This window comes from Pseudoalteromonas sp. SR41-8 (genome assembly GCF_014163915.1).
Taxonomy (GTDB): domain Bacteria; phylum Pseudomonadota; class Gammaproteobacteria; order Enterobacterales; family Alteromonadaceae; genus Pseudoalteromonas; species Pseudoalteromonas rhizosphaerae.
In genome coordinates this window covers 1-57,671 of record NZ_JACJEE010000024.1, presented here as the reverse complement: position 1 = coordinate 57,671, position 57,671 = coordinate 1, and the positions used below count along the sequence as shown (strand labels likewise).

Annotated in this window: 57 protein-coding genes (1 of these 57 running past the window's edge); 41 read left to right on the top strand and 16 right to left on the bottom strand. The window is 39.8% G+C overall.

Annotated features, from left to right (window positions below):
- A protein-coding gene (locus H5162_RS15360) for a pectinesterase family protein (protein WP_182734689.1) crosses the window boundary here: on the top strand, positions 1-1,262 show its 3' portion. 823 nt of this gene lie to the left of the window's left edge; only the last 1,262 of its 2,085 coding nucleotides appear in the window; the start codon falls outside the window, past its left edge; the stop codon is at positions 1,260-1,262.
- Positions 1,263-1,508: 246 nt separating this feature from the next.
- Here H5162_RS15360 and serA read toward each other — a convergent pair whose 3' ends face one another.
- The 5 genes from serA to H5162_RS15335 form a co-directional block, all read right to left on the bottom strand.
- Positions 1,509-2,738, bottom strand: a complete 1,230-nt coding sequence (gene serA / locus H5162_RS15355; protein WP_145241268.1) for a phosphoglycerate dehydrogenase — start codon at positions 2,736-2,738, stop codon at positions 1,509-1,511.
- A 13-nt stretch (positions 2,739-2,751) separates the two neighbouring features.
- The gene (rpiA, locus tag H5162_RS15350; RefSeq protein WP_145241270.1) at positions 2,752-3,405 is read right to left on the bottom strand and encodes a ribose-5-phosphate isomerase RpiA; all 654 of its coding nucleotides are present in this window, start codon (positions 3,403-3,405) and stop codon (positions 2,752-2,754) included.
- Between the two features lie 53 nt (positions 3,406-3,458).
- Complete coding sequence (locus tag H5162_RS15345; RefSeq protein WP_182734688.1) at positions 3,459-4,055, bottom strand: 5-formyltetrahydrofolate cyclo-ligase; 597 nt, start codon at positions 4,053-4,055, stop codon at positions 3,459-3,461.
- A gap of 20 nt (positions 4,056-4,075) precedes the next feature.
- A complete protein-coding gene (locus tag H5162_RS15340; RefSeq protein ID WP_145241274.1) occupies positions 4,076-4,633 on the bottom strand; it encodes a hypothetical protein in 558 nt (185 codons plus the stop codon).
- Positions 4,634-4,740: 107 nt separating this feature from the next.
- Entirely contained in the window at positions 4,741-6,258 is a 1,518-nt protein-coding gene (locus H5162_RS15335) for a S10 family peptidase (RefSeq protein ID WP_145241276.1), read from the bottom strand.
- A gap of 268 nt (positions 6,259-6,526) precedes the next feature.
- Between H5162_RS15335 and H5162_RS15330 the strand changes: the two genes are divergently transcribed.
- The 5 genes from H5162_RS15330 to mrcB all read left to right on the top strand — a co-directional run bounded on the left by H5162_RS15330 (position 6,527) and on the right by mrcB (position 12,345).
- Positions 6,527-7,759, top strand: coding sequence for a diguanylate cyclase (locus H5162_RS15330; protein ID WP_182731495.1), 1,233 nt, complete (start codon positions 6,527-6,529; stop codon positions 7,757-7,759).
- Positions 7,760-7,935: 176 nt separating this feature from the next.
- On the top strand, positions 7,936-8,274 hold the full coding sequence (locus H5162_RS15325) for a P-II family nitrogen regulator (RefSeq protein ID WP_016708666.1): 339 nt from the start codon (positions 7,936-7,938) through the stop codon (positions 8,272-8,274).
- Positions 8,275-8,283: 9 nt separating this feature from the next.
- The gene (locus H5162_RS15320; protein WP_145241280.1) at positions 8,284-9,513 is read left to right on the top strand and encodes an ammonium transporter; all 1,230 of its coding nucleotides are present in this window, start codon (positions 8,284-8,286) and stop codon (positions 9,511-9,513) included.
- 176 nt (positions 9,514-9,689) lie between these two features.
- A complete protein-coding gene (locus H5162_RS15315) occupies positions 9,690-9,851 on the top strand; it encodes a YqaE/Pmp3 family membrane protein (RefSeq protein WP_145241282.1) in 162 nt (53 codons plus the stop codon).
- Positions 9,852-9,996: 145 nt separating this feature from the next.
- A complete protein-coding gene (gene mrcB, locus H5162_RS15310; protein ID WP_182778918.1) occupies positions 9,997-12,345 on the top strand; it encodes a penicillin-binding protein 1B in 2,349 nt (782 codons plus the stop codon).
- 71 nt (positions 12,346-12,416) lie between these two features.
- On the opposite strand, the gene hemL is transcribed toward mrcB, so the two are convergent.
- The 4 genes from hemL to H5162_RS15290 form a co-directional block, all read right to left on the bottom strand.
- Positions 12,417-13,697 (bottom strand): glutamate-1-semialdehyde 2,1-aminomutase, encoded by a 1,281-nt coding sequence (gene hemL, locus H5162_RS15305; RefSeq protein ID WP_149982051.1) that lies wholly within the window; start codon positions 13,695-13,697, stop codon positions 12,417-12,419.
- A 29-nt stretch (positions 13,698-13,726) separates the two neighbouring features.
- Positions 13,727-14,743, bottom strand: a complete 1,017-nt coding sequence (locus H5162_RS15300) for an aspartate carbamoyltransferase (RefSeq protein WP_145241288.1) — start codon at positions 14,741-14,743, stop codon at positions 13,727-13,729.
- Positions 14,744-14,879: 136 nt separating this feature from the next.
- Positions 14,880-15,314: a CopD family protein gene (locus tag H5162_RS15295; RefSeq protein ID WP_145241290.1), complete on the bottom strand. Its 435-nt coding sequence runs from the start codon at positions 15,312-15,314 to the stop codon at positions 14,880-14,882.
- A gap of 19 nt (positions 15,315-15,333) precedes the next feature.
- Positions 15,334-17,016, bottom strand: a complete 1,683-nt coding sequence (locus H5162_RS15290; RefSeq protein WP_145241292.1) for a chloride channel protein — start codon at positions 17,014-17,016, stop codon at positions 15,334-15,336.
- 457 nt (positions 17,017-17,473) lie between these two features.
- Between H5162_RS15290 and H5162_RS15285 the strand changes: the two genes are divergently transcribed.
- From H5162_RS15285 to H5162_RS15245, 9 genes are all read left to right on the top strand, one after another.
- Entirely contained in the window at positions 17,474-18,307 is an 834-nt protein-coding gene (locus tag H5162_RS15285) for a MipA/OmpV family protein (protein WP_145241294.1), read from the top strand.
- Positions 18,308-18,318: 11 nt separating this feature from the next.
- On the top strand, positions 18,319-18,750 hold the full coding sequence (locus H5162_RS15280) for a DUF3019 domain-containing protein (protein WP_259398234.1): 432 nt from the start codon (positions 18,319-18,321) through the stop codon (positions 18,748-18,750).
- 26 nt (positions 18,751-18,776) lie between these two features.
- Entirely contained in the window at positions 18,777-19,466 is a 690-nt protein-coding gene (locus H5162_RS15275; RefSeq protein WP_182731507.1) for a winged helix-turn-helix domain-containing protein, read from the top strand.
- A gap of 1 nt (position 19,467) precedes the next feature.
- Positions 19,468-20,760: an ATP-binding protein gene (locus H5162_RS15270; protein ID WP_182759578.1), complete on the top strand. Its 1,293-nt coding sequence runs from the start codon at positions 19,468-19,470 to the stop codon at positions 20,758-20,760.
- Positions 20,761-21,234: 474 nt separating this feature from the next.
- On the top strand, positions 21,235-22,914 hold the full coding sequence (locus H5162_RS15265; protein ID WP_182778916.1) for a phosphoethanolamine transferase: 1,680 nt from the start codon (positions 21,235-21,237) through the stop codon (positions 22,912-22,914).
- The gene (locus H5162_RS15260) at positions 22,911-24,614 is read left to right on the top strand and encodes a ShlB/FhaC/HecB family hemolysin secretion/activation protein (RefSeq protein WP_182778914.1); all 1,704 of its coding nucleotides are present in this window, start codon (positions 22,911-22,913) and stop codon (positions 24,612-24,614) included. The genes H5162_RS15265 and H5162_RS15260 overlap by 4 nt, the downstream gene beginning before the upstream one ends.
- Positions 24,615-24,643: 29 nt before the next feature.
- Positions 24,644-25,036, top strand: a complete 393-nt coding sequence (locus H5162_RS15255) for a diacylglycerol kinase (RefSeq protein ID WP_182778912.1) — start codon at positions 24,644-24,646, stop codon at positions 25,034-25,036.
- A gap of 203 nt (positions 25,037-25,239) precedes the next feature.
- Complete coding sequence (gene erpA / locus H5162_RS15250) at positions 25,240-25,578, top strand: iron-sulfur cluster insertion protein ErpA (RefSeq protein ID WP_058560150.1); 339 nt, start codon at positions 25,240-25,242, stop codon at positions 25,576-25,578.
- A gap of 882 nt (positions 25,579-26,460) precedes the next feature.
- Entirely contained in the window at positions 26,461-26,700 is a 240-nt protein-coding gene (locus H5162_RS15245) for a helix-turn-helix domain-containing protein (protein ID WP_016708680.1), read from the top strand.
- A 66-nt stretch (positions 26,701-26,766) separates the two neighbouring features.
- Here H5162_RS15245 and H5162_RS15240 read toward each other — a convergent pair whose 3' ends face one another.
- The 4 genes from H5162_RS15240 to H5162_RS15225 are packed head-to-tail and all read right to left on the bottom strand — an operon-like array spanning position 26,767 to position 30,518.
- Entirely contained in the window at positions 26,767-28,146 is a 1,380-nt protein-coding gene (locus H5162_RS15240) for an AmpG family muropeptide MFS transporter (protein ID WP_145241306.1), read from the bottom strand.
- A gap of 43 nt (positions 28,147-28,189) precedes the next feature.
- The gene (locus tag H5162_RS15235; RefSeq protein WP_145241308.1) at positions 28,190-28,810 is read right to left on the bottom strand and encodes a peptidylprolyl isomerase; all 621 of its coding nucleotides are present in this window, start codon (positions 28,808-28,810) and stop codon (positions 28,190-28,192) included.
- Between the two features lie 2 nt (positions 28,811-28,812).
- Positions 28,813-29,367, bottom strand: a complete 555-nt coding sequence (locus H5162_RS15230; RefSeq protein WP_182731490.1) for a YajG family lipoprotein — start codon at positions 29,365-29,367, stop codon at positions 28,813-28,815.
- Between the two features lie 2 nt (positions 29,368-29,369).
- Entirely contained in the window at positions 29,370-30,518 is a 1,149-nt protein-coding gene (locus tag H5162_RS15225) for a methyltransferase (RefSeq protein WP_145241311.1), read from the bottom strand.
- 42 nt (positions 30,519-30,560) lie between these two features.
- Between H5162_RS15225 and H5162_RS15220 the strand changes: the two genes are divergently transcribed.
- The 13 genes from H5162_RS15220 (at position 30,561) to H5162_RS15160 (ending at position 42,057) form a co-directional block, all read left to right on the top strand.
- The gene (locus tag H5162_RS15220; RefSeq protein ID WP_182778910.1) at positions 30,561-31,166 is read left to right on the top strand and encodes an alpha-ketoglutarate-dependent dioxygenase AlkB; all 606 of its coding nucleotides are present in this window, start codon (positions 30,561-30,563) and stop codon (positions 31,164-31,166) included.
- A gap of 73 nt (positions 31,167-31,239) precedes the next feature.
- Positions 31,240-31,551, top strand: coding sequence for a BolA family transcriptional regulator (locus H5162_RS15215; protein ID WP_145241315.1), 312 nt, complete (start codon positions 31,240-31,242; stop codon positions 31,549-31,551).
- Between the two features lie 100 nt (positions 31,552-31,651).
- Positions 31,652-32,845: an enoyl-ACP reductase FabV gene (gene fabV / locus H5162_RS15210; RefSeq protein ID WP_145241317.1), complete on the top strand. Its 1,194-nt coding sequence runs from the start codon at positions 31,652-31,654 to the stop codon at positions 32,843-32,845.
- Positions 32,846-33,221: 376 nt separating this feature from the next.
- The gene (locus H5162_RS15205; protein WP_145241319.1) at positions 33,222-34,565 is read left to right on the top strand and encodes a Na(+)-translocating NADH-quinone reductase subunit A; all 1,344 of its coding nucleotides are present in this window, start codon (positions 33,222-33,224) and stop codon (positions 34,563-34,565) included.
- 4 nt (positions 34,566-34,569) lie between these two features.
- On the top strand, positions 34,570-35,772 hold the full coding sequence (locus H5162_RS15200; RefSeq protein ID WP_145241321.1) for an NADH:ubiquinone reductase (Na(+)-transporting) subunit B: 1,203 nt from the start codon (positions 34,570-34,572) through the stop codon (positions 35,770-35,772).
- Positions 35,765-36,529: a Na(+)-translocating NADH-quinone reductase subunit C gene (locus tag H5162_RS15195; RefSeq protein WP_145241323.1), complete on the top strand. Its 765-nt coding sequence runs from the start codon at positions 35,765-35,767 to the stop codon at positions 36,527-36,529. The genes H5162_RS15200 and H5162_RS15195 overlap by 8 nt, the downstream gene beginning before the upstream one ends.
- The gene (locus tag H5162_RS15190) at positions 36,529-37,161 is read left to right on the top strand and encodes an NADH:ubiquinone reductase (Na(+)-transporting) subunit D (protein ID WP_145241325.1); all 633 of its coding nucleotides are present in this window, start codon (positions 36,529-36,531) and stop codon (positions 37,159-37,161) included. Before H5162_RS15195 ends, H5162_RS15190 begins: the two co-directional genes overlap by 1 nt.
- Positions 37,162-37,171: 10 nt before the next feature.
- A complete protein-coding gene (gene nqrE / locus H5162_RS15185; protein ID WP_145241327.1) occupies positions 37,172-37,780 on the top strand; it encodes an NADH:ubiquinone reductase (Na(+)-transporting) subunit E in 609 nt (202 codons plus the stop codon).
- A gap of 19 nt (positions 37,781-37,799) precedes the next feature.
- Positions 37,800-39,029 (top strand): NADH:ubiquinone reductase (Na(+)-transporting) subunit F, encoded by a 1,230-nt coding sequence (nqrF, locus tag H5162_RS15180; protein WP_145241329.1) that lies wholly within the window; start codon positions 37,800-37,802, stop codon positions 39,027-39,029.
- Positions 39,030-39,126: 97 nt separating this feature from the next.
- Complete coding sequence (locus H5162_RS15175) at positions 39,127-40,158, top strand: FAD:protein FMN transferase (RefSeq protein ID WP_149982043.1); 1,032 nt, start codon at positions 39,127-39,129, stop codon at positions 40,156-40,158.
- A gap of 84 nt (positions 40,159-40,242) precedes the next feature.
- On the top strand, positions 40,243-40,455 hold the full coding sequence (gene nqrM / locus H5162_RS15170; protein ID WP_149982042.1) for a (Na+)-NQR maturation NqrM: 213 nt from the start codon (positions 40,243-40,245) through the stop codon (positions 40,453-40,455).
- 223 nt (positions 40,456-40,678) lie between these two features.
- Positions 40,679-40,852 (top strand): TonB-dependent receptor, encoded by a 174-nt coding sequence (locus H5162_RS15165; RefSeq protein WP_182758449.1) that lies wholly within the window; start codon positions 40,679-40,681, stop codon positions 40,850-40,852.
- Positions 40,853-40,926: 74 nt separating this feature from the next.
- Entirely contained in the window at positions 40,927-42,057 is a 1,131-nt protein-coding gene (locus tag H5162_RS15160; RefSeq protein ID WP_182778907.1) for a PepSY domain-containing protein, read from the top strand.
- A 106-nt stretch (positions 42,058-42,163) separates the two neighbouring features.
- On the opposite strand, the gene H5162_RS15155 is transcribed toward H5162_RS15160, so the two are convergent.
- Positions 42,164-42,625, bottom strand: a complete 462-nt coding sequence (locus H5162_RS15155) for a M14 family zinc carboxypeptidase (RefSeq protein WP_182778905.1) — start codon at positions 42,623-42,625, stop codon at positions 42,164-42,166.
- Between the two features lie 1,125 nt (positions 42,626-43,750).
- Between H5162_RS15155 and H5162_RS15150 the strand changes: the two genes are divergently transcribed.
- From H5162_RS15150 to cyoE, 6 genes are all read left to right on the top strand, one after another.
- Positions 43,751-44,164: a hypothetical protein gene (locus H5162_RS15150; RefSeq protein ID WP_145241341.1), complete on the top strand. Its 414-nt coding sequence runs from the start codon at positions 43,751-43,753 to the stop codon at positions 44,162-44,164.
- A gap of 246 nt (positions 44,165-44,410) precedes the next feature.
- Positions 44,411-45,334, top strand: coding sequence for a ubiquinol oxidase subunit II (gene cyoA / locus H5162_RS15145; protein ID WP_145241343.1), 924 nt, complete (start codon positions 44,411-44,413; stop codon positions 45,332-45,334).
- A 2-nt stretch (positions 45,335-45,336) separates the two neighbouring features.
- Positions 45,337-47,340 carry a cytochrome o ubiquinol oxidase subunit I gene (gene cyoB / locus H5162_RS15140; RefSeq protein WP_145241346.1) on the top strand — a complete coding sequence of 668 codons (2,004 nt, stop codon included), beginning with the start codon at positions 45,337-45,339 and terminating at the stop codon, positions 47,338-47,340.
- Positions 47,337-47,957: a cytochrome o ubiquinol oxidase subunit III gene (gene cyoC / locus H5162_RS15135; RefSeq protein WP_182778903.1), complete on the top strand. Its 621-nt coding sequence runs from the start codon at positions 47,337-47,339 to the stop codon at positions 47,955-47,957. Before cyoB ends, cyoC begins: the two co-directional genes overlap by 4 nt.
- On the top strand, positions 47,957-48,316 hold the full coding sequence (cyoD, locus tag H5162_RS15130) for a cytochrome o ubiquinol oxidase subunit IV (RefSeq protein WP_145241350.1): 360 nt from the start codon (positions 47,957-47,959) through the stop codon (positions 48,314-48,316). Before cyoC ends, cyoD begins: the two co-directional genes overlap by 1 nt.
- A 46-nt stretch (positions 48,317-48,362) precedes the next feature.
- Positions 48,363-49,247, top strand: a complete 885-nt coding sequence (cyoE, locus tag H5162_RS15125; protein WP_145241352.1) for a heme o synthase — start codon at positions 48,363-48,365, stop codon at positions 49,245-49,247.
- A 79-nt stretch (positions 49,248-49,326) separates the two neighbouring features.
- Here cyoE and H5162_RS15120 read toward each other — a convergent pair whose 3' ends face one another.
- Together H5162_RS15120 and H5162_RS15115 are read right to left on the bottom strand one after the other, a co-directional pair.
- Positions 49,327-49,929 (bottom strand): FMN-binding negative transcriptional regulator, encoded by a 603-nt coding sequence (locus tag H5162_RS15120; protein ID WP_182734674.1) that lies wholly within the window; start codon positions 49,927-49,929, stop codon positions 49,327-49,329.
- Positions 49,929-50,504, bottom strand: a complete 576-nt coding sequence (locus H5162_RS15115) for a GNAT family N-acetyltransferase (RefSeq protein ID WP_182759567.1) — start codon at positions 50,502-50,504, stop codon at positions 49,929-49,931. Before H5162_RS15115 ends, H5162_RS15120 begins: the two co-directional genes overlap by 1 nt.
- A 115-nt stretch (positions 50,505-50,619) precedes the next feature.
- Between H5162_RS15115 and H5162_RS15110 the strand changes: the two genes are divergently transcribed.
- The 7 genes from H5162_RS15110 (at position 50,620) to H5162_RS15080 (ending at position 57,275) form a co-directional block, all read left to right on the top strand.
- On the top strand, positions 50,620-52,095 hold the full coding sequence (locus H5162_RS15110) for a PLP-dependent aminotransferase family protein (RefSeq protein ID WP_182778901.1): 1,476 nt from the start codon (positions 50,620-50,622) through the stop codon (positions 52,093-52,095).
- A gap of 372 nt (positions 52,096-52,467) precedes the next feature.
- Positions 52,468-52,740 (top strand): hypothetical protein, encoded by a 273-nt coding sequence (locus H5162_RS15105; RefSeq protein WP_182731479.1) that lies wholly within the window; start codon positions 52,468-52,470, stop codon positions 52,738-52,740.
- Positions 52,741-53,199: 459 nt separating this feature from the next.
- On the top strand, positions 53,200-53,628 hold the full coding sequence (locus tag H5162_RS15100) for a hypothetical protein (protein ID WP_182778899.1): 429 nt from the start codon (positions 53,200-53,202) through the stop codon (positions 53,626-53,628).
- A gap of 239 nt (positions 53,629-53,867) precedes the next feature.
- Positions 53,868-55,226, top strand: coding sequence for an RHS repeat domain-containing protein (locus tag H5162_RS15095; RefSeq protein WP_182778897.1), 1,359 nt, complete (start codon positions 53,868-53,870; stop codon positions 55,224-55,226).
- A gap of 62 nt (positions 55,227-55,288) precedes the next feature.
- A complete protein-coding gene (locus tag H5162_RS15090) occupies positions 55,289-55,819 on the top strand; it encodes a hypothetical protein (protein WP_182731476.1) in 531 nt (176 codons plus the stop codon).
- 340 nt (positions 55,820-56,159) lie between these two features.
- The gene (locus tag H5162_RS15085; protein WP_182731475.1) at positions 56,160-56,648 is read left to right on the top strand and encodes a hypothetical protein; all 489 of its coding nucleotides are present in this window, start codon (positions 56,160-56,162) and stop codon (positions 56,646-56,648) included.
- 309 nt (positions 56,649-56,957) lie between these two features.
- Complete coding sequence (locus H5162_RS15080; RefSeq protein WP_182759562.1) at positions 56,958-57,275, top strand: hypothetical protein; 318 nt, start codon at positions 56,958-56,960, stop codon at positions 57,273-57,275.
- Positions 57,276-57,671: the final 396 nt, after the last annotated feature.

Below are 57,671 nucleotides of genomic sequence, written 5' to 3'. Positions count from 1 at the left end.
GGCATCCTACAACTACATTCCCTGATGGAAGGTATGCAGATCCTAATGCAATAGGACAAACAGTATTTATAGATACTTGGATGGGAGCGCATATTCAACAAGAAGCTTGGCATCCAATGGAAGGAACAGCTAGAGCCGGTGGGAAAAAGGTGTTTCGTGCAGAAGATGCTCGTTTTTTTGAGTACAATTCTTCCGGTCCTGGGGCATTTATAACAACGAATAGAAGACAGCTAAATGAGAGTAAAGCAGCATCTTTTACTTGGGAAAATATCTTGGGTGAATGGTATCAATCTCCCCGTATTCAACAAGCAATACAGCAGGTATCGACGCGTGAGGTTGTCAGTTCACTCAGTGGTGAAATGGCTGAGTACACCATTGAAAGTGAGTATCGAAAAAACAAGAAACAGTTTCCTTTTATTAGTCCGATAAACAAACCGGAAAATATCGAGCAAACAGCACAGTCTATCAGTGAACATTACAACTTAGCTTACAAAACGGTGGATGGTTCAACGCTGCACCTTGACTTATTTTATCCTAATAAAGCAGAGCAGGCTAAACCGTTGGTCGTAATGATCCATGGCGGCGGATGGAGGACTGGTAACAAGTCTCATCAAACGCCAACGGCACGCTGGTTAGCTGGCCAAGGTTTTGTGGCGGTAAGTGTCGAATATAGAACCTCTAAAATGGCGCTCTATCCAGCTGCAATGGCAGATATCAACGATGCGATTAAGTGGCTAAAACAACATCATAAATTATATATGATAGATACCAAAAAAATCGCGGTGTTAGGGGCGTCTTCTGGGGCTCATATGGCCACGTTATTCGGGGCCATGAGTACCAATCACGATACAAAATCGCCTTACGAAGCAGTGCAAGCAATCGTGAACATTGACGGCGTGGCTGATTTAACCTCAACAGCGGCGAGGATGTTTGAAGATAAACCTGGAAAGATTTCTTATGCGGCGCTTTGGTTAGGTGGGCGTTATGCACAAGAGCCAAAACGTTGGCATGCGGTTTCGCCGGTAGAATATTTAAGTAAACATACTCCAGCAACATTATTTATTAACTCTTCCCATGACCGTTTTCATGTTGGCAGAGATGCTTTTGTAGCGCAGCTAATTAAAAACAACGTCCATCAACAAGTGTATACCATACCCGATACACCGCACACCTTTTGGCTATTTCACCCTTGGGTAGACGAAATGCGCAGCGTACTTGCGTCGTTTCTCAATAAGGTTTTGGTAGAGGAAAACCCTCGCTAACGCCTCTATTGAGGAATTTAGTAATAGAGAAATCTTTGACCGAGTTGTGAAAATATTCTTAAAAGCTAGCCGTTTTAGCAAATACAGTAAGATGTAACTTAAGTGAAACTTGTTTAATACAGACAATAAAACTGGCAATATTTCATCGGCTAAGGTTGAAAAAAGTATTATTCTTCATCCAAATAAAAGCCGTGCTTGATTTAACAAGCACGGCTTTTATTTTTTACTAGAACTTAGAACCAGTTCCTAGTGCAATATACGTGCTCTTATCGTGCCTTCTACTGCACTTAGTTCTTTTAGTGCTATTTCAGAGTGGTCGGTATCTACGTCTATTACTACGTAACCAATCGCTTCGTCTGTTTGCAAGTATTGCGCGGCGATGTTGATGCCGTGCTGGGCAAACGCTTGGTTAATTTGGGTTAACACACCTGGGCGGTTGTGGTGTACGTGTAATAAACGGCTACGGTTAGCAAGCTCTGGCAGTGATACTTCAGGGAAATTAACAGCAGTAATAGTTGAGCCGTTATCTGAGTATTTTGCTAGTTTACCCGCTACTTCAATACCAATGTTTTCTTGCGCTTCTTGAGTTGAACCACCAATGTGTGGTGTTAAAATTACGTTGTCGAATTCGCGTAGTGGCGATACAAATTCTTCATCGTTTGATTTTGGCTCAACTGGGAATACGTCGATGGCAGCGCCGCTGATTTTTTTATCACGAAGTGCTTCTGCTAGGGCGTCAATATCAACTACAGTGCCGCGTGAGGCGTTGATCAAAATTGAACCTTGCTTCATCACTGAAATTTCCGCGCTACCAATCAGGTTTTTAGTCTGCGGTGTTTCAGGTACGTGTAAGCTAATAACATCAGCGCGTTGCAGTAGCTGCGTTAGGTTATGTACTTGTGTGGCATTACCTAGGGTTAGCTTGTCTTCAATATCGTAAAATTCAACGTTCATACCGATATTTTCAGCCATGATACCTAGCTGCGTACCAATGTGGCCATAACCAATAATACCTAGAGTTTTACCACGGGCTTCAAATGAGCCATTGGCGGTTTTTAACCAGCCGCCACGGTGGGCAATGGCATTACGCTCTGGAATACCACGGAACAATAGTAAAATTTCACCAAGTACTAACTCAGCAACAGAGCGGGTATTAGAAAACGGTGCGTTGAATACTGCAATACCGCGCTTGCGTGCGGCACTTAAATCAACCTGGTTAGTGCCGATACAAAAACAACCAACGGCAACCAGTTTTTCTGCCGCTTCAAGTACAGCTTCAGAAATATGAGTACGAGAACGAAGGCCTACAAAGTGCACATCTTTAATGCGCTCAATTAGTTCGTCCTCAGGCAATGAGGTTTTTACATAATCAATATTGCTGTAGCCGTTACGTTTTAGCGTTTCTACAGCGCTTTGATGTACACCTTCAAGCAAAAGAATTTTAATTTTGTCTTTTGCTAACGATACCTTACTCATATCCTCATCCTATTTATCTAATTTGCGGCCCATTTTTGGTACCGATAATCACTTTATCTGCGCCACGGTGGGCAAATAAGCCGTTGGTTACTACGCCAACAATTTGATTAATTGTCAGCTCTAAATCTTTTGCTTGGCTGATCGACAAGTTATGTACGTCTAAAATAACGTTACCATTATCTGTTACCACGCCATGGCGATAAACTGGATCGCCGCCTAGTTTAAGCAATTCACGAGCAACATAACTGCGTGCCATTGGAATAACTTCTACCGGCAGTGGAAATTCACCCAAGGTGTCCACTATTTTTGTTTCATCAACAATACATACAAATTGTTTTGCTACAGCTGCGACTATTTTTTCGCGGGTTAGTGCTGCGCCACCGCCTTTGATCATTTCGTTCAGCGCATTTATTTCATCTGCGCCATCAACGTACACGTCAAGGGCATCAACATCATTGAGTTCAAATACTTCAAGACCGAGTGCTTTTAGTTTTTCGGTTGAAGCGTCAGAACTTGATACCACACCGCGTATGGTGTCTTTTACTGAGCCTAATGCATCAATAAAATGGTTTACAGTTGAGCCTGTGCCAACACCCACAATGGTGTCTTTTTTTACAAATTCGAGTGCAGCCCAAGCAGCTGCTTTTTTTAATTCATCTTGTGTCATGATTATGTGCTCAATAGGTGAGAGGGATTGCCATTAGTATATAAATAAATTGCTTACCAATGGTAGATTTTCTGTGGTGTGATTATGTAATTTAATGGTACATCCCACGATTCAACCGGTAAACTTGGAACATGTTGGCATTGATGTGCAAGGCCAATCAGTTGTGGTTTTTGCCAGTTTTCTTTTTCGTAGCGCGCCAAAGTTTTATCATAAAAGCCACCCCCCATCCCTAACCGGTTACCGTTATCATCAAATGCAACTAATGGCATTAGCAGATAATCAAGCTCCGCTAGTGGGCATATCTGACTACAATTTAACTTAGGCTCCAAGATACCATAGCGATTTGCCCTCATGGGTGAATTTTCTTCATAGCGCTGGAAGTATAAAGTAGTGCCGTTAAATGGGTGGATTACAGGTAGGTAAAGGGCGTGGTTTTTAGTCCAAAGATCTTTTATTAACAATGAGGTATCTAGTTCTGCGTCATTGCTAAAATAAATGCCAATATGGGCATTTTCAATAGTTTTTTGCTGTTTTAAGTGTTGAGTAAAATTCACTTTAAGCGATTCTGCGGCAATTTTTTGCTCGAATTTTGACAGTGAGTTACGTGCTTTACGGATTTGTTGGCGGATCAGTGCTCTTTTTTCGCTCATATTTATTTTTGCTTTATCTGTTAATTATCCATAAAACTGAATAAATCAGGGAATGCAAACGACAATCCTAGTACTACAAGCAAGACAACAACCATAGCTATAAGTGAATACAGCAGCATGTTACTGCGTTTTTTGATCGGCGTTGTCAGCTCTTCATCTAGCAATAGGTCGTCAGTTTGCCACTCGTCGCCTTCATCAGGATCTGGTTGTTGGGTTGTGGCTGGTAAGCGTTGCTCTAGGTCGTCGAGTTTTTCTTCGATGCGAATTAAACTACTGGTGATGTAATCAAGGGCGTTAAAAATACGCTCATCTCGCTGGTTGGTTGTATCGCTGCTACTTACCGCTGGTGTGTTGTTGGTTATTGGTTGCAGTTTACTTTTGATGCCTACGCTGGCAAGTAGCTTTGCTTGCTTGAGTGCTTTTTCTTTTTCACAAGGCGCAAATAGGGGTTTGTTTTCAAAAAATGCAGCTACTTTACTTTCAGGGGCTTTGAGCTTTACAGCCAGTTGTTTAATTGCATTCGATTGCTCAATATCTTGAGCTAGACCTGCATACATAACACGGAAGTTTTCAGTCATCTGTGTTTTCCAAAAACGTAAAATCAATAGTTTGAGTATATCCGAATTATCGATAAACAAAAGCCCGTAAAAACGGGCTTTTTTAATCCAGTGGTTTTAAGCGCTGTTTAATACTTCGCAGCTTCACCTTCTTTTGGTAGTGACTGTAAAATAAAATCACGTAAATCGTTATTTGATGTTTCTAAATCTGCATGGCGTAAATACATCATGTGGCCACTGCGGTAGCCTTTAAAGCTTAGGCGATCACGCATTTTACTACTTGGATCTAGTTGCCATAAAGTGTATTTAGCATCAAAGTAGTTAGTGGCACCATCATAGTATCCTGATTGGATCATCACATTGAGGTATGGGTTTTGCGCCATTGCTAAACGCAGATTTTCACCAGTGTTATTATTGCTGCGATCCCACGGGTGTACATTACCAAACAGGTTATATTTTACGTCAGTTTTATAGTTAAGCTCTTCACGTAAGTAGTGATTGATGGCTGGTGTAAATGAATGCAACCATGATGTTAGCTCAGCCCAGTAGTCTGGAGATTCGCCAGCGTCACGCTTGTCCATGCCTAAATAACGCGAATCTAGACGGCCTAACGTTTGACCGCGCTCACGTAGTAGTTCTTTCCAAAAGAAGTTGGTAGGAATATCAAGGTTGTTTTGCGCAACAAACTTTTCAGATACACCGGCATACAGTGCCATTTGTTTAATGATAGCGCGTTTTTCTTCATCATTAATAAAGCCACCTTTAGCAAGTGCAGGAATTAGCTTGTTAACGGTAAAGTCTTCAACTTCTGGTAGTAATTCATCTAAATCTTTAGCTTGCAATGCTGGGCTTAAAGCTTTGTGATACCACGCCGTTGCAGCAAAGTAAGGTAGACGGTTAGCTGCTTTTATCGGACCGTCGCGTTTAATACCAATGTCTGTTGGTGAAACCAGCACAACACCATTGATATACATCCATTGACTGTTTTGTAATTCATGGGCAAGGCCTGATACGCGGGTTGTGCCGTAGCTCTCACCAATTAAAAATTTAGGTGAGCGCCAGCGCTCTGTGCGATTTACAAAGGTGTTTAACCATTCTGCTAGGTATTTAATGTCGGCATTGACACCAAAAAACATGCTTTTTTGCGCCTCTTTACTTGGTAATTCACCTTTATCGTTTTCAAGAATACGCGAGTAGCCAGTGTTTACTGGGTTAACGTAAACGATATCAGCAACATCAAGCACTGAGTATGGGTTGTCTTTCACGCCATACGGTTGAATAGGGTAGCCTTCGTCATCAATTTTTAATACCCGTGGTCCAGTATAGGCTAAGTGCATCCATACTGATGCAGAACCAGGTCCGCCATTAAATGAAATTAATAATGGGCGTTTAGTGCGATCGTCAACTTTGTCGCGTTCATAATAAGTGTATTGCAATGTAGCAACGGCATCGCCTTTGTCATCCCATACCGGTTGTGTGCCTGTGGTTGCGGTATATGAAAAACGCTCGCCATTGATGCGCGCTTTATGTTCAGTGACAACTTTACTATCGACATCGATACGACGTTGATTTTCTGCATAACTGACTGTGCTTACACTCAAAGTAAGTATGGCCACAGAGACACTAATGATACTAATAAGCTTCATGGTGGATCCTTTAAACAATAGTTAACCTATTAAAGATAATTTTTAAGCAAATAACAAAGGGAATGAGACTAGACGACGATATTAATCGGTGAGCACTAGACATAAATATTATCAGTAATGCAAAGGCTATGCTTTTATGCGTATATTTTCAGCAATATATTTTGCTCAAGCTAATAATAAAGTATATTACCGCCTGTTATGACCTTTAGTTTTTTTATTCGTAAAAAGTTTACCCTCGCAATGTCCACCTGAAGTGTAGAGAAGATATATGCAAAGAGTTTTAGTTGTTGAAGATAGTAAAGTGGTCCAGCAGGTGTTGCGACACTTATCAGCTCATTATCTTGATGTTGCTGTCGATTTTGCCTGGTCACTTGCCGAGACCAAAGAATTCATTGCGAAGCATCAGTACACACTTGCTTTGGTCGATTTAACCCTGCCTGATGCGATGAATGGCGAAGTTGTTAAATATACCTTGGCGCAAGCTATCCCTACAGTGGTACTAACATCTACCATCGATGAATATAAGCGCCAGCAAATATTAGAGCTTGGGGTCGTTGATTATGTAATTAAAGATAATCGTGATTCATATCATTATGCGGTTAAATTAGTGGCGCAGCTATTACGTAATCAAGGTTGCAAAGCCTTAATCGCCGATGATTCAGTTTTAAGTCGTTCATTAATGAAGCAAATGCTCGAAAAGCAGCTGTTTGATGTGCAAGATGCGCATGATGGTGAGCAAGCTCTAAAAATACTGAAAAATGATCCCGAGATTAAATTGTTACTAACTGATTATGCGATGCCGACAATGGATGGCTTTGAGCTTGTTAAGGCGGTGCGAAATTTTCGTGGTCGTGATGATTTAGCTATTATTGGTTTGTCAGGTGCGGGTAAGCATGGTTTATCTGCACGGTTTATTAAATTTGGCGCGAATGATTTTTTAACCAAACCCTTTATGAATGAAGAGTTCCATTGTCGTGTATTACAGACTATGGAGCAGCTGTCACTGATAGCAGATATTAAAGAAAGTGCCTTTCGCGATGATTTAACTAATCTTTATAATCGCCGTTATTTTTATCAATTTGCCGAAAAACTGCTAAAAGAAACATCGTCTAACAATAGTTTAGCATTACTCGATATTGATTTTTTCAAAGCGATCAATGATAAATTTGGCCATGAAGCTGGGGATCAGGCTTTAAAGCAAGTAGCGTCTTTATTACGCAGTTCGTTTAAAGATTTTACCGTTGCCCGTGTCGGTGGTGAAGAGTTTGCGGTTGTATTAACTAATTTAGATTTGGAACAAGCGTACTCTTTACTTGAAGCGTTTAGAGTGCGGTTGTCTGAGTATGATTTTGTGATCAATGGTGATGTATTTGCAATTACGGTAAGTATAGGTTTAACAAAATTTCAAAATGTTACGTTAACAAGTGCCATGCGCCTAGCTGATAAGGCTTTGTATCAAGCTAAAGAACAAAGTAGAGACTGTGTCGTCAGACAAAGCTAGGCTGCTGCACCAGTTCAGCTAATATGTTAAAAAAATGCACCTGTATGGTGCATTTTTTATGCGGTTAATTTGTTTTTATTATGTAATTTGTTGTTTTTAAAACGTTAAAAATAGTGGCACAAAGGTTGGATTGTCTTAGCAAACAGGATAACAATAAGCGTCCGAAGGGGGCCACTATGAAAATGATTAGTGCAATAATAAAGCCATTTAAATTAGATGATGTGCGAGAAGCGCTAGCTGATTTAGGCATTGAGGGGATGACAGTTGTTGACGTCAAAGGTTTTGGTCGTCAACGAGGTCATACAGAGTTGTATCGCGGAGCTGAATATCAGGTTGATTTTATTCCTAAAATTAAACTGGAAATTGCTACTCGTACCGAAAATTGTCAACGGGTCGTTGAGACCATTACCAAAATTGCATCAACAGGCAAAATTGGCGACGGCAAAATTTTCGTTTACGACTTAGATCAAATTGTCCGTATCCGTACGGGTGAATTAGATGAAGAAGCAATTTAAGGGGGCTTTATGGAAAACACGATCGTAGAACTCAAGTTTTCGTTAGATACATTTTATTTTTTAATGTCGGGTATTTTAGTAATGTGGATGGCAGCAGGTTTTGCCATGCTCGAAGCGGGCTTAGTGCGTTCAAAAAATACCACTGAAATTTTAACTAAGAACGTGGCGCTCTATGCCATCGCATGTACCATGTTCTTACTAGTTGGCTACAACATTATGTATGTAGACAACGCTGAAGGTGGCTTAATTCCATCTCTAGGTGGGCTTATTGGCACCCAAGCCGCTGATGCAAATCATTCTTTAGAATCTGACTTTTTCTTTCAAGTCGTATTTGTTGCAACCGCTATGTCGATTGTATCGGGTGCGGTTGCTGAACGCATGAAGTTGTGGGCTTTTCTAGCCTTTGCGGTAGTGTTAACTGGTTTTATCTACCCAGTTGAAGGTTACTGGACATGGGGCGGCGGTTTCTTATCTGAAATGGGTTTTGTTGATTTTGCAGGCTCTGCCATTGTTCACGGCACAGGCGCTGCTGCAGCACTTGCCGGTGTATTAATGCTCGGCGCTCGCAAAGGAAAATATGGTAAAAATGGTGAAATTTATCCAATTCCAGGCTCTAACTTACCATTGGCTACATTAGGTACATTTATTTTATGGATGGGTTGGTTCGGCTTTAATGGTGGTTCACAATTACTTATCTCTGATGCTGAAAACGCGACTGCAGTAGGTAAAATATTGTTAAATACTAACGCTGCTGCGGCAACCGGTGCCATTGCTTCACTGTTTGTTTGTAAAGTGTTGTGGGGTAAAGCAGATTTAACTATGGTACTTAATGGTGCGCTTGCTGGCTTGGTTGTTATCACTGCTGATCCATTATCACCGTCACCTTTACTTGCTTGCTTACTGGGTATTTTAGGTGGTTCATTAGTGGTGTTTAGCATTGTAGCACTAGACAAAGTTAAAATTGATGACCCTGTAGGTGCTATTTCAGTGCACGGTGTGTGCGGTATCTTGGGTATTCTCTTAGTGCCAGTATCAAATACTGATGCAACCCTAGTGAACCAGTTAATTGGCTTAGTATGTATCTTAGGTTTTGTATTTATTGCTTCACTTATTGTGTGGACAATACTTAAGAAAACCATGGGTATCCGGGTAACAGAGGAAGAAGAACTAAACGGTATGGATCAACACGATTGTGGCATTGATGCTTACCCTGAGTTTGTTTCGGTACGTAGTAACTAATTAAAAGTAAAAAGTTTTAAAATCATTGTGTGTTCAATACAAAGCCCTAATTTAGATTAGGGCTTTTTTTGTACTTACGCAGAGGCTAAATTTTTTTAATTAAAGTTTATTAAAACAGCAAAAATCACAATAAGTAACTATGCTTAAAATTAGTCCAACTACAAATAAGGTTAAGCATGGATAACAAACTATTACTGATTATTTTGTCTATATTCTTACCACCTGTTGCTGTGTTTTTGAAAGCGGGTGTGGGTAAAGATTTGATTATTAATATTGTCTTGTGCTTTATATTTTTTATACCGGCAATGATCCACTCATTGTGGTTGTGTACACGCTAAAATTAAGCCACCGCAACTGAGGTTAAAAGATTTAATGCCCAAAGTTCGGGGCAAGTAGTTTCAGTCAAGGTTAATTTTGCAGGTGTTAGGCTATATGCTAAGCTCGCACCTGTAAATTTAACTCTGGAAATAAATAGCAACGTCAATGGCTGATAAAAAAGACTCCCGCTCCACTAAAACTCCATCAAAACGCCCGGCAAAGAAAGCACCAAGCACAGCGTCTAAGTCGGTGAAAAAAACTTCGACTAAAAATACGTCTGCAGCGAATATAAAAAAACGTGGAATTGGTCGCAAAGTCTGGTCTATTTTTTGGAAACTAAGCTTAGCTGGTATTGTTGCGATGGGCTTATATTTAATTTATCTAGATGCCAAAATTACGCGTCAATTTGAAGGTAATAAATGGCAATTACCAGCACAAGTTTATGCACGAGCAATGGGTTTTTACCCAGGACAATTCTTATCTAGCCAAGAGGTGGTGTGGGAGCTTGATAGGCTAAACTATTCATCGGTCAATCAGTTAAGTCGAACTGGTCAGTATGTAAAAGCGGGCGATAGTATTAAAATCTTCCGTCGTGAATTTGAATTTTATGATGGCTTAGAGCAAGCACAGGTTATTGAGTTACGCTTTGCAGGACAAAAACTCGCGAGTATTAAAGATAAGTTTGGCAGGCGTTTAAACAATGCTCGATTAGAGCCAGTACAAATTGCGCGCATAGGCAATGATTCAAAACAAGATCGAGAGTTTGTGCCGTTGGATAAATTCCCGCCGATGCTTACAGATACATTATTAGTTGTTGAAGATCAGAACTTTTATCAGCACCACGGTGTATCCGTGTTTTCGATTATGCGGGCTTTATACAGCAATATTAAAGCAGGGCGTACAGTTCAAGGCGGTAGTACGTTAACCCAGCAGCTGGCAAAAAATATTTATTTAACCCGTGATCGTACGCTGGTCCGTAAATTTAACGAAGCGTTGATCGCGTTAATTTTAGATTATCGCTATTCAAAAGATCAAATTTTAGAAGCTTATCTAAACGAAGTATACCTTGGTCAATCGTATAACCAAGGTGTGCATGGCATGGGCTTAGCTTCTGAGTTTTACTTCTCTAAGCCTGTTGATGAGCTTGAATTCGATCAAATTGCACTACTCGTTGCGATGGTGAAAGGCCCTTCATATTATAATCCACGCCGTTATCCTGAACGCACTATGGAACGTCGTGATTTAGTGCTACGTTTGATGGTTGATAATAAATTAATTGATACCCGCGAATACCGTGCTGCATTAAAGCGGCCAATTGATATTGCACCTATGAAAGACAGCTTGCCTAAATCGTATCCTGGTTATTTAGAGCTGGTGGATCGTGAGCTGAAAAAATTACTACCGGACCAAGAAGTACTCGATGCGGGCGTGCGTGTATTCACTTATTTTGATCTCCAAAAACAAGCGGCAATGGAAGAGGCAATTGAAAAAAGCCTACCTTACCTTGAAAAACGCGCCACGACAGAGCAGCTTGAAGCGGCGATGATCTCAGTGAATGTAGAGAAAGGCGGTATATCTGCTTTAGTTGCGGGACGCGATCCGCGCTTTTTAGGTTTTAACCGCGTACTTGATACTAAGCGCAACATAGGCTCGTTAGTTAAACCGGCTGTGTATTTAACAGCTTTGGGTTTACCGCACTATAACTTAGCTACTTTGTTAGATGACTCGCCAGTACAAGTGACTAATGAGCAAGGCAAAGTATGGCAACCAGAGAATTTTGATCATCAATATCGCGGTATGCTGCCACTATATAAAGCGTTTAGTCAAAGTATCAATATTCCTGCGGTCAACTTGGGACTTGATGTCGGGGTTGATAAAGTAGCGAACACACTCAATAAACTCGGCGCTAAAGAGCAAATATCACATTATCCATCATTACTGCTTGGTGCCGTTGAAATGTCGAGCTTTGAAGTCGCACAGCTTTATACCACGTTGGCGGCTGATGGCGAATACCGTCAATTAACATCTATTTCGGCATTAACCGACTCTGTTGGGCGTGTGCTTTATCAGCACCAAGTTAGTTCTGAACCGCGTTTTGATAAAGCCGCTGTTTATATGACTAAATACGCGATGAAGCGAGTCACCAAAGATGGCACTGCTAAACGTTTAAATGCCCATTTCCCATCAATTCAGCTGGCTGGTAAAACGGGCACCAGTAATGATCTACGTGATAGTTGGTATGCAGGGTTTGATCAAAATACAGTAACCGTTGCTTGGCTTGGTCGTGATGATAATAAAAGTACAGGCTTAACGGGTAGTGTTGGTGCATTAGAAACGTATATTCGTTATCTTAAGTCGCTCAACCCTGAGGCAATAGCAGATACTCGTCCGCCTTCAATTCGCTGGGCTTTTATTAATGAATTAACGGGTAAGCAAGCGCCACCGGGCTGCGGTAAAGTAATTCAACTGCCACTTAGAGCCAGTGAATTTGAGCCAAGGCCTAGCTGTCAGTAAAGTAATTAATGGAGCAGGTATTTATTTTAGACATAAAAAAAGCCCTTGCGGGCTTTTTTATGTTTAATAGTTTAAAGCTTAGCAAAAGCTCTTTTTGCTGCTGCAATTGTATCGGCAATTTCTTGCTCAGAGTGTTCAGAGCAAACAAAACCAGCTTCAAATGCTGATGGTGCTAAATACACGCCTTCTTCAAGCATCAAGTGAAAGAACTTTTTAAAGCGTTCTAAATCGCACTGAGTTGCTTGTTGGTAAGTGGTTACTTTCTCTTGTTCAGTAAAGAAGAAGCCATACATACCACCGGCATAGTTAGTTGTTAGGGCGATGCCTGCAGCTTTTGCTGCGGCTTCAAAACCTTCACAGATTGCTTTACTTTTTGCTTCAAGATCAGCATGTAGTCCTTCAACGCACAGTAACTCTAGCGATTTTAGACCCGCAGCCATAGCAATTGGGTTACCTGATAAAGTGCCTGCTTGGTAAACTGGGCCAACAGGAGCGATGTAATCCATGATCTCAGTTTTACCGCCGAACGCGCCTACTGGCATGCCGCCGCCAATCACTTTACCTAAACAGGTTAAGTCTGGAATGATGTTGTAATAGGCTTGTGCACCACCTAGGGCTACGCGAAAGCCGGTCATTACTTCATCAAAAATAAGCACTGATTTATATTCATCACATACTGCACGCAGGCCTTCTAAAAAGCCTGGTACTGGTGGAATACAGTTCATGTTACCAGCAACTGGCTCTACGATAATACAGGCGATTTCGTCAGCGTATTTGGCAAAAATAGCTTTTACTTCATCAAGGTTATTAAACGAAACAGTTAATGTATGCTTGGCAAAATCTTCAGGGATACCTGGCGAGTTTGGTACGCCCATAGTCAATGCGCCAGAACCCGCTTTCACTAATAATGAATCAGCATGTCCGTGGTAACAGCCTTCAAACTTTAAAATTTTATCGCGGCCAGTAAAGCCGCGAGCAAGGCGAATTGCACTCATGGTCGCTTCTGTGCCAGAACTTACCATACGAACTTTTTCGATTGATGGTACTAGCTCTTTTACTTTTTCAGCCATTAGAATTTCAGCTTCTGTTGGCGCACCGTAACTTAGGCCATTTTCTACCGCATCAAGCACTGCTTGTTTGATAGCTGGGTGATTATGACCCATGATCATCGGGCCCCATGAGCCAACATAATCAATATAACGGTTGCCGTCAGCATCAAATGTAAATGGGCCTTGGGCTTTGGTAATAAATAGCGGTGTGCCGCCAACGCCATTAAATGCACGTACTGGAGAGTTAACGCCACCGGGAATCGATTGTTGTGCGCGGGCAAATAAATCTTGGCTAATTGTCATAAAAAATCCTATTAGTTGTCACGTTAAAATTAACTATCGCGTTTACGGCTAAACCAAGGCACAGCAACTTCGTATTGCTCTACTTTATCGGCAACATCGAGTGTCAATGCAAACAGCGCCATGCGAATTAACACGCCATTTTGTACTTGGCGGAAAATAGCTAAATTGTCATTAAGGTTTAAATCGTTATCAAGCTCATTGGCTTCTATACGACTATCGCGTGGTAATGGGTGCATTAACACGGAGTTTGGTTTGCAGTGGGTGTTATAAATTGATTGGCTAATTCTAAAACCACCACGGTATTTATTGGCTTCTTCTTGCGATGGGAAGCGTTCTTCTTGGATACGGGTTTGATAGACGATATCGGCGGCTAAGTTACCTTCCATTTTATCGACGATTTCAATTTTATGGCCCGCATTATCGACGGCATCAAGAATATAGCTAGGCATTTGTAAGCCATCAGGTGCCACCATCGAAAATTTTATATCTTTATAATGACATAATAATTTTGATAATGAATGCACGGTACGACCGTATTTTAAATCACCAACAAGGGCGATATGCATACCATCTATTTTTTGATCGAAGCGATGTAGTTCACGCTCAATTGTCAATAAATCAAGTAATGCTTGAGTTGGGTGCTCGTTAGGGCCATCGCCACCATTGATCACCGGCACTGAGCAGCCAGTAGCAAATTCAGCCACTGAGCCTGCATCAGGATGGCGCATAGCGACCGCATCGGCGTAAGCTGAAATAACGCGCGCGGTATCGTATAAAGACTCGCCTTTGGCTAATGCAGAGCTTTGCATCCCCGTTGTTTCACGAACCAAACCACCTAATAAATTAAAGGCTGTACCAAAGCTTACGCGGGTACGGGTACTTGGCTCAAAGAATAAGTTTGCTAAGATTGCGCCTTCTAATACATTGGTGCGTTTTTGCTTTTTAGCATACGGCTCCATTTTTTTGGCTACTGCAAAAATACGTTCAATACAGTCGCGATCGAGCTGATTGACAGAAAGAATATTTTCACCTTGGAAACTTAACATGGGGGCTGTTCCTATCACATTCAAAAGGGGCGCGATTAACCATCTTCGATGGGCACGCAATCGCGCAATATTATACCCAAACCACCTCAAGAAGCGAGTTTCTGCATCTTGAAGTGGTTTGGGTATATAGCAAATTTTACAAGCTGGGTTTAGTTATAGCTAAAAATACGATGACTAATAGCACTAATACCGGTAGTTCGTTAAAAATACGATAAAAGCGGTGGCTGCGAGTATTACGGTCGTGTTTAAAATCCGCCAGTAATTTAAAACAATAGCCATGGTAAATGTATAGCACGATCACTAATACTAATTTGTAGTGCATCCACATGCTGTATTTAAACCAGTCGCGGCCATATTCAACAATTGTCAGCACGCCAAACACCGCCGTTAGTACTGCAAATGGCGTCACAAAATACAGTAACCGTCGCTCCATCACTTTGAGCATGGAGTTACAGGACTTTTCTTCGCTCATAGCGTGATAAACAAAGAGGCGGGGTAAGTAAAATATGCCAGCAAACCAGGCAATCATAAAAAATACATGTAAGGCTTTGTAGATCAGTAGCGCGCTCATAATGTTCTCTTATTGTTAGTTACAGTAAGCTATTACGTATGGTAAGAATGTGGCGGATCTGATCCCAGCGCATTATTCCCATAATTTGTTGATTATCGAGTAAGTTATAAATATACACAGCTCCGCTGCGCTTATCTTTTAATACATCAAACACATCGGCCAAAGTAGCTTGACTGCTGATCCCTTGCAAGCTGATGTAGTTGATCGAAATATTTTGATCTGACATTAAACTTAAATCATATTCTGCAAGGCGATAACCATTTTCAGGATCATAAACAATTAACGGGGTTTGGCTATCAACAGCATTTAAGGTGCTTTCTATTTGTTCTTTATCATCTGAATAGAGTAGTTTGAAGTTTTCATCCATCTCGTCCATTACCCCGACTTTTTGCAGTGCTTCGGTGGCAGGGGAGACATGATAGGCTAAACCTTGAAAGTCGAGCTGCTGTAAAAATATCGACCGATTGCCAAATACTTGTAATGCGGTGACGTATGCCGCTGAGATAACTAACATGGCCGGCACGATTATTTCAGGACTTGAGGTTAACTCCATTACCGTAGTTAAAGCAGCCAGTGGAGCATGTAAGGTGGCAGCTAATAAGCCTGCCATGCCTAAGACGCTATAAGTACCAGAGATATCAACGCCGGGACTAATAAATTGTGCAAAAAAGGCCATTAAAGTGCCCATCAGTACGCCTAAACCAATCACTGGGCCAATGATCCCGCCGGGAATACCCAAGCCAATGGCAAATAATGTCGCCAGTAATTTAGCAATTAAAATAGTGGTTAATAGTTGCACATCATCAGGGCTTTCTACGGCCAAAGTTATTGCACTCATACCAGAACCCATCGCTTGTGGCACCATATAAGCAATGCCGCCAGCAATCAGACCTGCCAGCAATAAACGTGGAAACATACTCAAAGGTTTGAAGGTACGAATGATCAACATTAGATTTTGGTTAAAAGCATAAGCAACCGCGCCCAAAGCCATACCAAACAGGATTAAAAATGGATAGTGCCAGCCACTTAATGCCGTCACTGTGATCAGTGCTAATTCTGATGCGTCACCAAATACAAACTGCGTCGCCAGTGCACCAGTGACTGCAGCGAGCATTATTGGCACAAATATATGTACTTTGTATTCCCTAAGCACCACTTCCATCACAAAAATAACAGCTGCAAGTGGTGTATTAAATGATGCGGCAATACCAGCTGCAACCCCGCAACCGCTGAGTGTCCGCATGGCGTTATGAGGCAAATGTAATTTATCGGCCAGCAAACTTGCACCGGTTGCGCCCATATGTACAGATGGCCCTTCACGGCCAACCGAGAAACCACTGATCAATGCCAGTGCACCACCGACAAATTGATTTACCGTGTTGTATAACGGCATTTGCCCGTAATGGCGTTTAATACGGTGAATAACAAAGGGAATACCTAATCGATAATGTTTAAAACCAGTCAAAGCAGCAAATAGCGCAATTAAAAAGGCAGCAATAATAGGCATTAAAACCCGCTCAAGAGGCGGTAAGGTAGTAAAATCGTCAGGATTTTCAAGGAACAAACCTTGGAAAAATAGAATAGTTAAGCGAAATAGAATGATCAAAAACGCCGCAATGAGTCCAGCACTTACTCCGAGTAAGCACAATTGCACCGATGTTTTTGGCTTTGCCAAGCGACGCCTAAGCGTTTCAAGCCACATGCATATTTCCTCGCCACCTATTTCAGCGGGCAGTTTATCAAAAGTGTGACAGTAAGTCCTTTTGATTTTAGAATTATCTACACATAACCAAGGATTTACTCTTGGTTAAATTAGTGGGCCGAGTGATGACTAGAGGCCCGATATTAGTAATGAAAGAAAATATTTTACAGGTCATATTAAAAGTAAAAGTTAGGTCGCAGCTCTATCGATCAGTTATAGCTGCACCGCCATCTTCCTAGCAAAACTTCTTATTAGCTTAATTTAGGTTTATCAATTGTACTTAAGCAATTTTTTAAATTGATTAGATTAACTAGGTTGTTTATTATTTAGGTACTTTATTTTAGCTAATGTAATCTTAGAGTCTACATTTTGTTACATACTCAGCATCTTGATACGTTTTTTTAGGTATCAAAGAATATAATGGATGGGTGATTAATCAATAAGGAAGTCGGCGTAAATGTATTCACCGCTCAAACACCTACTAGTCGTTATTTTATTATTTTGTTTTTCGTCTTTTAGTTATGCCGCAGACTTAACAAGAGAGATTGGTTTAAATATCGATAAAAGCAGTGAGCCTGAAAATTTTTTTGAAGTCGGTTTAGGACTAAATGCTTTTAATCGTTCAATTATTAATGTTGATGATAAAGAAGATCTTGATATCGGTATCACACTCATCGGAAGTTATAATTGGCATAACTTTTTTGTCGATTTTGCCAACCAAGCGCCTGATTCACTTGTTTTTGGCTACACCGCATACAATAGAGAAAACTGGTCATTCGATGTTATTTTAACAGGACCAGGCTCAGGGTTAAGAAAAAAAGAAAACCAAGTTAATTTTGAAGGTATAGAAGAGCGGGATGTGAACACTATGATCGGAGGTCGATTAACGGGCTACATTGGTGAAAATGTTGTGCAATTGACTCTTAAACAAGGTTTAACGAGCAGAAATGGCGGTGCTGTAGCCTCTGCTCTCATTGGTCGCAACTGGCAAATAAGAAATTTGAACTTTCATAGCATTTTCGCGCTGTCGTTTCGCCAAGCCAAGCTTAATGACTATTATTATGGCGTTTCAGAAGAAGAAGCTGCAAGGACTAATTTTGCAGCATATGACGGCAAATCCTCCCTCAATTTTGATTCATCAATAGGCTTAACTTATCCTATTTCAGAAAACGTATTGCTGCGTGCAGAAGTTTTCTTTGGTTCGGAATTCGGTTACAACGAAAGCCCGCTATTTAGTAAGCAACAAGACTTTTATACTGGTATAAGTTCAAGCATTAGTTATGTATTTTAAGTGGATAAACAATGACGCTAACTAATCAAACAAGCTTACAGAGTAAACTTATTATTTACTTGGGCTTATTTTTTCTGTTTCAGTTGGCAATGAGTAGTGCATACGCAGCGAACCATTCGCGCAAAGAAAACGAATTACTTGTTACACCTAAGCGTTGTGTTGCACTGCGAAAAGGGCAAACGTGTTATCAGCAGGTTACTTTTAAATGGCATCAAGAAGAGCTTGGCGATTATTGCTTAGTCGAGCTGTCTGAGTTGCGTAACGTAGAATGTTGGACGCAAGTCAACAATGCTGAATTCAGTTTTGATTTTCAATCAGATTCAACTCGTCACTACGCGCTTCGAAAAAGTAAACAGAATAACAATATCGCTACGGTTATTATTACAGTGTCATGGGTATTTGAATCCTCTAAACGGCCTAAATCAAGGTGGAAGTTATTTTGATCGAACAGATAAATCCTCAGCATATAATGTTAGTTGAAGACGATATGTCTTTGGCCGAATGGTTTAGTGATTACTTAACTGAACATGGTTATTTGGTTACTTTAGTTAATCGGGGGGATATGGCGGTTGAATTAATCAAAAGCGATATTCCAGAACTTGTTGTGTTAGATATTATGTTGCCTGTAAAAGATGGTTTTGATGTATGCAAAGAAGTACGTAACTTTTATCATGGGCCTATTTTAATGATGACTGCCCGTGATGATGAAATGGACGAAGTTTTGGGGTTAGAATTAGGGGCTGATGATTATGTAACAAAACCGGTGAAACCACGGGTATTGCTATCTCGAATTAAAGCTTTGTTACGACGCTTAAAAACCCATCATAACACTGCAAATCTAACCGAAAATCATATACAAATTGGTCAGTTGAGTATTGATGCTAATTCTCGTGCTACTAGGCTACACGATCAGCCTGTTGCAATTTCATCTAACGAATTTGATTTACTTTGGTATCTAGCGCAATCTGCAGGTCAAGTTGTTAGCCGTGCGGAGCTGTTTAATCAACTCAGTGGTATTGATTATGACGGGTTTGATCGCCGTGTTGATATTATTGTATCTAGATTAAGAAAAAAGCTTGGTGATGATGCTAATAACCCATGCAGGATCAAAACTGTGTGGGGTAAAGGGTATTTATTTGTAGCAGACGCTTGGTCCTAATGTGAAGAAGCTGATCGTCTCATTAGTCGTTGTAATACTCTCTGCAATTATATTTTTAGGCTGGGGTTTAGATAGTTTTTTTAACGAGTATCAGCATAAAAAAAACACGGATGAATTTAGCCCTTATAGGCAAATAATTAACTCATTAGCAAATACGCTTGAAGAAACGGGTAATCTTGCACAATTTGTAAGCGCTTGGCAACAGCAAAACCAGCAACAACTAACACTAACGCCCATATCTGAATTTCCTTTACCTATTAGTTTGCGAGATAGTTTCAGTCAGGGCCATCCTCTGGTTCTTGAATCTGCTGAGTTGATCACCGTAAATAAGCTATTACAAACTCAGCAACAAGTATTGACGCTCAGTATCCCACAGCAAGGCAAGCAACAAGATAATCTCGCGCTACAAATTATTTTAACAACCATATTTTATTTGGGGGTTTTACTGTGTGCCTTTATTTGGCTTGGCCCTTTAATTAAACGATTACAGCTACTAAGAAATACGGCAAAACGCTTTGGTGAAGGTGATTTCTCTGCTCGTATTAATATTTCAAATTCGTCTTATATAATTGATATTGAAAATGAGTTTAATTTTATGGCGGAGCAGATAAATACTCTAATTAAGGATAACAAATTATTAAGTAACGCGGTGTCACATGATTTACGAACTCCATTAGCTCGATTACGCTTTGGTATTGAAGCCCTTGGCGAGACGAATAACCCAAAAAACAAAGAAAAGTATGTCCGTCATTTGAGTCGAGATATTCAAGAAATGGAAAATCTCGTTGCCGTTTTACTTAATTACGCCAGTTTAGAGCAGAAAATGATTAAAGTTAAACGCATGCCTCTAAACTTAAATGCTTTGATAAAATCAGCTGTGTGTAACCTTACTTCAAGTGATGCTTGTTCGGTTGCAATGGATATAGCCAAATTAGCCAAGGAAAATATAATCATTGATGGTGATGAGAATTATTTAGCAATGTTAATTAATAATCTACTTTCAAATGCACAACAATATGCAGCTAAGTACGTGCGGATAACAACACAGCAAACATGTAATAGTGTGAGCATGTGTATTGAAGACGATGGCCCAGGCATTTCAAAAGAAATGCGCGAACACGTATTTAAACCGTTTACCAGAGGTGAAAGCGACACCGTTCAACAAGGTTATGGAATGGGGTTAGCTATTGTTGTTAGAGTTGCCGCATGGCATGGTGGCAAAGTGTCTATTAGTCAATCAGAAGTGTTAGGTGGAGCTAAGTTTAAGGTGGTTTTTAAGCGAGCATCACACTGATTAGACTTAAAAACTCATCGCTGCTAAGTACTGAACCTGAGCTTCGGATAATAAATCTATCATCAGCAGCTATTTTCAACGCTAACTGCGTTGAATTTACTTACAATAGGCGAGCTATTTACGCGTAAATTCGCCTTGTTCTCCCTGAGAACTTCCGGCTGAAGAATAAAAATATTCATTTTAAATCAATTTATTAGCAAGTATCTTAACCAAAGTTCAGGTTATTTAATTCACATATGGCGTTTCCCTTCTTAAAGTTTCATCATTTTGGCATACTTTGCAAAGAAGATGTTGTATCAGAGTGTCGTAATCAAAGTTAATTATTCCTCATAAATTACCGCAACAAATTTGTACATAAAGCTACATTCTAAAAGTTTTGAACGCACATCCGTACATGTTACAACATCTACATACAGCTCTGATTTTTTCATCAGGTTAAGCTATTTCCTAACAATGGAATGGGCTAAAAACAAGATGCAAAAAATTACATTTACTTATTTATTATCAAAGTTTTATTCACTAAATGAAACCATGGGGAAAGCTAAAGAGCAACGTATTATCTCTCCTTTTACTTTATTACTCAGCTGCTCAGTATTTATCGTTTTAATGGCAAATACAGTGTTCTTTGACAAACTCAACGCTTTATATTCTTGGCAAGAAAACTTGAGTTTTATTATCTCGTTAAGTCTGTTGCTTTTGAGTCTTATTCTTTTCGTGATGTTTGTTCTTAATATTTTACTACCCACCAAAGTCGTGGTGTTTGTGATGCTATTGATTGCTGCAATGGTTGATTATTATGGCGTTGTATTAGGGGTGCTGATTGACAAAACGATGATCCAAAATGTTGCTGAAACCAACCTCGCTGAAGCACAAGAAATAATTAATTTAGGATTGTTCAGTCGAGTTATATTTATGGCTATTTTACCCGCGGCTTTATTGTTATTTATACAAGTGAAAAATATCACTTGGTTACAACGACTGCGTCAACAGGCTATCAGTATTACCATGATTATGGTGTTGATCCCCATACTTATCGCGCCGTTTAGTGCGCAATACACCAGTTTTTTTCGTCTACATAAAGAGCTTCGTTATTACACTAATCCTTTATATCCAATTTACTCGGTATTCGATTATTTAGCAGAACAAACCGCATCACTAAACTCGAAACAGTTTATCAACCTCACGACACAGATAACTAAAAGTAGCAGCACGCGAAAACCTAAATTAATGATTTTAGTGGTCGGTGAAGCAGTAAGGGCTGACCACCTCAGTTTAAATGGTTATTCACGCGACACTACGCCAAATATGTCAAAGCAAGCGGGACTCATTAATTTTAGCCAAGTGAGTTCCTGCGGTACGTCAACAGCAGTGTCTGTGCCTTGTATGTTTTCATTTTTTGGTCGTGATGATTTTACTGTGAGCAAAGCTAAGTATACTCAAAACGTTCTTGATGTACTCGCTGCAAGTTCAGTGAGAGTAAGCTGGCGTGACAACAACTCTAGCTCAAAGGGTGTTGCCGATAGGCTGATGTATCAAAGCTATCGCAGTTCAGAGGTTAATACAGTATGTGATGTGGAATGCCGTGACGTTGGCATGTTGGTTAATTTACAGCAATACGTTGATCAACACACCCAAGACACCGTTATTGTTTTACACCAAATGGGTAATCACGGGCCTGCTTATTTTAAACGTTACCCGAACGAGTTTGAGTTTTTTTCACCTGCTTGCCAATCAGCAGAGTTATCAGAGTGCAGTCAGCACGAAATAATTAATGCATATGACAATGCAATCCGCTATACAGATTATTTTTTGGCTGAAGTGATCAAGCTTCTTCAAGCCAATTCTGTGCAATATAACACCGCTATGCTGTATGTCAGTGATCATGGTGAGTCACTTGGTGAAAACGGGCTTTATTTACATGGTATGCCTTATGCTTTTGCGCCCGATGCACAAACACATGTCCCTATTATTTCTTGGTTTTCAGCTCCTTATATTGATATTGAAAAAACTAAAGCACATCAGGATGACGCTTATTCACATGACACCATTGCGAATACTCTACTGACCTTTTTTGAAGTTAATACCAACATTGCTGATGAGTTTAAAGTAACCCCGCCTCTTTTTTATCTAAAGCCGAAGGGGGACGATAAATGAACACTATAAAATTGTCTCAACAGTTGCACCATAGTAAGTTTAATATAGGTAGTGAGCTAAGATCTCGATTTAAAAAGCTAATCAATCAAGGAATTAAAGCCAGCTTTATAGCGTTTTTTATTAATAGCTTTACTGTAAGTGGTCAGGAAGTTGAGTGCGCGTCAAAAGCTGATAGTGAAGAGTCTGTTACGATAGATAAGCTCACACTTATTAGCCATCCTGTATTTGATGAGAGTCAACCAGACAGCTTATATCTGCACAGTTTAGCTAACTGGTTACATATTAATACCCAACAGCATGTTGTGGAAAAGCTACTTCCTTTTGCTCAGGCTGACGTTATTTCTAGAGCGCAGTTTGCTGAGACTGAGCGCATACTTAATCAGTATTCGTTTTTGCGTAAAAGTCGAGTTAGCTTGATTGAGGATTGCGAGAGTCAGCAAGAAAATGAGCTTAAAGTTGAAACGTGGGATACTTGGTCACTAGTACCTTATATTAGTTTTGGTCGTCGTGCCGGCAATAATAAATATGCTTTTGGTTTTAAAGAAGATAATTTCTTAGGCTTAGGGGTTCATGCAGGTGTGCAATATAAAAAAGACCACCTGCGATCAGGCTATCAAGTTGCTTTTAGTATGCCGCTTAGTTTTCCTAAACAATCAACTGTTGAACTTGAATTTGCTGATAATGATGATGGACAAAAAACCTACCTTGCTTATTCAAAGCCCTTTTATCAGCAATCATCTAAGCAGCAACATTTGGCGTCAATACTCAAAGAAAATCGTCGTGACAGTATTTATCAAAATGGTGAGCTTGCATGGCAATTCTCTCATGAAGTTGAGCAGTCTACTTTAGCTTTCGGGCATTTAATAACTCAGCATCGATTAGGAGCGGTGCGAATGCATTTAGGGATCAACAAAGAGTTACATCGTTTTACAAGTTTGGATAGCGCGATATTAGCCGAATTACCTTCAGATAGAAGGTTCACCTTCCCTTGGATAGGTTTGGAATATAGCCAAGCAGATTATCAGATTTTCTCTAACATTCGCTTTATCGATCATCGTGAGGATATTAATTTAGGCTGGCAGTTAATAAGCAAAATAGGTGTAGATATTAGCTCATTAAATACTGATGAAAGCCAAGGTGTTCACCTTGAAAATATTTTATCCAAAGGTATGCAATGGCAAAACACGCTAATGCTGTTTTCTACAAATTACAAAGCTTATTGGCAGAGGGAGCAACCTGATCACCAACAAGTAGCAGCAGAGTTTGAATTGTATCAATACCTAACACCTCGTTGGGCCGGTTACTTTAAAGCGCAATGGCAAGCAGAAAAAAATCAATATCTTGATATACCGCTTGCTCTAGGTGGAGATACCGGGGTTCGTGGTTATGCAGAGCAATATCAACATGGTGAGCATTTATGGTCAGCAAGCGCCGAGCTGCGTTATAACCCCCATTGGGAGTTATATCAGTTGGTGAATGTTGCATGGGCAGCATTTGTCGATAGCGGTAAGGCGTGGGGGCAAACACCAGCAATTAATAGTAATGATACAACCTTACAGAGTATCGGTATTGGTGCAAGGTTGTTTTCATCTCATTCAAGTGAAGGCAATGTCGTTCATATGGATATTATTAAACCTCTTACGATGGGCCCTAATGTTGATAGTTGGCAGTGGCGGGTGCAAGTAAAACAAAGTCTTTAAATTCATTTTAACTATAATTAGGAATAACGATGAAAAACGTAATCAGTAGTGTAAATAAGCCTAATGGTAAAGGGATCAATCGAATTATTAAAGCCACACATTGCTCTTGTAAGGGGTTTATAGCTGCATGGCAATATGAATCAGCATTTAGGCAGGAGTTTGTAATGGCTATAATATTACTACCATTTGCTATCATCTTGTCATCTTCGATAAGTCATTTGTTTTTATTGATCAGTAGCTTAGTGTTCATTTTATTTGCCGAAATAATCAACTCGGCTGTTGAAGCGCTTGCTGATGCAGTTACGCTAGATCACAATATACTCATTGGTCGAGCGAAAGACCTTGGCTCAGCAGCAGTATTTATATCGTTAAGTATATTTACTACCGTATGGGGCTATGCCATCTATAGCTACCCATTTTGATACCAAAAAAGTATTAAAGTAGTAAATTAAAACCGCGCTTTTTCTGCTGATTGTGCTCGTTGCCATTATTCTGTTGTCAGGCTTAATTGGTATGAGATTTTAAATGTGCATATCGCGTCAAAGCTTAGTAAGTAAACGCTATACTTGATTAAAACACTCGGGTATTAGATAATCAAAACAATGTAGGTATAGAGGGTTATGGTATGTCAGAAGAATTACCCATTAAGTTCAGCGATGCAGCTGCTGTTCGCGTTAAACAGTTAATCGACGAAGAAGAAAATCCAGATCTAAAACTGCGTGTTTATGTAACAGGCGGAGGTTGTTCAGGTTTCCAATATGGTTTTACTTTTGATGAAAAAGCAAACCCAGGCGATTTAGAAATTGTAAAAAATGGCGTAACCTTAGTGGTTGACCCAATGAGTATTCAATATTTAGTTGATGGTGAGGTGGATTACACCGAAGGACTTGAAGGCGCACGCTTTTTTGTTTCCAATCCCAATGCAACTACCACCTGCGGGTGTGGCGCTAGTTTCAGCGTTTAAAGCAATTGATTAAAGCCGCAGCTAGCGGCTTTTTTATTACCTAAGACATCTTATTATCTAAAATTACTGCGTAGCTATTATTTCATTAAATGAAACCGATTTCGTAATGATTTTTAACGCGGGCAAAAAGTAGCTGAACAGCTTACTGAAGTATTCCCCACTCAATAATCCTCCTTAAAAACAAGGTCTAGATCCGCGTAGCAAGATTAAAATACTTACGTGAGTTCATACAATTATTCAGAGTTAATACTTCTAGATTATTGTCATTAATAGATGCTGTTGCTGGTGGCCTGAGCTTTGTACCTTATGTGGCTTTAGCCGTTATTTCTTGTTTATAGATGCTAATTGAACGTCAAATTGGCTTGCTTTAGGCTAAGTCACTCATTTATGTAGGGTGAGTGACTTGGAGCATTAGAATAAAAAAACCTAACACTATTGCAGAAAACGCTAAAATATATATAAAGCCTTTCTTACCTTGTTTGATCGGAACGCCATTTGCTTTAAGAAAAAAATACCAAACTAAGCAGAGGATAATGGGTAGTAAAAACAATAATCTGAACATAAACGCTTGCTCCTAACAATAAAGGGACAGTTAATAATGTAACTATTTAATTTATAAGTCAAAAATAATTAATCATAAAAAAGGTTTATTTAAATTAATTATTTGTTACATTAAAAAGGAACTAATTATAGAACGCGCGTTTTGTTGTGACTTTGACAATAAAGCTGCTCATCTATAATAGCTGATTCCTTAAATGGGGACTCAGCTGAAATTAGTTATTTCACATGAGTCTGAATAGTATATAATGTATCCAAGAGTGAGACGGGCAAATTTCACTCTTAATTAATTAACTTTAAATCATCTAGTAGGAGATGTTTTTTATGATGGGTAAAACAGTTTCTTCTGAAGAAAACTCAAAACTAACCAAGTGGCTTAAAACTAAGCGTCACGAGAAAGGTCACACAATGCGAAGCCTTGCTCAAGTACTTGGTACACCACATTCATTTATTGGCAAAATTGAAAACCAAGAGCGCCGTTTAGACGTAATTGAATTTTTACGTTATTGTGATGCATTAGAAGTCGACCCGTATGAAGGTTTAGGCTTATTAAAAGAAGACTAATATTTAGTTTCTTTTTGTAAGCGCAGGGAAGCGCTCTCATTGATGTGAAATGATTTCTTTCCCTTATTAATTCCTACCGTGATAACTATTTTCTAATTCATACAATTTATGCCGAATAAGATATAAGAATATGAGTGATGGTATTACCATCAGGGCAGTCAAAATAAAAAATAACGACCAATTTCCACCTAACCAATCATCAATCACCACACCGCTATAACTTGAAAGTAAGGTTCGTCCTAAATTTCCCAATGACGCTAATAAAGCATAATGTGTTGCGCTAAAAGCGCGATCACATAGCATAGATATAAATGCTACCATAGCAACTAATGACCATGCTTGAGTAAAGCCATCGACGACAATTGCCATTGCGTACAAGTGTTCTTGCGGGCCTGCGAGAGCGATCCAAGAAAACATTAAGTTAGAAGCAGCCATTGCCACACCGCTAATAAACAAACCTTTAACGATGCCGTACTTGTGATTAAAAATACTGCCTAAAAATGCGAACACAATGGTGATAAGCCCCGTGCCGAGCTTTGAATAGTTTGCTATTTGAGTGTTTGAAAAGCCGACTTCTTTATAAAACACAATCGACATACGGGCCAGAAATGCTTCACCAATTTTAAATAAAAAGATAAAAGCGAGCAGCGCAAGTGCAGTCTTCACGCCATTACGCGCGAAGAATGTTTTAAAAGGATCAAGTACAGTAACAGCCAACCATGCTGCAACTTTAGTTAATTGTGTTTGCTTACCAAGCGCCAGCTTTTGCCGATAAATACGTTCTAGTTCTGCATGTACAACTTCGCGGTTAGATTCAGGTTCTTTTGCCCAAAATACACAACTCATAAGTAATAACATCACAATAGCTAAAAAGTAATACACTTGTGGCCAGTCAATGCTTGGCATATCTGCCATATAAAACGGAATAGCACCTAGCAGAGCATAACCGCTCCACCAACCAGAAGTAGCCATTGCTGCTGCTGCGGTTGCTTTATGGCTCTCGTTTTCACTGAGGGTATCGATACGAAAAGCATCAATAGCAATATCTTGAGTCGCTGAGGCGATAGCAATTAATAAGCACAACGCAGCTGCGATGGCTAAATGCGCGGTGATATCTAATCCTGCCAGTAAAATAACTCCTAGCAAAATAAAGCATTGGCAAAATAGTATCCAACTACGGCGCTGGCCTAGCCAGTTATATAGCAACGGCAGTTTTATTCTATCGACTAAGGGTGACCATAAAAAATTAATGCTGTAAGCACCAAATACAATGCCAAATAAGCCAATCATGCTGCGACTTAGGCCTTCATCTTTTAGCCACGCAGACATCACGGAGCCTATGAGGACCCAAGGAAAACCGCTGCTCATACCAAAAATAAACACATTTATAAGTCGTTTATCTTTAAAGTACGAAAAATATTCTGATACCGACAAGCTTTTAGTCATAACGCCTTCATTGGCAATAGCGGTTTGGCCGCTATTTTTATTGTTATAGTGGGGTTGGCTCTAATACAGTTATATTTAAAATAACAACCGGGGTTTTTGGTACAAAGTCATAACCAATTTTTTCATTAAATCCCGTTTCAACTTGCATTATTTTATCAAGCGTTTCGTAGCCTTCCATTACCATACCGAACACGGCAAAGCCCCAGTCTTTACCTGGGTTTAGGTGGTCGTTATTGTCCATGTTAAAGAAAAACTGACGAGTACCAGAATGAGGTTGACGATCTTGATAGGCCATGGCGATACTGTACATATCGTTTTTTGAACCGTTACCGCTTTCATTAAAGATAGGTTCGCCTTCATAAACCCCGTCATATTCTTTATCGTAGCCACCGCCTTGAATGACAAAGTCTCGGTCGTTTTCTACATCTCGTTCAACACGATGAAATACGGTGCCTTTATAGCTGCCATCCATCACATAAGTTAAAAAATTATTGACGGTGATAGGGGCTTTTGAGCGATCCATCTCGACTATGATTTTCCCCATTGTGGTAGTTATTTCAACTCGTGGGAACATATTGTTTTTTTGTACAAAGCGTCCTTCGGTCGCTGCCATTGCGGTTTGGCTAAGTTGCACTAATATAAATAATAAAAATAGACGTTTCATGGTTAACCTTCTAAAAATGCCAGTAATTCAGGGTCTGATACCATGCGGGTAATTAACTGCTCAGTCAACTTATTGAGTTGTCCTTCAATTTTTGCTCTATCGTGACCTAGTGGTCCTTCAAGGCTTGCATTACCACGGTAAATTTTACTGAAGTTACTATCGCTGCGAATAACACGCACACCTAATTCAATCTTTGCATTGCTGGTATGCGACATCATTTTTTCAGTAACTACGGCTTGCAGTGTATGAATATCAACTTCAAAACGAGTAGTCGCAAGATTTGAAATGCTTGCACCGTTTCGGCTAAGAGCGCTATCAAGGGCACTTTTAATTGATTCAGTAAGGCCTTGGCTGGCAATTGTTTGGGTTTTGTCTGAGGTTATTAATTTTAATGTTGCTGGGTCACCTCTAAGATCAATAACACTGGTACTTAAACTTTGATTAATTGAGCTTAATTTGCCACCTTGATAGAGCGGATTTAAGATCAATTGATTAGGCTGACTACTGCAAGCTGACAGTGATAATAAAGCACAACAAGGTAAAACATATTTCATCATAGCTATAGCATTCCATTATTTTTAGTGGCACTTAATACTACAAACTTTTTATTTGAACCAAGTAATTCACAATTGCCAAACATACGTTTTAGTTTGTCATGGTAGTCCAGGTGGCGGTTACCAATAATACGTAATTCTCCGCCATTTTTTAATGTGTCTTTGGCTTGTTTAAACATTTGCCATGCAATGTGATCTGTCACGGCTTGTGCTTGGTGAAAAGGCGGATTACATAACACTACATCGACACTTTCACGTTCAAAGCCCGTTAAGCAATCATTTTCAATAAAGCGGCATTGCTCAAACTTATCTTCCATATTGAGCTCTACAGTTAATCGTGCTGATTCAACCGCCATATATGATTCGTCCACAAAGGTAACTTCAGCGTTAGGGCAGCGTGCGAGTGTCATCAAACCCACCACACCATTACCGCAACCTAGATCAATAATACTTTTTGCTTTATTGGTTTGTGGTAAAAAGTCAAAAAAGAACCGTGCACCAATGTCCAGAGAATCCCGCGAGAACACATTGGCGTGATTACTAATGGTAAAATCAGTGCCTTCAAGAGGCCAATTAACAGGAAAATCAGCAGCTTTATAACCACCTTCCGCTTGGCTAATAATTAGGCGAGATTTTTTCACTGCTAAACTAGTTTTAGTTTCACCAATAAATTGCTCGAAAGCTTTAATTGTTGAATTATGTACATCTTTGGTTTTTGCTGCGCCAATAACCGGAGTGCCAGGTGCGAGTACTTCGCTGAGCTCAGATAATTGATATTGCAAGAAGCCCAATGTGCGTGGCACTTTTAAAATAACTAAATCAACGTGTTCAGGCAAAGCCGATAAGCTATCTAGCTGGCTAAATGCGGTGGTTGGTATTTTATTTTCTGCTAAGTTGTAAGCCGCCGCTTGGTGGCTAATATAAGAATCGTTTACTGAACAAACCGTTAATTGTTGTTTACTAAAATAACAAGACAAGGCTCCAAAACTATCATTTAAAATCAGCAAAGAGCGACAATCAGGATAATGTTCAGTAACATAGTCAATTAGGTACTCGTCTGCTGAATCCCAAGCTTGTAAGCTACGGTTTTTTTGATCCAAAGGAAAACGTTCAAGAGTAAATGTTTTATCGCCGAACTGTGCTTGCGTGGTCATAATAGTTAGTGATCAGTAATCAAATGATAGGTAAATTCTAACATGCAACGGCAAAAGGCCAACCCCCATATGTTACCAAATGGCTTTTACTACCAAGCAAAAGCGTTAAGTGCGCAAAAAAGTCTCGATTTATTCTACTATTTACGCGACTCACTGACTTGGCAGCAACCAAAAACGACCGTGTTTGGGAAAACGAACCCCATTCCACGTATGCAATGTTTTATTGCTGATGCTGATGCTGATGCTGGTGTACGTTACGGTTATTCTGGTTCGACATTAAATGTTGAACCATGGCCTGATGTATTAGATGCCATGCGACTACGATTAAATAAACAATTTGATGTTGGATTTAATGCCTTATTAGTTAACTTATACCGTGATGGGAATGATTGCATGGGCTGGCACGCCGATGATGAAGCAGAACTTGGCCATGAGCCTATTATTGTATCGATTTCATTAGGGGCTGAACGAGTATTTAAAATAAAACATAAAGTAACCAAGGAAGTCACTTCGCTTACGTTACACAGCGGGAGTTGCTTGGTTATGAATGGACTTAGCCAGCAACAATATCTACATGCGCTTCCTAAACAAACACGTTTGGCACACCCTCGAATCAACTTAACTTTTCGAACAATTTTTCAAAAATGAATATTTGTTGGCCTTTATAGTAGTGGCCTTGATATAGTAAGCACATAAATAACCAGTAAAATATGAGTGTTTTATGTCAATGCAACAACAGATTGAAAGCAAGTTAGCTGATGCGATTGCGTGTAAGCACCTTAATGTGGTGAACGAAAGCCATATGCATAGTCGTGGTAGCGATTCACACTTTAAAGTAATTGTAGTAAGTGAAGAGTTTAGCGGTAAACGTTTATTGCAACGCCATCGTCAAATTAATGAAGTGCTAAAAGATGAGTTAGCGAATCATATTCATGCATTGGCTATCCATACTTTTACTCCTGATGAATTTACAGAGCAAAGTGGTCAGGTTGCTGACTCACCGACTTGTTTAGGTGGCTCTAAATTAGATTAGCGGCAAGGTCTGAGAGTACACAAAACTCATCAGATCTGTATTTTTACAATTAGCCTTTAAACTAGCGCTAATTTTTATTGAGATAAATATAGGATGATCAATGGTCATTAAGCCTAAAATTCGCGGTTTCATTTGTACTAACGCCCACCCAGTAGGTTGTGCAGAGCACGTACAAGAACAAATTAACTATGTAAAACAACAAGGCGCATTAAAAAATGCCCCTAAAAATGTATTAGTTATCGGTGCTTCAACTGGCTATGGCCTTGCATCTCGTATTACTGCTGCATTTGGTGGCGGTGCTAAAACTTTAGGTATTTTCTTCGAAAAAGAAGGTACTGAGCGTAAAACCGGTTCTGCAGGTTGGTATAATACTGCTGCATTTCAAGCGGCCGCAGACGCTGAAGGTTTATGGTCAAAAAATATTAATGGCGATGCGTTCTCTAACGAAATCAAACAAAAAGCGATTGATACAATTAAAGCGGATTTAGGCAAAGTAGACCTAGTTATATACAGCCTTGCATCGCCGCGTCGAACTGATCCAAATACCGGCGAAGTTTACTCATCAACGCTTAAGCCAATTGGTAACTCAGTTACGACTAAAAACTTAAACACCTCAAAACGTGAAATTGATGCTATTACCGTAGAAGCTGCAAACCAAGATGATATTGATAACACTATTAAAGTGATGGGCGGCGAAGACTGGGAAATGTGGATTGATGCATTAAAAGAGGCTGATGTACTAGCTGATAACTTTAAAACCAGTGCTTATACTTATATCGGTAAAGAACTAACATGGCCAATTTACGGTCACGCGACTATTGGTAAAGCGAAAGAAGATTTAGATCGCGCAACCGTAGCAATCAAAGAATCAACTAAAGCATTAAACGGTGAAGCTTATGTATCATCATTAAATGCAGTGGTTACCCAAGCAAGTTCTGCAATTCCTATTATGCCGCTTTATATTTCAGCGCTATTTAAAGTAATGAAAGCGGATGGGACCTATGAAGGCACGATCGAGCAAATTCACGCGTTATTTACTGAGAACCTTTATGGAGACTCACCACGCTTTGATGACGGCGGTCATTTATTCCAAAACTACAAAGAGCTGGAAGATGATGTACAAGCGCGTATTCAAACTGTGTGGGACAGCGTAACCACAGAAACAATAGACGAATTAACTGATTACGTGGGTTACCACAATGAGTTTTTACGTTTATTTGGGTTTGGTATTGATGCTGTTGATTATGAACAAGATGTCGATCCAGTTGCCGCTATAGCTAACATGATTGATTAATTCAGCCATGTTTATTTGAAAAGTCGCTATGGCGACTTTTTTTATTGATAAATTTTACTTTATCGTTATTTAGCGGATTAATTTCCATCCCACCTCGCAAGCAATAGCACTTTGGTCTATATTGAATTTTATTCAAATGCGGCTAATAGGTTAAATAACTGCTCCTGTCGTATAAATTTCATAATTACACTCGCATAGTGACCCTGATTGATGTTAAAATTCGGGCAATATATGTGAGGAATTTTACTGCGTTGCTTGTTTTGTAATTTAAACAGGCGGTTCTTCGTTATCTTGAATTTGGCTTAGGGTTATCAAGAAAAGCGACGTGGTCGGTACGATTTTTCAGTTTCTTTCCGTTAATGTAGTGCAAGTGCGTATGATCAACATAAAAAAAGGTCTGGACTTACCCATAGAGGGCGCGCCTCAGCAAGTTATTCATGATGGTTCTACCGTCAAACGTGTAGCTGTGCTAGGTGAAGAGTTTATTGGTATGCGTCCAACCATGCATGTTCGTGTGGATGACCAAGTTAAAAAAGGCCAGGTACTTTTTGAAGACAAAAAGAACCCAGGTGTATTATTTACTGCTCCAGCTGCTGGTACAGTAAAAGAAATTAATCGTGGTGCAAAACGTGTGCTGCAATCTGTCGTTATTGAAATAAACGGCAGTGAGCAAATCACCTTTGACGCTTTCTCGACTGAGCAACTTTCGAGTCTCGATCGTGAAAAAGCCAAAGAAGTACTGATCCAGTCAGGTCAATGGACAGCATTACGTGCTCGCCCATTCAGCAAAGTAGCGGCTGTGGATGCAAATCCTAGTTCGATCTTTGTGACGGCTATCGACACTAACCCTCTTGCTGCAGATCCTGCAGTGATTATTGCTGAAAATGTACAAGCATTTGAAGCAGGTTTAGCTGTAGTATCACGTCTGACCGATGGTAAGGTATTTGTTTGTAAACAAGCAGGTAGCCAAGTACCTAGCTCATCAATTCCTCAAGTAGAAGTACATGAGTTTGGTGGCGTACATCCGGCTGGCCTTGTTGGCACACATATCCATCACTTAGATCCAGTATCGGTAAGCAAGCAAGTTTGGCATATCGGTTACCAAGACGTTATTGCCTTTGGTCACTTATTCCTAACTGGTGAAATTAGCACAGACCGTGTGATTTCTCTTGCTGGTCCGCGTGTTAAAAACCCACGTTTAGTGAAAACTCAACTGGGTGCTGCTTTAGATGATTTAGTTGCAGGCGAATTAGAAGACGGCGATAACCGTGTTATCTCTGGCTCTGTTTTAGCGGGTGCTACTTCACAAGGTCCTCAAGCATTCTTAGGTCGTTACCACATTCAAGTATCGGTATTACTTGAAGGTCGCGAAAAAGAGTTGTTTGGTTGGATTGCTCCAGGCACAGATAAATTCTCTGTAACACGTACTTTCTTATCACACCTAACACCGAGTCGTTTATTTAAAATGACAACGTCAACAGGTGGTTCAAAACGTGCCATGGTACCACTTGGTAGCTATGAGCGTGTTATGCCTTTAGATATTTTGCCAACGCCTTTATTACGTGACTTAATTGCCCGTGATTTGGATAGTGCAATTTCATTAGGGGCGCTTGAACTTGATGAAGAAGATTTAGCGTTATGTACCTTCGTTTGTCCAGGCAAATACGAGTATGGTTCAATCCTACGCGATTGCTTGACTACGATCGAGAAGGAAGGCTAGAGAGATGGGTTTAAAGAAATTTCTAGAAGATATCGAGCCGCATTTTGAAGCCGGTGGTAAACATGAAAAGTTTTATGCGCTGTATGAAGCAGCTGCAACTATTTTTTATACCCCTGGTCACGTAAATAAAGGCGCGACACACGTTCGTGATAACATCGACCTAAAACGCATGATGATTTTAGTGTGGATGGCGACGTTCCCTGCAATGTTTTTTGGTATGTTCAATATCGGTCATCAGGCCGCTGGTGCATTAGCACAAGGTTTTGAACTAGCAAATTCTTGGCAAGTTGGCCTGTTCCAGATATTTGGTGGTGAATTAACTGCTGAATCCGGCTGGGGCGCTAAAATGTTTTATGGCGCATGTTTCTTCCTACCTATTTACGCAGTTACATTTGCTGTAGGTGGTTTCTGGGAAGTTATATTTGCTTCAGTGCGTAAGCATGAAATTAACGAAGGTTTCTTCGTAACGTCTGTGTTATTCGCGCTTATCCTACCTGCAACCATTCCTTTATGGCAAGTTGCACTAGGTATTACATTCGGTGTAGTAATCGCTAAAGAAATCTTTGGTGGTACTGGTCGTAACTTCTTAAACCCTGCATTAGCGGGTCGTGCGTTTTTATTCTTCGCATACCCTGCACAAATTTCAGGTGACACAGTATGGACAGCAGTAGATTCATTCTCTGGTGCAACTATGCTAGGTCAAGCGTTTGTTGGTTCACTTGATTACAGCAACATGGCTCTTTGGTGGGATGCGTTTTATGGTTTCATTCAAGGTTCAGTAGGTGAGACATCTACACTTGCATTGCTAGTTGGTGGCTTATTCCTCATTTACGTACGTATTGCTTCATGGCGCATCGTGCTAGGTGTGTTCTTGGGTATGGTGGCAACAGCATTCTTATTAAACGCTGTTGGTTCTGATACTAACCCAGTATTTGCAATGCCTTGGCATTGGCACTTTGTACTTGGTGGTTTTGCTTTTGGTATGTTCTTTATGGCGACAGACCCTGTGTCTGCAGCATTTACTGACAAAGCAAAGTTCGCATATGGCGCACTAATTGGTGTGATGGTAGTAATGATCCGTGTAATTAACCCTGCATTCCCTGAGGGTATGATGCTAGCAATCTTATTTGCTAACTTATTCGCACCATTGTTCGATCACTTCGTAGTGCAAGCTAATATCAAGCGGAGGTTGGCACGTAATGTCTAGTAATAACGAATCAATCGGCAAAACGCTAAGCGTTGTTGTAGCACTATGTTTAGTGTGTGCAATCATCGTATCGTTTGCTTCAGTTCAGCTTCGCCCTTTACAGCAAGCTAACAAAACGCAAGATATTCAAAAAAATATCTTGGCAGCTGCGGGCATTGATGTGTCTGGTTCTGTATCAGAAACTTTTAAAGCTAAGATCGAAACTCGCCTAGTTAATATGGAAACAGGTGAGTCTCAAACTGGCGAAGCAGTTCAGGCTAAAATCGACGCTTTCGATTTTGAAAAAAGCAAGTTTGATCAAAAAATTAGCTTTGCATTAAAAGCAGAGGGCATTAAGGATATCGCTGGTATTCAGCGTATGACTCATGAGTCTCCTGCATATATCTCGAAAAAAGCAGACGGTTCTACAGATGCTATCATTTTACCAATCCAAGGTTATGGCCTTTGGGGTATTATGTATGGTTTCTTAGCGCTTGAAAGCGATGGCGAGACAATTAAAGATATTAACTTTTATAAGCACGGTGAAACACCAGGTCTAGGTGGGGAAATTCAAAATCCACAATGGACTGCTAAATGGGGTGGCAAAGAGCTACCTATTGATGTAGTAAAAAGCGGCGCTAAAAATGATCATCAAATTGATGGTTTATCTGGTGCAACTTTAACTTCAAATGGTGTTGATCACACAGTTGACTTTTGGACTGGCGAAAACGGCTTTGGTCCTTTCCTTGCGAGAGTACGTGAAGGAGCGTTGAAATAATGGCTGATACTAAAGAAATGAAGTCGGTCCTATTTGGTCCGGTACTGGCAAACAACCCAATCGCATTACAAGTACTTGGTATTTGTTCTGCGCTTGCGGTAACGTCGAGCTTAAAAAATGCTTTAATCATGTCAATCGCATTGACCTTGGTAACAGCGTTCTCAAGCTTCTTTATCTCAATTATTCGTAACCAGATCCCGTCATCTGTACGTATTATCGTGCAAATGACCATTATTGCATCATTGGTAATCGTTGTTGACCAAGTATTACAAGCCTTCTCTTATGCTACGGCGAAAGAGTTGTCTGTATTCGTTGGTCTAATCATTACTAACTGTATCGTAATGGGTCGTGCAGAAGCATACGCAATGAAGTCGCCGCCAGTAATGTCGTTCCTTGATGGTATCGGTAATGGCTTAGGTTACTCAGTAGTGTTACTGACTGTTGGCTTTATTCGTGAACTATTTGGTAAAGGGTCATTATTTGGTGTTGAAATCATCCCTCTTGTACAAGATGGTGGTTGGTATCAACCTATGGGTCTATTGATTTTACCGCCTAGTGCATTCTTCATCATTGGTTTATTCATTTGGGTACTTCGTACTTATAAGAAAGACCAAGTAGAAGCGAAAGGGTAAGGGGCAGACTGTGGAACATTATATTAGTTTATTCGTAAAAGCAGTTTTCATTGAAAACTTAGCTTTGGCCTTCTTCCTAGGTATGTGTACTTTCCTTGCAGTATCAAAGAAAGTTACAACGTCTATCGGTCTAGGTGTGGCAGTTATCGTGGTATTGGGTATCTCAGTACCAGTTAACAACTTGGTTTATCATGCGGTTCTTGCACCTGGTGCACTTGAGTGGCTTGGTTATCCTGACGCGGATCTTAGCTTTTTACGTTTCTTGACGTTTATCGGTGTTATTGCGGCACTGGTACAAATTCTTGAAATGGCATTAGATAAGTTCTTCCCAGCACTTTATAACGCGTTAGGTATCTTCCTACCATTGATCACAGTTAACTGTGCAATATTTGGTGCGGTATCTTTCATGGTTGAACGTAACTATAACTTCACTGAATCAGTGGTTTATGGTATCGGTTCTGGTGTGGGTTGGGCGCTAGCAATTACTTTGCTTGCTGGTATCCGTGAGAAAATGAAATATTCAGACGTGCCAGACGGCTTACGTGGTTTAGGTATTACCTTTATCACTGTTGGCTTGATGGGTCTTGGCTTTATGTCATTCTCTGGCATTTCACTTTAATAGGTAGCGAGGATAAATCATGAGTTATGAGATTTTCTTAGGCGTTGGTGTTTTCATCGCTATCGTTGTACTGCTAGTTTTAGTCATCATTGGTGCTAAATCTCAGCTAGTTGCAAGCGGTGACATCATCATTGGCGTAAATGGCGATCCAGACAAAGCCATTACAACATCTGCAGGTACCAAGCTTTTAGGCGCGTTATCTGAGTCAGGTATTTTCGTATCATCTGCATGTGGTGGCGGTGGCTCTTGTGGTCAGTGTCGTGTACACATTCATTCTGGTGGCGGCGATATCTTACCAACTGAACTTGATCACATCTCTAAAGGTGAAGCCCGTGAAGGCTGTCGTTTAGCGTGTCAGGTAAATGTTAAAAATGACATGGAAATTGAACTTGAAGAGTCAATTTTCGGTGTTAAAAAATGGGATTGTGAAGTTATTTCTAACGATAACAAAGCAACTTTCATTAAAGAGCTTAAACTACAGATCCCTGATGGCGAGTCAGTACCGTTTCGTGCCGGTGGTTATATTCAGATTGAAGCCCCTGCGCATCACGTTAAATATGCTGATTTCGATGTACCAGAAGAGTATCGTGGCGATTGGAACCATTTTGGTTTCTTCAAGCTGGAGTCAAAAGTAGACGAAGAAACAATTCGTGCTTACTCAATGGCTAACTACCCAGAAGAAGAAGGCATCATCATGCTTAACGTGCGTATCGCTGCGCCGCCGCCAAGAGATTTAAGCTTACCTTGTGGTAAAATGTCATCGTACATTTGGTCACTTAAAGAAGGTGATAAAGTAACTATCTCTGGTCCATTTGGTGAGTTCTTTGCAAAAGATACTGATGCTGAAATGGTATTTGTAGGTGGTGGTGCTGGTATGGCACCTATGCGTTCACACATCTTTGACCAACTTAAGCGTTTGAACTCTAAGCGTAAGATGAGTTTCTGGTATGGTGCACGTTCTAAGCGTGAAATGTTCTATGTTGAAGATTTTGACGGCCTAGCGGCTGAAAATGATAACTTCGTATGGCATACCGCGCTTTCAGATCCACAACCAGAAGATAACTGGGAAGGCTATACTGGCTTTATCCATAACGTGCTATTTGAGAACTATCTTAAAGATCACGAAGCGCCAGAAGATTGTGAGTTCTACATGTGTGGTCCTCCAATGATGAACGCCGCTGTTATCACTATGTTGAAAGACTTAGGTGTTGAAGACGAAAATATCTTACTAGATGATTTCGGTGGCTAACACCCGTATCAAAACAGTTTAGTTTTGGTTAGAATATCAGCCTCGTAGCAATATATGTTATGGGGCTTTTTTATTTCCATTACTTAAGTAGGCTGCTATGAATAGAGTTTTTCACCGACAAGGCATGATTGCCATCTTTTTTCTTACCCTCACTTTACTCATTAGTGGCTGTGGCCAAAATGATGAGCCCCAAGAGTTATACCTTGAAGGTAAAACTATGGGTACTACTTACCATATTAAGGTCTTCGCCAAGCAACAAAAGCTGGATTCATTAAATTTATTACCAGAAGTAACTCTGTTGCTCAAAGATATAAATCAATCAATGTCGACTTATATTGATGATTCTGAAATCAACACTTTTAATCGTCTTCCCGCTGGTCAAGTTATGCCTATTAGCCGTGATTTTAGAGCAGTTGTAAGCGAGTCCATCCGCTTAGGAGAGTCTACTAAGACTCTTGATGTGACCATGGGACCACTGATTGATTTATGGGGTTTTGGTCCTGATAAAAAACCAACAAAACGTCCAACAGATGAAGAACTCGCAGCCATGGTTGCACAAATTGGGGTTGATAAACTAATACTGACTGAGCAAGGCCTAGCGAAAACAGTAGCGGGTTTAGAATTATCATTTTCTTCTACTGCAAAGGGGTATGGGATAGATAAAGTAGCTGAATTATTAGAAAGCCATGACTTAACTGATTATATGGTTGAGATTGGTGGTGAGTTACGTGTATCAGGTAAAAAACCGAATGATCAAGATTGGCGTATCGCTATTGAGCAACCGGATGCTGAGCCTGGTGTGCGTAAAGTGCACCGTGTATTAGCGCCGGGTAATAACGGCATTGCGACATCGGGTGATTATCGCATTTACTATGAGATGGATGGTATTACCTATAGCCATTTAATTGATCCGGCAACCGGTATGCCAAGTCGTCATGATCTTGTATCGGTTACTGTATTGCATCCATCAGCGATGACAGCTGACGGCCTTGCAACAGCACTGACTGTGATGGGGATGGATAAAGCCAAAGCCTATGCCGAAAAAAATGATTTACCGGTTTATCTGATCGGCAAATCAAAAGATGGCTTAGTGACTTATTCGAGCCCTGCATTTAAACCCTATTTGTAGCGCGGTTTAAATCAGTTTATAATAGCAACAGCTTGGTGATTATCATCAAGCATTATTTTATTGCTGATCAATAGGGGCTAAGCAATGTCACTTTTTCTTCTTACGTTTGGTTTACTGCTTTTAATTGTCGCAGCGATGGCTGTGGGCATGATAGTGCAAAAGAAATCTATGGCCAGCAGCTGTGGTGGTTTAGGCTCTGTAGGCATTGATAAAGCCTGTGATTGTGATGACCCATGCGACAAACGCAAAAAGCGTATGGCAAAAGAGCAAGTTTGGAAAGAAAACCAAATATTATAAGCTCTTGATAGCTATCAAATATACATTAAAAAGCGCCTCTTTAATAACAGGCGCTTTTTTAATGCCCACTTACAGACAAAATGTGGCAAGTAATCGACCACTGCGACAATATGTCACATCCAGTGAAGCTTTTATGGACTGTATAATATGATGTATTCCTAATCGTTTATTCACTGCAGGCATTGATTATCAATTAACAACTTAATTAACAACGCAATTAAATTTGGCTGCGACACTGCGTGCGCTTTCTGATTACGAATTAGCACTAAGTAATAGCCAAGGACGATATGGTGACTTTTCACTACTTAGGCTTAAAGCAAGTTATGACGTTAATTCGGCACTGATGTTAAGCACGCAAGTTGATAATTTAACTGATGAGTATTATGAATATGTATAGTGGGATGACTCGTAAACTCTGCATAGCCCAGCACAAGGTCGTGCTATATCTGTTGCAATTAAGTTTAAGTATTAATGGGTAAGCAGTTACTCGCGTGGCGCAAGTTGGCAAGGCGACTCCATCTATGGTTGGGGTTAAGCTTTGGCATGTTTTTTGTGATCCTTTGCTTGTCAGGAGCTGCACTTGTTTATTATCCGCAAATAGATACCTGGTTGCATCCGGAATTAGCAAATGCAGCGCAGCAACCGTGTGATTACAACACTGCATTAAAAACATTACGCATGCAGTATCCAGATAAGCTGGGACCGTGGCGGTTTGAAGTGACCCCTGAACAACAATTCATTCCGGCGCGCTATTATAACCCTCAAGAGACTCAAGGGCAGGATTTTGCACCTATGATGGTGTGGTTGTCAGCTGATGGCAGCACCTTGCTCAGACAGTCATTTTGGGGCGATTACCTAGTAACTTGGCTGTATAACTTGCACTTTACTTTACTACTTGGCAGTACAGGGACAATTATTGTCGGTTACCTTGGAATTGGCAGCGCGCTCTTATTACTCACAGGTTTAGTTGCGTGGTGGCCTAAGTCAGGTTTTTGGTTGAGGCAATTGCGTTTTAAGCGCCGCGCTGCTTTATTAGGACACATGTACGATTGGCATAAAACAATCGGTTTAGTGATGTTGTTACCCTTGTTTATTCTTACTAGTACCGGTGCGATGCTAGCCTTGCCCAAAGAGACCAATGGCTTGCTTGGCTGGGCACTGGGTGAAGTCGAAAGTGCTGCAAGACCAGCACCACAGTTAACTTTTTCAAACCCGCAAATTAGTGTTACTCAGGCTGTGAAAATAGCACAAACACAACTGCCTAAAGCGCGACTTGCATGGATAGAAACTCCCAGCGTAAACCAAGGCTATTATCGACTGCGCATGCAGGTAAGTGATGATAAATCGACACGTTTTCCAAACAGTTATATTGATATTAATCCGCGCTCAGGTGAGGTAGTGAAGGTCTTCGATCTTAGGCAGCAAGGAACAAGTAACCAAATCAAAAACTGGCTACATCCACTGCATAATGGCAGTGTAGGTGGGCTAAGCCTTAAAGTACTATGGATCATCGCCTCGTTGGCAAGTTTAGGGTTGGGTTGGCTAGGTTGGTATCGTTATTATCTACGTAAAAATACAGCCAAAAAAGATCGCAAAAAATAACAAGCCCTGAGAACAGGGCTAACGTACTTAAATTTAAAGTTTTATAAGTTGACTACCTAATACGGCGTATTCGATGTGTTTATCGTTGCGTAGTAAAAAGTGTGCTTTAGCTCCACGCTTTAGCATCGTGGTTTAAATCTATTCCTTGCGCATTAAAACGGGTTTGCAGCTGTGCGCCATCGGGATTGACCATAGGAATGATCATCAGTGATAGTTTGTTTTGCCAATTTTCTCGCCATGCATTATTTTTTGTTTCGATTGCATAGCTTAAAAAATCCATTAATGCGGCACTTGCCGTATTTTCATCACCATGCATTTGGCTCCACATCATAACTTTGATTGGCCCCGAGCCAATATAAAATGCATCAATTGATTTACCTAAGAATGATTGACCTAAATTTTTTCGCTCTATGCTGGGGTGAGCAGCTAACGTATCTAGTAAAGGAGCAAGATCAGCGTGTGTAATCGCTGCTTTGTTTAATCCTTTAATTTGGTGCATTGCGATTGGTGCGGCAGTTAAGCTAAATGAGTAACTAAGTAAGCCAAGTAGTATGGTTTTGCGAATCATATTAATATCCTGTTATTCTTATTTTGTAATTTGTTGAGAATATAATATTAAACTGGATCGGTCCAAAATTATCTTCACTTTAAGTGAAATCATTTTCCATAACTATGATGCTTAGCGGGCTTTATTTTCAATTGATTGTTTATTATAAAATAATATCTTTTGATAAAGTTTTTTGTGAACATTCAAGTTGATTTTAGGGCTAAAATTTAGACTAAAGTCTATGAGTTAATTTTTTTCATCTATCAGATTTATTTTTATCAGTTGTAAGCTTTGAGCTATTACACTAAATTTAGTTTCAAGGAAGCGAAATGAACAAGCCGCTTACAAAGAATCTTTATAATTGTGTGTGAAGATGTTGTCAAAGGCGGTTCAAGTTTAGTACAAACTGGGCTTGAACTGTTTTTATTTTACTGCCACATGATTAGACGAACTGAAAGTTTGTCACTGAATTACAGTGTTTATTGAACAACGCTAAAACTGAATCTTTATAATTGTGTGTGAAGATGTTGTCAAAAAGACAGTTCAAGTTTAGTTAACCTGAGCTTGAACTGCTTTTATTTACTGCCACGCGATTAAATGAACTTATTGTTCATCAGTGAATCTACAATACGTATTGAAAAATATTAGAACCGAATCTTTATAATTGTGTGTGAAGATGTTGTCAAAAAGACGACTCAAGTTAGGGGATAACTTGGCTTGAGTTGCTTTTTATTTTAACCGACATGCAGTTAGATGGCGAAGCAGCCAATACCAAATTCAATAGCGAATACGCTATTAAATGAATCTTTATAATTGTGTGTGAAGATGTTGTCAAAAAGACGACTCAAGTTAGGGGATAACTTAGCTTGAGTTGCTTTTTATTTTCTAAAAGCCGCCAATTATCATTTAAGTTATTTTTAAAGCGCCAGTATGGCGCTTTTTTTATAGCTGTAATTCAACATATTAATAAAAAGTTAGCCCGCTATGTTGTTTTATACTTGTAGCTTGTGTTGACTTTGTTATAATCCTCCCGAAATTTCAGTAATTACTGAAACTTTATTGATGAAGATCATAACAACGAAGTGGAAAACAGCGTAAAGCCAGTCTCTTTACTTCGTAATATATAACCAATAAGGCCATATACGTTTGAATTCGCAAAATTGTCCGCCAGCAAAAACGCACTCTACGCTTAGTAGATGGCAGTTGCGTGCGCGTGCACTTTTTGCCGGACGAGAGCTATTTTCTGTATTAGTTATTTTATTAATTAATTCAGCCATGCTGGTAAATGGTAGTATTGAAGATGCGACAGAGCTAAAAAGCTTATTAACTGAAGGGGCTGTATATGAGTCATCTTTAATTAATGTATTGGGCTTTTTGGCATATCCAGTTGTGTCGTGCCAGTTACTCATTGGTTTATGTTGGTTGATTTTTCACTTTTTCCCAGCGCGTCGTGCTGGGGTTATTTTACGCAAAGCAGCCTTTGCTTTTCGTCAAACAAAAACATCTTTAGTAGTACACAGCGCTCATGGTTGTCGTGCTCCACCTCTTGTTAATGGTTGAACGCTACTCGTTATAGATAGTTTGGCTTTTAACTATTCTGCTGATTCTGTCCGCTGTAATAACGCTTAGCCGCAGTGTACCTGCGATTCAACCAACACCCTCAAATTCCTTTATTGCTTTTTTGATGCTTAGTATTTTTTATGGCGCTAAAAAGTTACCTGAGGAATATTCAAACCGTTGTTTTTACGCTTTTATTTAGAGTTGTAGGGGCAGCACATATCAAATTTTAGGTTGTAGGATAGTCCTTTGTTAATTCGAAACCTCTGTAATATTGCTCTGGGCACAACTGTGCTCGCACTGACTGGCTGTAAAGGCGGGGTGCTTGATCCAAAAGGGCAAGTTGGGATAGATGAAAAAAATCTGATCATCATTGCCACTGTGCTGATGTTAATTGTGGTTATTCCTGTGATTGTGATGACCTTGTACTTTGCGTGGAAATATCGTGATGGCCAAGAGCAGCAAATTTATGCGCCAAAATGGGCACACTCAGGAAAAATTGAAGCCGCAGTCTGGGCCATTCCTATTGTGATAGTGATTGTACTGGGTGTCATTACTTGGCAATCAACGCAACAGCTTGACCCTTATAAACCGCTTGAAGGTAAAGGCAAACACTTAACAGTTGAAGTGGTATCACTGAATTGGAAATGGCTGTTTATTTATCCTGAGCAAGGTATTGCTACGGTTAATGAATTGGTATTTCCAGCCAATGTACCGGTGGAATATAAAATCACCTCAGAAAGTACCATGAACTCATTTTTCATCCCACAACTAGGTAGCCAAATCTACTCGATGGCGGGCATGGAAACTAAGTTGCATTTAATTGCTAATGAACCGGGTACGTTTAAAGGCTTTTCTGCTAACTACAGCGGTGCAGGTTTTACTGGTATGAAATTTAATGCCATAGCTACGCCAACGCAAGCTGACTTTGATACGTGGGTAAACAAGGTGAAAAGCCAAGCTAATACGCTCACTAAAGCGAATTATGATGCACTGGCATTACCGAGTGAAAACAACCCGGTGACTTATTTTGCTGATGTTGATGATGGCTTGTTCCACACCATCATTATGAAATATATGCAAGCACATGGTGATATGAACAAAATGCACAGTGCAATGCCTGAGCACAGCGGTCATGAAAATCACACAATGCACAGCGAGGGCGAGGAATAATTATGTCGTTATTTGGAAAATTATCGTTAGATGCCATTCCGTTTCATGAACCTATTTTGATGGTGACAATGGCGGTAGTAGTGATTGCAGGGGCATTGATTGCAGCTTTAGTCACAAAATATAAAAAATGGGGTGTGCTATGGCACGACTGGATCACCTCAATCGATCATAAACGCTTAGGTGTGATGTACATTATCCTTGCCTTGATCATGCTGTTTCGTGGTTTCTCAGATGCCATTATGATGCGGGCACAATTGGCGCTTGCTACAGGAGGCGCAACGGGTTATTTGCCGCCAGAGCATTATGACCAAATCTTCACCGCGCATGGGGTGATCATGATCATCTTTATGGCGATGCCATTTATGATTGGTCTAATGAACATTGTATTGCCACTGCAAATTGGTGCGCGCGATGTAGCATTTCCGTTTTTAAATAATCTAAGTTTTTGGCTTACTGCCGGTGGTGCAATATTAATTAATATTTCATTGTTCTGTGGTGAATTTGCAAAAACCGGTTGGGTCGCTTATCCGCCGCTATCGGAGATGTCTTTTAGCCCTGGAGTCGGGGTCGATTATTATATTTGGGCACTGCAAATATCAGGTATTGGTACACTATTAACGGCAGTAAACTTTTTAGTAACAGTGTTTAAAATGCGTGCCCCTGGTATGCGTTTAATGCAAATGCCAATTTTTACCTGGACATGTACATGGGCAAATATCTTAATTGCTGCGTCATTCCCAATCTTAACTGCGGTGTTGACTATGTTAACGCTAGACCGTTATTTAGATTTCCACTTCTTTACTAATGAAGCTGGCGGTAACGCCATGATGTACATCAACCTGTTCTGGGCTTGGGGTCATCCTGAAGTGTATATCTTGATTTTACCTGCATTTGGTATTTTCTCTGAAGTTATCTCGACCTTTACCGGTAAACGTTTATTTGGTTATAAATCTATGGTTTATGCCAGCGGTGCAATTTCTATCTTAGGTTTTATTGTTTGGTTACACCATTTCTTCACTATGGGGTCCAGTGCTAATGTTAATGCCTTCTTTGGCGTAATGACCATGGTCATTGCGGTGCCCACCGGAGTGAAACTGTTTAACTGGTTATTTACTATTTATCGTGGTCGTTTACGCATCACAGTTCCTGTACTTTGGACACTTGGCTTTATGGTGACCTTTACCATCGGCGGGATGACAGGGGTACTACTAGCAATCCCAGGTGCTGATTATGTATTACACAACAGCCTATTCCTGATTGCACATTTTCATAACACCATCATCGGCGGTGCGGTATTTGGATACTTGGCTGGTTTCGCATTTTGGTTCCCGAAAGCAATGGGCTTTAAACTTCACGAAGGTTGGGGCAAGGCGTCTTTCTGGTGTTGGTTAATTGGTTTCTTTGTTGCATTTATGCCGTTATACGTACTTGGTTTCTTAGGTATGACACGTCGCTTAAACCACACCAATAACCCAGATTGGAATATCTGGTTGTACATTGCCTTTGTCGGTGCGGTGATCATTATGTTTGGTATTTTGTTCCAAGTTGTACAGCTTATTGTGAGCTTTAAAAATCGCGAAGCATTAAAAGATACAACCGGCGATCCGTGGAATGGACACACACTTGAGTGGTCAACATCGTCACCACCACAATACTATAACTTCGCTACTATACCGCATGTACACGATATCGATACTTGGACTGATATGAAAGAAAAAGGCCAAGCGTATCAACAACAAGCAAGCTATGCGCCTATTCATATGCCAAAAAATACTTCGGCAGGGGTGATGATGAGTGCGTGTTTTACCACATTCTGTTTTGCCATGATTTGGCATATTTGGTGGTTGGCAATTGTCGGTGTTATTGCTGGCATCACGGTATTCTTTAAGCGCTGTTACACCAGTGATGTTGATTACTACGTGCAACCAGAAGAAATTCTTGAAATTGAAAGTGCACATAATAAAAGTGCAACAACATTTAACCAAGGTAAGGAGTTCAGCGCATGAGTGCTACCTCTGCAGATATAAATATCATCAATCATGATGCCCATGATCACGATCATCATGATACTGGTGGCGATACGGTATTTGGTTTTTGGCTTTACTTAATGACCGACTGCTTATTGTTTGCCTCATTTTTTGCCACCTACGCTGTGCTTTATATGAATACAGCGGGTGGCGTATCTGGCAAAGATATTTTTGAACTGGACTTTGTAGCGGTTGAAACTGCTGCATTGCTACTAAGTAGTATCACTTTTGGTTTTGCGATGATCTCAGCTCATGCGCAAAAGAAGGCCGCTACATTAACGTGGCTGGCAATTACTTTTGCTTTTGGTGCTGTGTTTATTGGTATGGAAATTTATGAATTTCATCATTTAATTGCCCATGGTAATGGCCCGCAGCGCAGCGCATTTTTAACCTCGTTCTTCTCTTTAGTAGGCTTACACGGTATGCACGTAACCGCTGGTCTAATTTGGATGGCGACGATGATGATCGAAGTATCACGTCGTGGTTTAAACTCAGCAACCGTTACACGTTTAAGTTGCTTAAGTTTGTTTTGGCACTTTTTAGATGTGGTATGGATCTGCGTATTTACCGTTGTTTACTTAATGGGAGTGATGTAATGAGCCACAGTGAATCACATGTATTTAATGAGCTACATACACAAAGCCATAGTGATGCTTCACATGGCAGTGTTAAAGACTATTTAATAGGTTTTGTTTTATCAATCATTCTAACGGCCATTCCATTTTGGGCGGTGATGAGCGGTACATTGTCAAAACCAACCACATTTGCCTGTGTTGTCGTAATGGCCATTGTGCAAATTTGGGTGCATTTAAAATACTTCTTGCACCTGAACTTTACCACCGAAGACGGTAAAGCCAGTTCGTTATCGTTCATCTTCAGTGCGCTGATCATCGTCATGGTGGTTGGCCTGTCTGTATGGATCATCTACGAATCGAACGCCATGATGATGTACTAGCCCCAGCTAGTACGTTTTCGTAAAGCAAAGAATAGGGGAACTGCAGATGTTTCGTCGTTATTTAAAGGTCACTAAGCCCGGCATTATCATGGGCAATTTGATCTCGGTTGCGGGTGGGTTTTTACTCGCCTCGCGTGGTGATATTGATGGCTGGCTAATGCTTGCTACATTAGTTGGCTTATCGCTGGTGGTAGCCTCAGGTTGCGTGATCAATAATGTGATCGACCGTGATATTGATATTCGCATGGCGCGCACGCGAACACGGGTAACCGTTACCGGTGAAATGTCTGCAACCACGGCTTTGCTGCATGGCACAGTACTTGGCTTACTAGGCTTTGCTTTACTAATGGTTTTTACTAACTGGATTGCGGTATTTTTTGCTGTGTTTGGTTATGTCATATACGTGGGTGTTTACAGCTTATATATGAAGCGTCGCTCAGTGTATGGCACGTTTATCGGTAGTTTATCAGGAGCAGTACCACCAGTGGTAGGGTACTGCGCTGTTTCAGCACAGTTTGATGTTGGCGCATTGATCTTATTAGTAATGTTTAGTTTGTGGCAAATGCCGCACTCTTATGCGATTGCTATTTTTCGCTATAAAGACTACCAAGCTGCGCGTATTCCGGTATTACCGGTAGCGCAAGGTATTGATAAAGCTAAACATCATATTGTGTTGTATATCGCGGTATATGCGTTAGTGGTAATGTTATTAACCATTGGCGGTTATACCGGTATGGCTTTTTTAGCTGTTGCTTGCACTACTAGTTTTTGGTGGTTATTAATGGCGCTGCGAGGTTATCGTCGTAATATTGATATTAGTGGTTGGGCACGCCAAGTATTTGCGTTTTCAATTGTGAATATCACTGCACTGAGTATCGCCATGGCAGTTGATTACCAAAATATTGCCCCGCATCTGTTTGCTTTTAACTAATTACTAAACCGAGTTTATTTCAAAGTTAACCAAAGGCTCTAAGATCTCCGAGGAGCCTTTTTTCATTTTTATAGCACCGCTAATTGATTAACTCAGCAATACTGAGTTTCCCCGCTAACATTAAGCTTTGTTTTATGGCTGCACGTATTTCAGCAGGCTTGTTTTGACTAAGTTTAAAATTGCCACACCAGTGACTAGGAATAAATTCAATAAAGCTTAATTGTTGGTACATTACATGGCGATGCTGTACGGGTACCTCATTAATTTGCCATTTATCTGTAGCATGCTCAGTAAAGTGTTGCTCAAGATGATCTGTTAGTCGTTGCATGATCTGTTCTTTGTGCTGTTGGTCTTTAACAATACGCACTTTAGCTGTCACATAAACACTCGAATAAAGCCAACTAGGTAGGGTTTTATTGTGTGCGTAAGCGGGCGATAAATAGCAATCATCGCCACTAAACAATAGCTTCACTGATTGACCATCAAATGATGACAGGGGATTATATTTGGCCACATGGCCGATAAAAACCTCGCGAGCTGGGTCATATAATAATGGCACGCGGCATATATCATTGAGTTGGTTTTGTGTATTAGGCATTAAAATGGTCGCCAGTGGATAGCTATTTACTAACTGTTGTAATTGCTTGCTATCATGTTGTTGAAAATGGGCCGCTGGGTACATTATAGTTTTCCTTCTAACTGAGATTTTATTGTCGGCCATTGCTCGTCTATAATACTGAACTGAGCGGTGTTTCGGTATGAGCCATCAGCAAGTAACCTGTCTTTATAACTAATGCCTTCAAAGCGCGCGCCAAGGCGTGCTATAGCATTACGCGATTTTTGGTTTTGTTCATGGGTATTAAAAGCAATACGCACTAAGCCTAATTCTTCGAACGCATATTGCAGTAGCAAGTATTTAGCGTGGGTATTTACAAAACTACGTTGCCACTTTTTAGCAATAAATGTGTGGCCAATCTCGGCGCTGTAATTTTTTTTATCTAACCTAAATAAACGTGTAGTACCAAGCACCTGCTTACTTACTTTATCAACTATGGCGTAGACTATTTGTTGTTCGGCATTAAACTGCGCTGTATTGATAAACCAATCATCGAGAGTTGCACGGGTTTGGGTGTAATTCATTAAAACCCAACGCCATATTTGTGGATCTTGGCCTGCTTGATATAGCCCCTCTAGGTGGTTTTGTGTCAGTGGCTCTAAAGCCAGCTTATTGGTTTGATGAATGTGTTTTGTAAACATGATAAGCCCCATATTTTGCTATTTATGAATAACAAAGGTACGCTACTTTGGTCAGTAATAAACAACCAGTTTTAGCTTTTTAACTAGACCAGTTTAGAGTGTTTTTGGAGTCGTAATGCAGCCGTTAGTTATTGAATTTGATGAGTCCGAGCCTGCCAAATATTTGCAACTGGCCAGCGCGATACGCAGTGCCATAATGCAAGGCAAGCTTGCGCCAGGGGTAAAACTCAGCTCGGCGCGTGTCATGGCAAACACTTATCAGCTCAATCGCCATACAGTGATGAATGCATTGCAATTATTAGTAGCGGAAGGCTGGCTTGAATCTCAGCAGCGCTCAGGTTATCGGATCACCAACTCATTGCCCATTCAAAGTAGTGTTAGTACCTCAAGTACTCCAATACTGAAAGCAAAACCTTATCAATTTGCTAAAACATTGGCTGTGCCTGCTGCTGGAATGGATTTAACTGCGTATAGATATAACTTTGCTGGTGGCTTGCCTGATCTTGCCAGTTTCCCACAAAAAGAATTTAAACGCTCCGTCAGCCATGTGTGTAATCACTTAGATATCAATCAACTGCATTATGGGCAGGTCAGTGGTAACGAGCAATTAAAAGCTCATATTTGTGATTACTTATACAAAGCGCGTAATTTAAACGTAAGCGATGTATTGATCTGCAATGGCTCGCAAGAAGCACTGTTTTTAATCGCAAAAGCGTTTATAAAAAAAGATGATTTTGTCGCAGTAGAAACGTTAGGTTATCCGCCAGCAAGGCAAGCATTTGCAGCTTGTGGCGCGCAATTGGTTGATATAAAACAAGACGATGAAGGCTTATGTGTTGATGATTTAAAAGCCCAGCTGGAATTTTATCCAATTAAAATGCTTTACTTAACGCCGCTGCACCAATATCCAACTACCGTGACCTTATCGCCAACGCGGCGCTTGCAAATTTATCAACTGTGTTATGCCCATAACGTTATGATCATCGAAGATGACTACGATCATGAATTTCATTATCGCTGTCAGCCATTACAACCCATGGCCGCCGATGACCCCGCGGGCATCGTTATTTACCTATCGACGTTTTCAAAGATTATGTTTTCAGCTGCACGTATCGGTTATATCTGCGCAGCGCCTGAAGTATTAGCGCAATTAACTGCGTGGAAGCAGCTGATGAACCATAAGAACGATGTGATCATGCAATTAGCTGTGGCGCACTGGATGAAAGAAGGTGGCTTTGAACGCCATTTAAAGCGTATGACCAAACTGTATAAACAGCGCTATGAAGCGATGGATGCCTATTTAATAGAGCTACAAGCACTTGGGCATCCTATAGAATATAAAAAGCCCGACGGCGGCATGGCGATGTGGGTCAACTTTAATAAAGACACTCAGCACTTAAAAGCGCAGTTAGCAAAGCAAGGTATATATTTACAAACCCAAGCCGAGTTTTACTTTACCAACTCAGTACGTAGCTTAAAACCCATAAACTATAGCTATGCTCGGCTTGGTTTTGCAGGACAATCGAGTGAGAACATGCAGCAAGGTTTACAGCTTGTAATGCAGGAGTTGTATGCCAGTGTACGAAAATAATATAGTAGAAAGTTAATCATAGATAACTTTATTGCTATTACTTTTGTTATGGCTTTAGTTATTAATTTTTCATAATCTGGATCTATATATAACTTTAAATATTTTATTAATCAGTCGGTTAATCATATAAGAATGTGATTAAAAACTGAGCTAACATGTGGTGGGAGTAGGGGCTATGGACAACAAGTAAGACAGCTTACAGTTGAGTTGCATAAATTGAATTGGGGGGGACTTAAATTTACAATGAGATTTAGTGTTCAAATTGAGTACTTGCTTGATGCTATTTTAAGGAACCAGTTCATCTTAGCAACATCAATTACTTCAGTGGATTTAAACCAATTCAAATAAACTAATAAATAAACCTGCTTTATCGTGAATAAAAAATTAAGGGGGGATGATTATAATAGCTTTAACGTGGTTTTTTCTTATAATCCAATTAGTGGTTTTATTGATGACGCTAAAGAGTCATTTTTATATTTATCTTCTACTTTTCATTATAAATACACTTTTTTTATTTTTTATAGAAAACGTAAGTATGAAGATGACGTATTTTTGCCACTTAGAATTGCTTTTTATTTAGGTTTATCACTTTTAGTATTTGCAATTGCATTTAGAATTTTAATTTTTTTAGAAATTGTTGATTAGAAGAAAAATAAATCGTGTCAGGTCTTTCTTTTTGCCTGTCAACTTATTTGAACTTGAATTAGAGTAAATACCTGTACGTAGCGGTAGTTGGCGCACCTTTAGCTAAAACTTCCGTGGAAACATGACGTGAGGTGACGGCTTCACCAGCGCGAGCTATAACGCTATGGGTAAACCCACGTAAATATTAAAAGATGTGCAAACCCTCAACTTTACTTGTGGCCCGCAACATCAGCGTTTTATGTAAGTGAACGCCAATGACACCACGTATTACAGCGACAAACTTTACGAAGAAGAAATTGACTGCACAAAAACCACGAACAAATAGGGTTCAGCTCACTTGCTTCATAATAGCTTGTCATAATTCCTCAGTGACGGTTTTTCGATGCTGGCATATAAGTAGTGTTATGAAGCAATAAACCTGAATCTGTAATTTCAAAGAGTATAGGTCGAGTGTAAAAAATGATTAATGTAATTTTTGTAATGATGGCAGCAATTACCTCAAATGAAGTCTTTATTAATAAAGCGCTGAATGGTTGTCCAAAAAAAGAAAATTTGATTGAACATGTTTATAAGTCAGAAACTATTTTCAACGATGCAACGCAGCTGTATGTTTTTTATCCTAAAGAATTTTTAGGCTTGAAGATCGAAAGTGTAATGTTTTTACTTAATAAAAAAGATAGTCGATTATCTTTATACTCTAAAATTGAAGAGTATAAAGAAAATAATAAATTCGTTGTCTCTGCAATTTGGTTTGATTCTAATTTATATTCTGAATTAATAGCTAATATTGAATATCGTTCAAATGAAAGTGATAATGGAGAAGTGTGCGTGCTTTCGGTAGATATTCCGTTTGAGAAGTTAGTTAAGAATTGGAGTGGGGGAAATTAGATTTTCATATTAATTTAAAATGGTAATTATATTATTCAGCTCGGTTTATAATAACGCTTTAAATGATAATTTGAGACAAGCTGGATGGTTTGGTTAAGTGAGTAGCTTAATCGGGTGGGAGTGTAACTTTAACGACAGATAGCTATTATGGGAAATCAAAAATATATGGCTGTCCCTTTTCTTCTGAACTAAGCCAAATTGAAGGGCAAACACAAAAAGTACAAGTAGCCCATACAGATATGCTTGGCTCTACAGTGCTAATTACAGATCAACAAGGTAAAGGCATTGGCCAATACATTTATGATCCGTGGGGCAAGCAGCAACAAGTTTATACAAGCCAAGCACTCACAAGTAATGCGATGTTATTGTCGCAAATGCGCAGCTTCACCGACCACGAACAAATGGATGAGCTGGAAGTCATCCACATGAATGGCCGCATCTACGATGCCAACATTGGTCGTTTTTTACAAGCGGATCCCTTTGTCCAGTTCCCTAATTTAACGCAAAGTCATAACCGCTATAGTTACGTGTTAAATAACCCGCTGACCTATAACGACCCCAGCGGTTATTTCTTGAAAAAGCTAATGAAAATAACGGGGCTTACATCAATACTCAAAGCCATTGCCAGTATTCCGATACTCGATGCGGCTGTAAGTATAGCAATAGGGATTTGGGCACCTTATGCATTACCGTTATATCAAGGCTTAAAAACCTATGCGGTTACCGGTAGTTTTGGTGCAGCTTTAAAGGCTTACGTAATTTCGTCGGTTACAATAGATATTTCTCAACACATTGGTGCTAACTTAGATTTTGATGTTGGTGGGTGGACTGCTGTTCAAAATGTGGCATCGCATGCGATGGTAGGAGGCGTTTCTGCAGTCTTGCAAGGTGGTAAATTTGGTCATGGCTTTGTCAGCTCCTTAGTCACCGCCAGTATGAAAGGATTTATGAATCCAAAAACCACTGAATTTGGTAATGCATATAGTCGTACCGCGATTGCAGGGGTTGTGGGCGGCACCGTGTCTAAACTTACGGGTGGAAAGTTTGCCAATGGCGCCGTCACCTCAGCAATGCAATGGTGGTATAATGCTGAAGGAGCAGGGGCTGTTGAAGCCAAAAAGCAGCAGATTAAAGAACATGCACGAGCGGTTCGTGAACATTTAGCTAAATTAAACTATAGAGATATAGGAGATCGAGCTAAGATAGCTGGATGGGCTATCAGGGGCGGCTATACAAAAGGTAATGGAGCGAATATTGTGAGGTCTAGTCTTGTTGCTAGACGAATTCGGACTTTTATGATAAACGACCTAAGTGTGGATGCATTTAATGAGTTGTTACCTTCAGCTATGTCGATTGCCAGTGGCGGCATGACATTAATAGGAGATCCCGAGCAAACAATTAAACAAGCTGTTGGAGTCTCTCTACCTAATATTGGCGTGATGGCTCAAGCTGACGGGGCCATGGGGCTATGGGCGGCGGCATCGGCGGCAAATAATTATTATAGCCGTTCAGACAGTTTTAAAATGACTCTCAACAAACTAGATAGCCGCTCGTTGAAATATTATGCAGAAAATTGTGGAAGTGCATTCAGATGTTAAAAAGAATACTCCAAACTATTCTCTTAGGTTTATTTTCTAATATTTGTTATGCGGGGTGTAACTTGTCTGCATCTGATGTTGAAGTTATGAAAATTTATCGTTTTATTGATAAAAGTCCCATTGAATCTTTGAAACATTTTAATCTAGAGAGTTCTGAGGGTTTGGAAGTGGGTATACCTAAAGACTCTAGCTATTATAGTGAAAATATAGGCACGGACGAGCGACCTCTAGTTGTGAATATATATGAAAATGATAACTACGAACTTCATTTTACAGAGATGGTAGTTAACGCGCTACCAACTATAAACCTTGTTAATAATAATTACTTTGATGTTTTGATTTCCATTATTAATGATTTTAGAAAAGATAATACCTTGTCCTGTAAGCCTAAAAAAATCGCAAATTATTTGGCTCTTACTTCACTTATTGTACATTCAGGGTCAAAATATATTGAGGTTTTTTCGTCTAAAACTGAAAATGTAATTGTTTGGTATCACGAAGGCGACTGGAAAGATGCGAGCTTTATAATTAAGACCAAGTATAATGATCGGATCTTAATTGGTGGGGTTTTAGAAAAGGAAATAAATAAATAAATTTAAATAGAAATGGTGGGGTCAGGTCTTTCTATTTTCCTTTGTATTTTATTTGCGATTACAGTTTTGTAGTAATAGTTAAAATAACGTTGTTGAGAGTTTAATATAGAATTAGTAGGGTCAGGTCTTTCTTTTTGACTTTTATAATAAAAGGCAAGATGCAAGACCTGACCCTTTGACTGCTCACATTTAGTCCCTTTGGGTTGGATGTTGCTATAACTTATGGGCCGGGTGTGGTATCTAATACGTCTTTCGGTTTTGATATTGGCTGGGGAAGCGGAGCTAATATGGTACATATGACAACGACGCGCCAATAGATTAATCGGAGGAGATTTAGTTTATGTTTGAAATCTATTATCAGTCCGATTTTATGGGCACCAAATTTAGTTTTTACTTAACACTTGTTTGTTCTGTTCTACTATTATTGTGCTGCCCGAAAATAAAATACTGGTACGAGAAGAAACTACAATTTAAAAAGAAAGTTAACTTCTGGCTTGGTTTCTTATTTGTATTTGGCTTTTTTGTAATGCAGTCACTTTCATTTTATGGCCTAGTATCAAAATCTAATGACATAGACTCTGGAAGTTATTCTACAGTTGAAGGAATTATTGAAGATATTCAAATTGTTGAAAGAAATAGTAGAGAAGAGACTTTTACAGTTGGTGGAGTACGCTTTAAGTATAATGATTACGGAACAGAAAGCATCTTTTTTGCGAATAGAAAGCATGATTCAGATACAATCCAAGAGGGACGAGTTGTTAAAATTTCTTACCTAATAGAAGGAAATGAAAACCTAATTTTTGAGTTGAGTGTGAAAAAGAATAAATAGGGTCAGGTCTTTCTTTTTGACTTTTATAATAAAAGGCAAGATGCAAGATGCAAGACCTGACCCTTTGACCCTGAAGAATCCGCTTTTCAGGCAAGTGATAATTATGTGTATTACGGAGATGTTGATATCTTTAATGCAAGAAAAATTACAATGATGCAGTCTATTGATACCCTTTTAGCTCATGAAATTGGCCATACAACCGTTTTTTTATCAAATTTTGCAAACGCCCCATCGCCAAATGAAAATTGGACTGTTACAAACGGTGAAGATATTTATCGAAGTTGGAAAAAGTTACCCTGAGAGTGAAGTATGAAAATTAAACGCCTTATTTTTTATATGTTTAGCTTAATATTTATGTTTGAGGTATATGCTACAGATCCTAATTGTGCTCTCTCTTTTAAAGGCTGCTCTATTAGAGTTGATTATAACTTTTGTGGTAGTGAACTGTTTGATTCTATAAAAGTAACGGCCCTTAACTCAAGTGTATTCTCTCATAATGATTTTAAAGCAGCGAAGTTGAATTTATTTGTTTTTATAAATTCGAAAGGGGAAATAGAGCTTATTGATAAGTATAGTTATTTGAAGCACCCCTACAGCAGGGAATCAGTAAAAATAATAAAAGTATAGTCGCTGAAAATAAAATTGTTGATAGCTGTATGGAATTTAATTTTATTTTTTTTTGAAGAATAAAAAAGGAGAGAAAAATAAATAGTGCCAGGTCTTTATTTTTGCCTTTTTATTTTATTGCGACTAAAGCTTTATATTAAAAATTTAAAATAACTTTGTTGAGAGTTTAATATGTTTAAAATTAGTATTTTCTAATTATGTGTTTTTTCAGTGCTGCTAGTTCAGTAGCAATGAACTGATGATCATTGGCGTGGGAAAGGTGTTGAAGTGGAAAATGTATATCTTCAGTGGGATAACCATTGGGTACAATTTCATGGCATTTAGGGAGCGTAGAGTCACCCATTAGAAAGTTCCGGTTAAGCAGGCAGCTGTGTTTTCTTGATCTTTTTATTCAAA

Excerpts from the sequence above, each read along its gene's own strand:
- serA (WP_145241268.1), bottom strand. The coding sequence starts at position 2,738 with ATGAGTAAGGTATCGTTAGCAAAAGACAAAATTAAAATTCTTTTGCTT.
- rpiA (WP_145241270.1), bottom strand. The coding sequence starts at position 3,405 with ATGACACAAGATGAATTAAAAAAAGCAGCTGCTTGGGCTGCACTCGAA.
- H5162_RS15345 (WP_182734688.1), bottom strand. The coding sequence starts at position 4,055 with ATGAGCGAAAAAAGAGCACTGATCCGCCAACAAATCCGTAAAGCACGT.
- H5162_RS15340 (WP_145241274.1), bottom strand. The coding sequence starts at position 4,633 with ATGACTGAAAACTTCCGTGTTATGTATGCAGGTCTAGCTCAAGATATT.
- H5162_RS15335 (WP_145241276.1), bottom strand. The coding sequence starts at position 6,258 with ATGAAGCTTATTAGTATCATTAGTGTCTCTGTGGCCATACTTACTTTG.
- H5162_RS15330 (WP_182731495.1), top strand. The coding sequence starts at position 6,527 with ATGCAAAGAGTTTTAGTTGTTGAAGATAGTAAAGTGGTCCAGCAGGTG.
- H5162_RS15325 (WP_016708666.1), top strand. The coding sequence starts at position 7,936 with ATGAAAATGATTAGTGCAATAATAAAGCCATTTAAATTAGATGATGTG.
- H5162_RS15320 (WP_145241280.1), top strand. The coding sequence starts at position 8,284 with ATGGAAAACACGATCGTAGAACTCAAGTTTTCGTTAGATACATTTTAT.
- H5162_RS15315 (WP_145241282.1), top strand. The coding sequence starts at position 9,690 with ATGGATAACAAACTATTACTGATTATTTTGTCTATATTCTTACCACCT.
- mrcB (WP_182778918.1), top strand. The coding sequence starts at position 9,997 with ATGGCTGATAAAAAAGACTCCCGCTCCACTAAAACTCCATCAAAACGC.
- hemL (WP_149982051.1), bottom strand. The coding sequence starts at position 13,697 with ATGACAATTAGCCAAGATTTATTTGCCCGCGCACAACAATCGATTCCC.
- H5162_RS15300 (WP_145241288.1), bottom strand. The coding sequence starts at position 14,743 with ATGTTAAGTTTCCAAGGTGAAAATATTCTTTCTGTCAATCAGCTCGAT.
- H5162_RS15295 (WP_145241290.1), bottom strand. The coding sequence starts at position 15,314 with ATGAGCGCGCTACTGATCTACAAAGCCTTACATGTATTTTTTATGATT.
- H5162_RS15290 (WP_145241292.1), bottom strand. The coding sequence starts at position 17,016 with ATGTGGCTTGAAACGCTTAGGCGTCGCTTGGCAAAGCCAAAAACATCG.
- H5162_RS15285 (WP_145241294.1), top strand. The coding sequence starts at position 17,474 with ATGTATTCACCGCTCAAACACCTACTAGTCGTTATTTTATTATTTTGT.
- H5162_RS15280 (WP_259398234.1), top strand. The coding sequence starts at position 18,319 with ATGACGCTAACTAATCAAACAAGCTTACAGAGTAAACTTATTATTTAC.
- H5162_RS15275 (WP_182731507.1), top strand. The coding sequence starts at position 18,777 with ATGTTAGTTGAAGACGATATGTCTTTGGCCGAATGGTTTAGTGATTAC.
- H5162_RS15265 (WP_182778916.1), top strand. The coding sequence starts at position 21,235 with ATGCAAAAAATTACATTTACTTATTTATTATCAAAGTTTTATTCACTA.
- H5162_RS15260 (WP_182778914.1), top strand. The coding sequence starts at position 22,911 with ATGAACACTATAAAATTGTCTCAACAGTTGCACCATAGTAAGTTTAAT.
- H5162_RS15255 (WP_182778912.1), top strand. The coding sequence starts at position 24,644 with ATGAAAAACGTAATCAGTAGTGTAAATAAGCCTAATGGTAAAGGGATC.
- erpA (WP_058560150.1), top strand. The coding sequence starts at position 25,240 with ATGTCAGAAGAATTACCCATTAAGTTCAGCGATGCAGCTGCTGTTCGC.
- H5162_RS15245 (WP_016708680.1), top strand. The coding sequence starts at position 26,461 with ATGATGGGTAAAACAGTTTCTTCTGAAGAAAACTCAAAACTAACCAAG.
- H5162_RS15240 (WP_145241306.1), bottom strand. The coding sequence starts at position 28,146 with ATGACTAAAAGCTTGTCGGTATCAGAATATTTTTCGTACTTTAAAGAT.
- H5162_RS15235 (WP_145241308.1), bottom strand. The coding sequence starts at position 28,810 with ATGAAACGTCTATTTTTATTATTTATATTAGTGCAACTTAGCCAAACC.
- H5162_RS15230 (WP_182731490.1), bottom strand. The coding sequence starts at position 29,367 with ATGATGAAATATGTTTTACCTTGTTGTGCTTTATTATCACTGTCAGCT.
- H5162_RS15225 (WP_145241311.1), bottom strand. The coding sequence starts at position 30,518 with ATGACCACGCAAGCACAGTTCGGCGATAAAACATTTACTCTTGAACGT.
- H5162_RS15220 (WP_182778910.1), top strand. The coding sequence starts at position 30,561 with ATGCAACGGCAAAAGGCCAACCCCCATATGTTACCAAATGGCTTTTAC.
- H5162_RS15215 (WP_145241315.1), top strand. The coding sequence starts at position 31,240 with ATGTCAATGCAACAACAGATTGAAAGCAAGTTAGCTGATGCGATTGCG.
- fabV (WP_145241317.1), top strand. The coding sequence starts at position 31,652 with ATGGTCATTAAGCCTAAAATTCGCGGTTTCATTTGTACTAACGCCCAC.
- H5162_RS15205 (WP_145241319.1), top strand. The coding sequence starts at position 33,222 with ATGATCAACATAAAAAAAGGTCTGGACTTACCCATAGAGGGCGCGCCT.
- H5162_RS15200 (WP_145241321.1), top strand. The coding sequence starts at position 34,570 with ATGGGTTTAAAGAAATTTCTAGAAGATATCGAGCCGCATTTTGAAGCC.
- H5162_RS15195 (WP_145241323.1), top strand. The coding sequence starts at position 35,765 with ATGTCTAGTAATAACGAATCAATCGGCAAAACGCTAAGCGTTGTTGTA.
- H5162_RS15190 (WP_145241325.1), top strand. The coding sequence starts at position 36,529 with ATGGCTGATACTAAAGAAATGAAGTCGGTCCTATTTGGTCCGGTACTG.
- nqrF (WP_145241329.1), top strand. The coding sequence starts at position 37,800 with ATGAGTTATGAGATTTTCTTAGGCGTTGGTGTTTTCATCGCTATCGTT.
- H5162_RS15175 (WP_149982043.1), top strand. The coding sequence starts at position 39,127 with ATGAATAGAGTTTTTCACCGACAAGGCATGATTGCCATCTTTTTTCTT.
- nqrM (WP_149982042.1), top strand. The coding sequence starts at position 40,243 with ATGTCACTTTTTCTTCTTACGTTTGGTTTACTGCTTTTAATTGTCGCA.
- H5162_RS15160 (WP_182778907.1), top strand. The coding sequence starts at position 40,927 with ATGGGTAAGCAGTTACTCGCGTGGCGCAAGTTGGCAAGGCGACTCCAT.
- H5162_RS15155 (WP_182778905.1), bottom strand. The coding sequence starts at position 42,625 with ATGATTCGCAAAACCATACTACTTGGCTTACTTAGTTACTCATTTAGC.
- cyoB (WP_145241346.1), top strand. The coding sequence starts at position 45,337 with ATGTCGTTATTTGGAAAATTATCGTTAGATGCCATTCCGTTTCATGAA.
- cyoC (WP_182778903.1), top strand. The coding sequence starts at position 47,337 with ATGAGTGCTACCTCTGCAGATATAAATATCATCAATCATGATGCCCAT.
- cyoD (WP_145241350.1), top strand. The coding sequence starts at position 47,957 with ATGAGCCACAGTGAATCACATGTATTTAATGAGCTACATACACAAAGC.
- cyoE (WP_145241352.1), top strand. The coding sequence starts at position 48,363 with ATGTTTCGTCGTTATTTAAAGGTCACTAAGCCCGGCATTATCATGGGC.
- H5162_RS15120 (WP_182734674.1), bottom strand. The coding sequence starts at position 49,929 with ATGTACCCAGCGGCCCATTTTCAACAACATGATAGCAAGCAATTACAA.
- H5162_RS15115 (WP_182759567.1), bottom strand. The coding sequence starts at position 50,504 with ATGTTTACAAAACACATTCATCAAACCAATAAGCTGGCTTTAGAGCCA.
- H5162_RS15110 (WP_182778901.1), top strand. The coding sequence starts at position 50,620 with ATGCAGCCGTTAGTTATTGAATTTGATGAGTCCGAGCCTGCCAAATAT.
- H5162_RS15100 (WP_182778899.1), top strand. The coding sequence starts at position 53,200 with ATGATTAATGTAATTTTTGTAATGATGGCAGCAATTACCTCAAATGAA.
- H5162_RS15095 (WP_182778897.1), top strand. The coding sequence starts at position 53,868 with ATGCTTGGCTCTACAGTGCTAATTACAGATCAACAAGGTAAAGGCATT.
- H5162_RS15085 (WP_182731475.1), top strand. The coding sequence starts at position 56,160 with ATGTTTGAAATCTATTATCAGTCCGATTTTATGGGCACCAAATTTAGT.
- H5162_RS15080 (WP_182759562.1), top strand. The coding sequence starts at position 56,958 with ATGAAAATTAAACGCCTTATTTTTTATATGTTTAGCTTAATATTTATG.